Annotated in this window: 55 protein-coding genes and 1 pseudogene (1 of these 56 cut by a window edge); 21 read left to right on the forward strand and 35 right to left on the reverse strand. The window is 66.5% G+C overall.

The window, feature by feature from the left end:
- A protein-coding gene (locus V8324_RS02535; protein WP_336418339.1) for a DMT family transporter crosses the window boundary here: on the reverse strand, positions 1–285 show its 5' portion. The gene continues 633 nt to the left of window position 1, outside the view; the window shows 285 of its 918 coding nt (coding positions 1–285); the start codon lies at positions 283–285; the stop codon falls past the left edge of the window.
- A gap of 71 nt (positions 286–356) precedes the next feature.
- Positions 357–1,379: a ketol-acid reductoisomerase gene (gene ilvC, locus V8324_RS02540; protein WP_336418340.1), complete on the reverse strand. Its 1,023-nt coding sequence runs from the start codon at positions 1,377–1,379 to the stop codon at positions 357–359.
- A gap of 132 nt (positions 1,380–1,511) precedes the next feature.
- On the opposite strand from ilvC, the gene V8324_RS02545 reads away from it, so the two are divergent.
- Complete coding sequence (locus V8324_RS02545; RefSeq protein WP_336418341.1) at positions 1,512–1,967, forward strand: Lrp/AsnC family transcriptional regulator; 456 nt, start codon at positions 1,512–1,514, stop codon at positions 1,965–1,967.
- On the forward strand, positions 1,964–2,422 hold the full coding sequence (locus V8324_RS02550; protein WP_336418342.1) for an Lrp/AsnC family transcriptional regulator: 459 nt from the start codon (positions 1,964–1,966) through the stop codon (positions 2,420–2,422). The genes V8324_RS02545 and V8324_RS02550 overlap by 4 nt, the downstream gene beginning before the upstream one ends.
- A 3-nt stretch (positions 2,423–2,425) precedes the next feature.
- On the opposite strand, the gene V8324_RS02555 is transcribed toward V8324_RS02550, so the two are convergent.
- The 4 genes from V8324_RS02555 to V8324_RS02570 form a co-directional block, all read right to left on the reverse strand.
- Complete coding sequence (locus V8324_RS02555; RefSeq protein ID WP_336418343.1) at positions 2,426–3,628, reverse strand: UbiH/UbiF family hydroxylase; 1,203 nt, start codon at positions 3,626–3,628, stop codon at positions 2,426–2,428.
- 78 nt (positions 3,629–3,706) lie between these two features.
- On the reverse strand, positions 3,707–5,572 hold the full coding sequence (locus V8324_RS02560; RefSeq protein WP_336418344.1) for a peptidoglycan -binding protein: 1,866 nt from the start codon (positions 5,570–5,572) through the stop codon (positions 3,707–3,709).
- 2 nt (positions 5,573–5,574) lie between these two features.
- On the reverse strand, positions 5,575–6,798 hold the full coding sequence (locus V8324_RS02565; protein ID WP_336418345.1) for a biopolymer transporter ExbB: 1,224 nt from the start codon (positions 6,796–6,798) through the stop codon (positions 5,575–5,577).
- Between the two features lie 66 nt (positions 6,799–6,864).
- Positions 6,865–7,395, reverse strand: coding sequence for a gamma-glutamylcyclotransferase (locus tag V8324_RS02570; RefSeq protein WP_336418346.1), 531 nt, complete (start codon positions 7,393–7,395; stop codon positions 6,865–6,867).
- A gap of 65 nt (positions 7,396–7,460) precedes the next feature.
- On the opposite strand from V8324_RS02570, the gene V8324_RS02575 reads away from it, so the two are divergent.
- Positions 7,461–8,462, forward strand: a complete 1,002-nt coding sequence (locus V8324_RS02575) for a DUF2125 domain-containing protein (RefSeq protein ID WP_336418347.1) — start codon at positions 7,461–7,463, stop codon at positions 8,460–8,462.
- Positions 8,463–8,466: 4 nt separating this feature from the next.
- On the opposite strand, the gene nusB is transcribed toward V8324_RS02575, so the two are convergent.
- From nusB to V8324_RS02630, 11 genes are all read right to left on the reverse strand, one after another.
- Positions 8,467–8,952 carry a transcription antitermination factor NusB gene (gene nusB / locus V8324_RS02580; protein ID WP_336418348.1) on the reverse strand — a complete coding sequence of 162 codons (486 nt, stop codon included), beginning with the start codon at positions 8,950–8,952 and terminating at the stop codon, positions 8,467–8,469.
- Positions 8,949–9,494 (reverse strand): 6,7-dimethyl-8-ribityllumazine synthase, encoded by a 546-nt coding sequence (locus V8324_RS02585; RefSeq protein WP_336418349.1) that lies wholly within the window; start codon positions 9,492–9,494, stop codon positions 8,949–8,951. The genes nusB and V8324_RS02585 overlap by 4 nt, the downstream gene beginning before the upstream one ends.
- 4 nt (positions 9,495–9,498) lie before the next feature.
- Positions 9,499–10,650: a 3,4-dihydroxy-2-butanone-4-phosphate synthase gene (gene ribB, locus V8324_RS02590; RefSeq protein WP_336418350.1), complete on the reverse strand. Its 1,152-nt coding sequence runs from the start codon at positions 10,648–10,650 to the stop codon at positions 9,499–9,501.
- 113 nt (positions 10,651–10,763) lie between these two features.
- On the reverse strand, positions 10,764–12,044 hold the full coding sequence (locus V8324_RS02595; protein ID WP_336418351.1) for a DUF3422 family protein: 1,281 nt from the start codon (positions 12,042–12,044) through the stop codon (positions 10,764–10,766).
- Between the two features lie 235 nt (positions 12,045–12,279).
- Positions 12,280–13,764, reverse strand: a complete 1,485-nt coding sequence (locus V8324_RS02600) for an NAD(P)(+) transhydrogenase (Re/Si-specific) subunit beta (protein ID WP_336418352.1) — start codon at positions 13,762–13,764, stop codon at positions 12,280–12,282.
- Positions 13,765–13,778: 14 nt separating this feature from the next.
- Entirely contained in the window at positions 13,779–15,353 is a 1,575-nt protein-coding gene (locus V8324_RS02605) for a Re/Si-specific NAD(P)(+) transhydrogenase subunit alpha (RefSeq protein ID WP_336418353.1), read from the reverse strand.
- Between the two features lie 124 nt (positions 15,354–15,477).
- Positions 15,478–15,930, reverse strand: a complete 453-nt coding sequence (locus V8324_RS02610) for a methyltransferase family protein (protein WP_336418354.1) — start codon at positions 15,928–15,930, stop codon at positions 15,478–15,480.
- Between the two features lie 200 nt (positions 15,931–16,130).
- Entirely contained in the window at positions 16,131–17,936 is a 1,806-nt protein-coding gene (locus V8324_RS02615) for an autotransporter outer membrane beta-barrel domain-containing protein (protein ID WP_336418355.1), read from the reverse strand.
- 293 nt (positions 17,937–18,229) lie between these two features.
- Positions 18,230–19,033, reverse strand: a complete 804-nt coding sequence (locus V8324_RS02620) for a gamma-glutamyl-gamma-aminobutyrate hydrolase family protein (RefSeq protein WP_336418356.1) — start codon at positions 19,031–19,033, stop codon at positions 18,230–18,232.
- A 148-nt stretch (positions 19,034–19,181) separates the two neighbouring features.
- Positions 19,182–19,373 (reverse strand): DUF2256 domain-containing protein, encoded by a 192-nt coding sequence (locus V8324_RS02625; RefSeq protein WP_336418357.1) that lies wholly within the window; start codon positions 19,371–19,373, stop codon positions 19,182–19,184.
- A complete protein-coding gene (locus tag V8324_RS02630; protein WP_336418358.1) occupies positions 19,373–20,872 on the reverse strand; it encodes an FAD-binding domain-containing protein in 1,500 nt (499 codons plus the stop codon). The genes V8324_RS02625 and V8324_RS02630 overlap by 1 nt, the downstream gene beginning before the upstream one ends.
- A 99-nt stretch (positions 20,873–20,971) precedes the next feature.
- Here V8324_RS02630 and pepN point away from each other — a divergent pair, with 99 nt between their 5' ends.
- On the forward strand, positions 20,972–23,524 hold the full coding sequence (gene pepN / locus V8324_RS02635; protein WP_336418359.1) for an aminopeptidase N: 2,553 nt from the start codon (positions 20,972–20,974) through the stop codon (positions 23,522–23,524).
- Positions 23,525–23,531: 7 nt separating this feature from the next.
- On the opposite strand, the gene V8324_RS02640 is transcribed toward pepN, so the two are convergent.
- The 3 genes from V8324_RS02640 to V8324_RS02650 are packed head-to-tail and all read right to left on the reverse strand — an operon-like array spanning position 23,532 to position 27,150.
- Positions 23,532–24,680 carry an alpha-D-ribose 1-methylphosphonate 5-triphosphate diphosphatase gene (locus V8324_RS02640; RefSeq protein WP_336418360.1) on the reverse strand — a complete coding sequence of 383 codons (1,149 nt, stop codon included), beginning with the start codon at positions 24,678–24,680 and terminating at the stop codon, positions 23,532–23,534.
- Positions 24,677–25,411 (reverse strand): alpha/beta fold hydrolase, encoded by a 735-nt coding sequence (locus V8324_RS02645; RefSeq protein WP_336418361.1) that lies wholly within the window; start codon positions 25,409–25,411, stop codon positions 24,677–24,679. The genes V8324_RS02640 and V8324_RS02645 overlap by 4 nt, the downstream gene beginning before the upstream one ends.
- Positions 25,412–25,464: 53 nt before the next feature.
- A complete protein-coding gene (locus V8324_RS02650) occupies positions 25,465–27,150 on the reverse strand; it encodes a thiamine pyrophosphate-dependent enzyme (RefSeq protein ID WP_336418362.1) in 1,686 nt (561 codons plus the stop codon).
- Between the two features lie 135 nt (positions 27,151–27,285).
- Here V8324_RS02650 and V8324_RS02655 point away from each other — a divergent pair, with 135 nt between their 5' ends.
- The gene (locus V8324_RS02655; RefSeq protein WP_336418363.1) at positions 27,286–27,741 is read left to right on the forward strand and encodes an NUDIX domain-containing protein; all 456 of its coding nucleotides are present in this window, start codon (positions 27,286–27,288) and stop codon (positions 27,739–27,741) included.
- Here the strand turns inward: V8324_RS02655 and V8324_RS02660 are convergent.
- The 4 genes from V8324_RS02660 to V8324_RS02675 all read right to left on the reverse strand — a co-directional run bounded on the left by V8324_RS02660 (position 27,708) and on the right by V8324_RS02675 (position 30,477).
- Positions 27,708–28,580: a DMT family transporter gene (locus V8324_RS02660; RefSeq protein WP_336418364.1), complete on the reverse strand. Its 873-nt coding sequence runs from the start codon at positions 28,578–28,580 to the stop codon at positions 27,708–27,710. The two genes, V8324_RS02655 and V8324_RS02660, sit on opposite strands and share 34 nt — an antisense overlap.
- A 71-nt stretch (positions 28,581–28,651) precedes the next feature.
- Positions 28,652–29,725, reverse strand: a complete 1,074-nt coding sequence (locus V8324_RS02665) for a 5-(carboxyamino)imidazole ribonucleotide synthase (protein WP_336418365.1) — start codon at positions 29,723–29,725, stop codon at positions 28,652–28,654.
- Positions 29,718–30,206 carry a 5-(carboxyamino)imidazole ribonucleotide mutase gene (gene purE, locus V8324_RS02670; protein WP_336418366.1) on the reverse strand — a complete coding sequence of 163 codons (489 nt, stop codon included), beginning with the start codon at positions 30,204–30,206 and terminating at the stop codon, positions 29,718–29,720. Before purE ends, V8324_RS02665 begins: the two co-directional genes overlap by 8 nt.
- A gap of 46 nt (positions 30,207–30,252) precedes the next feature.
- A complete protein-coding gene (locus V8324_RS02675) occupies positions 30,253–30,477 on the reverse strand; it encodes a YdcH family protein (RefSeq protein ID WP_336418411.1) in 225 nt (74 codons plus the stop codon).
- 160 nt (positions 30,478–30,637) lie between these two features.
- Here V8324_RS02675 and V8324_RS02680 point away from each other — a divergent pair, with 160 nt between their 5' ends.
- Together V8324_RS02680 and V8324_RS02685 are read left to right on the forward strand one after the other, a co-directional pair.
- Positions 30,638–31,051: an Hsp20 family protein gene (locus tag V8324_RS02680; protein WP_336418367.1), complete on the forward strand. Its 414-nt coding sequence runs from the start codon at positions 30,638–30,640 to the stop codon at positions 31,049–31,051.
- A gap of 6 nt (positions 31,052–31,057) precedes the next feature.
- Positions 31,058–31,285, forward strand: a complete 228-nt coding sequence (locus V8324_RS02685; RefSeq protein ID WP_336418368.1) for a DUF1150 family protein — start codon at positions 31,058–31,060, stop codon at positions 31,283–31,285.
- Between the two features lie 6 nt (positions 31,286–31,291).
- Here the strand turns inward: V8324_RS02685 and V8324_RS02690 are convergent, their stop codons facing one another.
- A complete protein-coding gene (locus V8324_RS02690; protein ID WP_336418369.1) occupies positions 31,292–31,999 on the reverse strand; it encodes a hypothetical protein in 708 nt (235 codons plus the stop codon).
- Between the two features lie 357 nt (positions 32,000–32,356).
- On the opposite strand from V8324_RS02690, the gene V8324_RS02695 reads away from it, so the two are divergent.
- Positions 32,357–33,175 carry a capsular polysaccharide synthesis protein gene (locus V8324_RS02695; RefSeq protein ID WP_336418370.1) on the forward strand — a complete coding sequence of 273 codons (819 nt, stop codon included), beginning with the start codon at positions 32,357–32,359 and terminating at the stop codon, positions 33,173–33,175.
- 120 nt (positions 33,176–33,295) lie between these two features.
- Here V8324_RS02695 and V8324_RS02700 read toward each other — a convergent pair whose 3' ends face one another.
- A complete protein-coding gene (locus V8324_RS02700; RefSeq protein WP_336418371.1) occupies positions 33,296–35,008 on the reverse strand; it encodes a bifunctional sulfate adenylyltransferase/adenylylsulfate kinase in 1,713 nt (570 codons plus the stop codon).
- A 273-nt stretch (positions 35,009–35,281) separates the two neighbouring features.
- On the opposite strand from V8324_RS02700, the gene V8324_RS02705 reads away from it, so the two are divergent.
- The gene (locus tag V8324_RS02705; RefSeq protein ID WP_336418372.1) at positions 35,282–36,334 is read left to right on the forward strand and encodes a cytochrome-c peroxidase; all 1,053 of its coding nucleotides are present in this window, start codon (positions 35,282–35,284) and stop codon (positions 36,332–36,334) included.
- On the opposite strand, the gene V8324_RS02710 is transcribed toward V8324_RS02705, so the two are convergent.
- From V8324_RS02710 to V8324_RS02725, 4 genes are all read right to left on the reverse strand, one after another.
- Entirely contained in the window at positions 36,233–37,261 is a 1,029-nt protein-coding gene (locus V8324_RS02710) for a sulfotransferase family 2 domain-containing protein (RefSeq protein ID WP_336418373.1), read from the reverse strand. The genes V8324_RS02705 and V8324_RS02710 overlap by 102 nt on opposite strands.
- Positions 37,262–37,672: 411 nt before the next feature.
- Complete coding sequence (locus tag V8324_RS02715; RefSeq protein WP_336418374.1) at positions 37,673–38,149, reverse strand: hypothetical protein; 477 nt, start codon at positions 38,147–38,149, stop codon at positions 37,673–37,675.
- Between the two features lie 82 nt (positions 38,150–38,231).
- On the reverse strand, positions 38,232–38,813 hold the full coding sequence (locus V8324_RS02720; RefSeq protein WP_336418375.1) for a DUF1523 family protein: 582 nt from the start codon (positions 38,811–38,813) through the stop codon (positions 38,232–38,234).
- Positions 38,814–38,824: 11 nt separating this feature from the next.
- The gene (locus V8324_RS02725) at positions 38,825–39,091 is read right to left on the reverse strand and encodes a hypothetical protein (RefSeq protein ID WP_336418376.1); all 267 of its coding nucleotides are present in this window, start codon (positions 39,089–39,091) and stop codon (positions 38,825–38,827) included.
- A gap of 155 nt (positions 39,092–39,246) precedes the next feature.
- Between V8324_RS02725 and V8324_RS02730 the strand changes: the two genes are divergently transcribed.
- Positions 39,247–40,062, forward strand: a complete 816-nt coding sequence (locus tag V8324_RS02730) for a cyclase family protein (protein WP_336418377.1) — start codon at positions 39,247–39,249, stop codon at positions 40,060–40,062.
- Between the two features lie 81 nt (positions 40,063–40,143).
- Here the strand turns inward: V8324_RS02730 and V8324_RS02735 are convergent, their stop codons facing one another.
- Complete coding sequence (locus tag V8324_RS02735; RefSeq protein ID WP_336418378.1) at positions 40,144–40,431, reverse strand: hypothetical protein; 288 nt, start codon at positions 40,429–40,431, stop codon at positions 40,144–40,146.
- A gap of 154 nt (positions 40,432–40,585) precedes the next feature.
- Here V8324_RS02735 and V8324_RS02740 point away from each other — a divergent pair, with 154 nt between their 5' ends.
- The 3 genes from V8324_RS02740 to V8324_RS02750 all read left to right on the forward strand — a co-directional run bounded on the left by V8324_RS02740 (position 40,586) and on the right by V8324_RS02750 (position 44,694).
- Positions 40,586–43,021, forward strand: coding sequence for a ligase-associated DNA damage response DEXH box helicase (locus V8324_RS02740; RefSeq protein WP_336418379.1), 2,436 nt, complete (start codon positions 40,586–40,588; stop codon positions 43,019–43,021).
- Positions 43,022–43,119: 98 nt separating this feature from the next.
- Positions 43,120–43,806, forward strand: coding sequence for a ligase-associated DNA damage response endonuclease PdeM (gene pdeM, locus V8324_RS02745; RefSeq protein WP_336418412.1), 687 nt, complete (start codon positions 43,120–43,122; stop codon positions 43,804–43,806).
- 105 nt (positions 43,807–43,911) lie between these two features.
- Complete coding sequence (locus tag V8324_RS02750) at positions 43,912–44,694, forward strand: DUF2189 domain-containing protein (protein WP_336418380.1); 783 nt, start codon at positions 43,912–43,914, stop codon at positions 44,692–44,694.
- 13 nt (positions 44,695–44,707) lie between these two features.
- On the opposite strand, the gene V8324_RS02755 is transcribed toward V8324_RS02750, so the two are convergent.
- The 3 genes from V8324_RS02755 to ccmI are packed head-to-tail and all read right to left on the reverse strand — an operon-like array spanning position 44,708 to position 46,660.
- Positions 44,708–44,950 (reverse strand): DUF1289 domain-containing protein, encoded by a 243-nt coding sequence (locus tag V8324_RS02755; protein WP_336418381.1) that lies wholly within the window; start codon positions 44,948–44,950, stop codon positions 44,708–44,710.
- Positions 44,940–45,365: a Holliday junction resolvase RuvX gene (ruvX, locus tag V8324_RS02760; protein WP_442970452.1), complete on the reverse strand. Its 426-nt coding sequence runs from the start codon at positions 45,363–45,365 to the stop codon at positions 44,940–44,942. The genes V8324_RS02755 and ruvX overlap by 11 nt, the downstream gene beginning before the upstream one ends.
- A 53-nt stretch (positions 45,366–45,418) precedes the next feature.
- A complete protein-coding gene (gene ccmI, locus V8324_RS02765; RefSeq protein ID WP_336418383.1) occupies positions 45,419–46,660 on the reverse strand; it encodes a c-type cytochrome biogenesis protein CcmI in 1,242 nt (413 codons plus the stop codon).
- Between the two features lie 243 nt (positions 46,661–46,903).
- Between ccmI and V8324_RS02770 the strand changes: the two genes are divergently transcribed.
- The 8 genes and pseudogenes from V8324_RS02770 to rarD all read left to right on the forward strand — a co-directional run bounded on the left by V8324_RS02770 (position 46,904) and on the right by rarD (position 54,859).
- Entirely contained in the window at positions 46,904–48,154 is a 1,251-nt protein-coding gene (locus tag V8324_RS02770; RefSeq protein WP_336418384.1) for a sarcosine oxidase subunit beta family protein, read from the forward strand.
- On the forward strand, positions 48,154–48,516 hold the full coding sequence (locus V8324_RS02775; RefSeq protein WP_336418385.1) for a hypothetical protein: 363 nt from the start codon (positions 48,154–48,156) through the stop codon (positions 48,514–48,516). The genes V8324_RS02770 and V8324_RS02775 overlap by 1 nt, the downstream gene beginning before the upstream one ends.
- Positions 48,510–48,839 carry a sarcosine oxidase subunit delta gene (locus tag V8324_RS02780; protein WP_336418386.1) on the forward strand — a complete coding sequence of 110 codons (330 nt, stop codon included), beginning with the start codon at positions 48,510–48,512 and terminating at the stop codon, positions 48,837–48,839. The genes V8324_RS02775 and V8324_RS02780 overlap by 7 nt, the downstream gene beginning before the upstream one ends.
- Before the next feature lie 61 nt (positions 48,840–48,900).
- Positions 48,901–51,986: pseudogene (locus tag V8324_RS02785) on the forward strand (2Fe-2S iron-sulfur cluster-binding protein).
- The gene (locus tag V8324_RS02790; RefSeq protein WP_336418387.1) at positions 51,979–52,548 is read left to right on the forward strand and encodes a sarcosine oxidase subunit gamma; all 570 of its coding nucleotides are present in this window, start codon (positions 51,979–51,981) and stop codon (positions 52,546–52,548) included. The pseudogene V8324_RS02785 and the gene V8324_RS02790 overlap by 8 nt, the downstream one beginning before the upstream one ends.
- 113 nt (positions 52,549–52,661) lie before the next feature.
- On the forward strand, positions 52,662–53,261 hold the full coding sequence (locus V8324_RS02795) for a superoxide dismutase (RefSeq protein WP_336418388.1): 600 nt from the start codon (positions 52,662–52,664) through the stop codon (positions 53,259–53,261).
- A gap of 118 nt (positions 53,262–53,379) precedes the next feature.
- Positions 53,380–53,838 carry a host attachment family protein gene (locus V8324_RS02800; protein WP_336418389.1) on the forward strand — a complete coding sequence of 153 codons (459 nt, stop codon included), beginning with the start codon at positions 53,380–53,382 and terminating at the stop codon, positions 53,836–53,838.
- A 124-nt stretch (positions 53,839–53,962) separates the two neighbouring features.
- Positions 53,963–54,859 carry an EamA family transporter RarD gene (gene rarD / locus V8324_RS02805; protein ID WP_336418390.1) on the forward strand — a complete coding sequence of 299 codons (897 nt, stop codon included), beginning with the start codon at positions 53,963–53,965 and terminating at the stop codon, positions 54,857–54,859.
- Here the strand turns inward: rarD and V8324_RS02810 are convergent.
- On the reverse strand, positions 54,820–55,371 hold the full coding sequence (locus V8324_RS02810; RefSeq protein WP_336418391.1) for a TIGR00730 family Rossman fold protein: 552 nt from the start codon (positions 55,369–55,371) through the stop codon (positions 54,820–54,822). The genes rarD and V8324_RS02810 overlap by 40 nt on opposite strands.
- Positions 55,372–55,386 lie beyond the last annotated feature (15 nt).

Below are 55,386 nucleotides of genomic sequence, written 5' to 3' on the forward strand. Positions count from 1 at the left end.
CTGCGCCCAGCCCAGAAGCGAGAACGGCACGACATTCGAGAACACCCCCATGAACAGCGCGAATCCCCAGATCCGGCGGCCGACGGGCTGCCGCGGATCGGGCAGGGTACGGCCCTTTGCATGTAGCAGCCCCAGCAGGAACAGCGCCCCGAGCGTGATCCGGCTCGCAGCGACGACAAATGGCCCCACGTCCCGAAGGGCCATGGTGATGAACATGAACGACGCGCCCCAGATGAGGCCGAGCGCGCATATCCGCAGCCAGTTGATGGCGGAGATATCCTGCATGGTCTGCTTTCATTCAAGGCAAAGGGCGCCCGCATGCGGGGCGCCCCTTTTCGACACGGTATCGATCTGGATCAGTTCTTGTCTTTGTCCACCATCTTGCCGGCGCTGATCCACGGCATCATGCCGCGCAGCTTTTCGCCGACCGCCTCGATCTGGTGCGCGTCGTTGAGGCGCCGCGTGCCCTTGAAGAACGGCTGCCCGACGGCGTTTTCCAGCATGAAGTTGCGCACGAACGCGCCGCTCTGGATGTCGTTCAGGATCGCCTTCATCTCCTTCTTGGTCTGCTCGTAGGGCAGCACGCGGGGGCCCGAGACGTATTCACCATACTCGGCGGTGTTCGAGATCGAGTAGTTCATGTTGGCGATGCCTCCCTCGTAGATCAGGTCGACGATCAGCTTGACCTCGTGCAGACACTCGAAATAGGCCATCTCGGGCTCGTAGCCGGCCTCGACCAGCGTCTCGAAGCCCATGCGGATCAGCTCCACCAGGCCGCCGCAAAGCACCGCCTGCTCGCCGAAGAGATCGGTCTCGCATTCCTCGCGGAAGCTCGTCTCGATGATGCCCGAGCGCCCGCCGCCGATGGCCGCGCAATAGGACAGGCCCAGTTCCAGCGCCTTGCCCGAGGCGTCGGTGTCGACCGCGACAAGGCACGGCACGCCGCCGCCCTTGGCGAACTCACCGCGCACGGTGTGGCCGGGGCCCTTGGGCGCCATCATGATGACATCGACGCCCTCTTTCGGCTCGATCAGCCCGAAATGGATGTTGAGCCCGTGGGCAAAGGCGATCGCGGCCCCCGGCTTGATGTTGTCATGCACGTATTTGCGGTAGGTGTCGCCCTGCAGCTCGTCGGGCATGGTGAACATCATCAGGTCGCACCACGCGGCGGCCTCGCTGATGCCCATCACGCTGAGGCCCTCGCCTTTGGCCTTTTTCGCCGAGCCCGAGCCCTCGCGCAGCGCCACGACCACGTTCTTGGCGCCCGAATCGCGCAGGTTCAGCGCATGGGCATGGCCCTGGCTGCCATAGCCGAGGATGGCTACCTTCTTGTCCTTGATGAGATTGATATCGCAGTCGCGATCGTAATAGACGCGCATGGCGGCCTCCTTTGGCTTGATTGCATGCACAAAGGCTAGAGGCCCGAGCCGAAAATCATGCGTGTGATTTCGCGTGTCATCGGCGTTTTTGTTGAGTATTTATTCGAAAGATGAAGACGAGACGGGGTTTCCATGCTTGACGATAGTGACCGGCGTCTGTTGCGGCAGTATCAGCACGCCCCGGATCTCGGTCCCGCCGAACTGGCCGAGCGCGCGGGGCTTGCCCCGGCCACCTGCGCGCGCCGTCTCGATCGGCTGCGCGCCGCAGGTGTCATCCGCGGCAACCGTGCGGTGATCGACTGGCGCGCACTCGGCTACGAGGTCGAGGTTTCCTTGCGCATCACGCTCGACAAGACGAAAGGGAACGCCTTCGACGAGTTTCTCGACCGGGCGCGCGAGATCCCTGAAGTCATGGAGATCCAGACCTTCCTCGGCCGCGTCGATCTGCGCCTGTCGGTCATCGCCCGCGACATGGCGCATTATCAGCAGATCTATCGCAGCGCCATCCTGACCCTGCCGCATATCGCCGATATCGAGGCACTGATGCATGTCGCGCGGATCAAGTCCGACGAGGGGTTGCCGCTATGATCGAGCTCGACACGACGGACCGGCTGATCCTGCGCGTGCTGGTCGAGGATGCCACGCAACCCGCGAGCGCCATCGGGCGGCGCCTCGGCCTGTCGCAGCCCGCCGCGTGGCGACGCATCCGCAAGCTGCACGAGGCCGGGGTGATCAAAGGCCGGCGCCTCGACCTCGACCACGAGAAGCTGGGCTTTGGCGTCACCGTATTTCTGGGCGTGAAGCTCGCGACCAAGGGCCGCGTCAGCCTCGAGGATTTCGAGCGCGCGGTCACGGCGGTTCCCGAGGTGCAAACCGTCGAGCATATCCTCGGGCTCTACGACTACCGGCTGCGGGTGGTGGCGCGCGACATCCCCGACTTCGAGCGCGTGCTGCGCCGCCGCATCATGACGCTGCCGGGCGTGGGCGATGTCGAGGCGAATGTCCTCTTGTCCGAGGAACGCCGCCCCGGCCCGATCGGCTGAGCGTCAGCCGCGCGCGCCGAGGCCAAGTTGCATCAGCGTGCGGCGCACCGGCGCCAGCGAATAGAGCGCGGTGAGCCCCATGGCGCGCGCATCGCGCAAGGGTTGCGCGTGCAGTTGCGAGGCGCGGTTCAGCAAATCAATGCCCGTCACCCGCGCGCGCACCTCGAGGTGGCGCTTGCGATGGTAGCTCTCCAGCATGTCGCGGCTGCCCAGTGTGTCCGGCGCGGCCTCGGCCAGATCCAGCAGCACGCGCAGGTCGCCAAGCGACATGTTGAGGCCTTGCGCCCCGATGGGCGGCAGGACATGCGCGGCCTCGGCCACCAGCGCCACGCGTTCGCCGGCCATGCGATCCGCCACCTGGCTGATGATCGGCCAGAGGCTGCAGCGCGTGGCCAGCGTCAGTGGCCCGAAAAGACCGCAGGAGCGGCTGGTCATTTCCGCCTCGAATTGCGGGACGGGCAGATCCGCCAGCCGCGCCGCCTCGGGCCCGTCCTCCATCCAGACGATGGCCGAAGAAGGCCGGCCCTCGTGATCGGGCAGAGGCACCAGCGTGAACGGCCCGCCGGAGCGGTGGATCTCGGTCGAGACGTTGTGGTGCGGGATCTCGTGCGTCACCGCGAAGGCGAGCGCCTTTTGCCCGTAGCGCGTGGTCGCGACGTCGATGCCCGCCGCCTCGCGAATGGGCGAATTGCGCCCGTCGGCGGCGATCACCAGGCGGCAGCGCGCGCGGGTGCCATCCGACAGCCCGACGCGGGCCTCGGCCTCGCGCGTCAGCAGGCTGGTGGTGCCGATACCGGGGCGGAAGGTGACCGACGGCAGGCTTTCGAGATGCGTCACTATCTCGCGGCGCAACAGCCAGTTGGGCAGGTTCCATCCGAAGGGCTGGTCCGAGATGTCTGCGGCGTCGAAATCGCGGGTGACGCGCGGTTCCGGCTCCGGCCCGCCGGCATCGACGATCCGCATGACCTGCAACTCGGCGGCGTGCGGTGCGAGACGGGGCCAGAGGCCGATACGATCGAGCAGGTCGCGGGCGGGTTGCAGCATCGCGGTCGTGCGCAGGTCGGACCCTTCGTCGTCGCGCGCCGTCACCGGGGCCGCGGGATCGACGCAAAGCACCGAAAATCCGGCCCCGCCAAAGGCCGCCGCTGCCGTCAGTCCGGCGACGCCGCCGCCCGAAACCACGATGTCAAAGCTTTGCTGCGTCACCTCGGCCCCCTTCGGTTGCGTACACGTGGTACAGATAAAGTCCGATTTCGTACCATTTCAATCCGCCGCGGCGCGGCCCTACCGCGTCGTCAGCTTCAACTCGATCCGACGGTTCTGGGCGCGCGCTGCGGGCGTGTCGGCGGGGTTGACCGGCTGGTACTGGCCATAGCCGTTGGCAGACAGCCGGTCGGGGGGGAAGCCCACCTCGCCAGCGAGGTAGCGCACCACCGACAGGGCGCGGGCCTGGCTGAGCTCCCAGTTGTCCGCGAACCTCGCGCCTTCGATCACCGGCACGTCGTCGGTATGCCCGTCGACCTGCAGGACCCAGTCGATGCCCTCGGGGATCTCGTCGATCACGCCGCGCAGGATCTCGGCCACATTGGCGATCTCGGCGCGGCCGGCTTGCGACAGGTCCGCCTCGCCGGGGTCGAACAGCACCTCGGACGAGAACACGAAGCGGTCGCCGACGATGCGCACTCCCTCCTGCTGGCCGAGGATGTCGCGCATGCGGCCGAAGAATTCCGACCGGTAGCGTTCGAGATCCTCCTTCTCGGCCTCGAGCCGCCTGGCCTTTTCCGCGAGCAGCCGGGCGCGTTCTTCCTCGGCCTCGCGTCGCTTTCGTTCCTCTTCGGCGACGCGCGCGAGCGCGGTGTTGAGCGCGCTGCCCAACTCCTCGACGCGCAACTCGGCCTCTGACTCGCTGTCGCGGGTCTCGTCGAGCAGCGCCTGAAGCTGCGACAACTGGCTGCGCAGCGCGGTCACCTGCGAATACAAGAGCGCCTGCCGCTTTTGCGCCTCGGTGGCGCGCGTCTGTTCGTCGCTCAGCCTTTCGCGGGCTTCCGACAGCAGCGCCGCGCGTTCCTCGGCGCGGGTCATCTGGGTGCTCGCCTCGGCCTCGGCCATGCGCTGCGCGGCGAGCGCCCGGATGAGATCGGCGCGCACCGCGTCGGCATCGCGCGCCTCGGTCCGGGCGGTGTCGCGGACTTCTGCCAGCCGGTCTTCGAGCTGCGCGATCTCGGCCTCGCGGGTGGTGCGCGCGGTCTCGGCGTCCAGAAGCGCCTGCGCCAGCCGGCTGTCGAGATCGGCGCGCGCCTCGCGCGAGGCGGCCAGCAGGGTCAGCGTCTCCTCGGCGCGCTGGCGCTGTTCCTCGAGCGCCAGCGACATCGCGCTGAGTTCGGCGCGCGACGCCTCCAGCCGCTCGCGCAGCGCCTCGGCCGCGGCGGCTTCCGTCAGGCGGGCCTCTTCTTCCGCGCTCAGCCGGTCTTCCAGCGCGGCGAGCTCGTCGCCCAGGGCTTCCTGCGCCTGCGTGGCTTCGAGGTTGCGCGCCCGCAGATCGGCGACAAGGGCTGCCAGCGCCTCGCGGCGGGCGGCGGCAAGGCGCGCGGCTTCGGCCTGCGCGTCGATCTCGTCGCGCAGCCCGGCCAGCGCAAGGTCGAGCTGTTCGTTCTCGTCCATCAATGCCGCGCGCTCGTCGCGCAGGGCGGCGCGCTGGTCGGCAAGCTGCGCGATGCGGTCGCGCGCGTCGGCGCGATCGGCCAGAAGACCCGCCACGCGGTCCTCGAAGTCACCGATGCGGTCTTCGGCGGTCTGCAACGCCGCGGCCTGATCGGCGTTGCGCGCGCGCAGCGTCTCGATCGTCTGTGCCTGCCGCTCTTGCCTTTGGCGCGCGTCGCCGAGCGTCGAGGTCAGCGCGCCGACGCGATCCTCCAGCGAGGCGCTGCGGTCCTGTTCCAGCCCGAGGGCCAGCGACAGCGCCGCCACCTCGGCCGAGAGCGCGTCGAGCTCGGTCTCCTGCCCGGTGATCTCTTCGCTGAGCACGAACTGCACCACCATGAAGATGGTCAGCACGAACATCAGCACCAGCAACAGCCCGGTCATCGCATCCACGAAGCCGGGCCAGATCGCGCCCTGGAAGCGGGTGCCGGAGCGTCGCGACAGCGCCATGCTCAGCCCTCCGCGTCGCGATCCGCGTCCACGTGATGCGCGCGCCCGCGCGTCGGCGTGGTCTCGCGGGCCTGTCCCAGCAGCCGCGTCAGGGCGGCGAGATCGGTGCGCAATTCGGTCATGGTTTCCTGACGCCCGGCGCTGATTTCCTCGAGGATGCGCAGCATCTGCACGTCGATCGAGCGCAGGCGCATGCGGCTTTCGGCGTCGATACCCTCACTGGCGGGGGCTTCGCGGGTCTCCAATGTCTCGATCAGGCGCTCCTGCCCCTCGGCCAGCCGCATCAGCGCGACCTGAACCGGGTTCTGATCGCTCATCCGGTGGGTCAGCCGCTCGATCGAATCCGCCAGCACGCCCAGTTTCTGGTCGACCACCGCGCGGCTCGTCTCCGACTGGCCGAGCATGTCGTGCAGCGCGTCCATCTGTTCGGACATGTGGTCGAGCACATGCGCCACCACGCCCGCGCCGCCTTCTTCGCCCTCGCCGTCGCCCTCCGACAGCCCGACGCGGGTGATGGTCGACATCCATTCTTCCAGCTCGCGGTAGAAGCGGTTCTGCCCGTGGCTTGCAAACAGTTCCAGCAGGCCGACCACCAGCGATCCGGCCAGCCCCAGAAGCGACGAGGCGAACGCCACGCCCATGCCGCCCAGTTGATCCTCCAGCCCGGTCATCAGGCGGTTGAAGACCGCCATGCTTTGCTCGCCCTCCTGCGGGGCGAGGCTGCGGATGGTGTCGACCACCGCCGGCACGGTCGTGGCCAGCCCATAGAACGTGCCCAGAAGCCCGAGGAAGATCAGCAGGTTGACGATGTATCGGGTGATCTCGCGCGCCTCGTCGATGCGCTGCGCCACCGAGTCGAGGATCGAGCGCGCCGAGATCGAGGTGATCTGCATCCGCTTGCCGCGCGCGCGCAGCATCGTCGCCAGCGGCGCCAGCATCGAGGGTGGCCGCGTCAGGTCGTGCCCCGGCATTTGCGCGGCGAAGCCTTCGATCCAGCGCGCCGACCCGATCAGCTGGAACACCTGCCAGAAGGTCGCGATCACCCCGATGACGAACACGCAGAAGATGAACCCGTTGAGCCACGGATTGGCCTCGAACACCGGCAGCACCCGCGGCAGCGCCAAGAACGCGCCCGCCCCGGTCGCCGCCAGCACCACGATCATCAGCACGATCTGGCGGAGGGGGTAAGAGAATTGCGGCTCGACCTCGCGGTCCGGCTTGTCCATGTGGACGCTCCTGACACGGTGATTGTAACGCGCAACCTACGCGTCTTGCCGTGTCAAGCCAAGGACTTATCCACACATCCCGCGCACCCGGTCGACCAGCCAGTCGAGATCGGAATCGGTGATGCCAAGCTGTTTGAGGTGGGCGGTGGTGTTGTAGAGATATTCGGAATTGGGGCCCTTGCCGCCATGCGCGCGCGCGATGATCCGCGCCTGCGTCTCGAGGTCGAGCCCGCCGCAATATTGCGCGTGATCGGCGTCGACGACATAGGTCAGCGCCTCGATGCGGCGGCCATCCTCGAGATCCACGTCGAGCCGGGTTTCGAGATAGGCCGCCGAGACCAGTTCGCGTTCGCGCAGGTAGGCCAGCACGTCGTCGGCGTCGCTGTCATGTGCGCGCAGGGCCAGCCCGTGGCATTGCGCGCCCGGCGTCGCGTCAAGCGCCAGCACGAGGCCGGGCGTGTCCTCGGTGCCGCGGTGGTGGATGCTGCGCATGCAGAAGCTGCGGTGATAGCCGGGCAGGCGGGCGATCGCCCGTTCGGCCACGTCGAAGCCCGGGTTCCATACCAACGATCCATAGCCGAACACCCACATCCGCATTTCCCCTGTTCCTGATCCGTGACCCGCTATAGACAGGTGCCGGATCGCAGGAAAGGGCGCGCGCCATGAGAATCTTGCTGGCCGTCATCGTGATCGCGGCGCTTGGCTGGTCGGCCTATTGGTGGATCGGGCAGCGCGCGCTGATGCGCGGCTATGCCGACTGGTTCGAGGCGCGCCGCGCAGAGGGCTGGGTCGCCGAGGCCTCGGAGATCCGCGTGCGCGGTTTTCCCAACCGCTTCGATACCGGGTTCAGCGACCTGGTGCTGGCCGATCCCGCCACCGGGCTGGCATGGGAGGCGCCGTATTTCCAGATCAACGCGCTCAGCTACCGGCCCAACCACGTGATCGCCGTCTGGCCGGACGAGCAGCTTGTCGCGACACCGCAGCAGAAATACCGCGTCGAGACGCGCGACATGCGCGCCAGCCTGCGCATCGCGCCGAGCACCGACCTCGCCCCGGAAAACCTGACGCTGACCGCCGAATTCCTGCAGGTCACCCCGGAGGCGCGCGCAGGCGACACCACCGCGCTGACCTCGCTGACGCTGGCCGGCGCGCGGCAGCAGGGCACCAGCTACCGGCTGGGGCTGTCGGCCGAGGGGCTGAACCTTGCGCCGCCATGGCGCGACCGGCTGGATCCCGAGGGCCGTCTGCCGGCGCAGATCTCGGGGCTCGAGGCCGATCTGACCGTCACCTTCGACAAGGTCTGGAACCGCTCGGCGATCGAGGTCGCGCGTCCGCAGCCCACCCGGATCGAGGTGGATCTGGTCGACGGTCTGTGGGGGCAGCTGCACCTGCAGGCGGCGGGCGCGGTCGAGGTGCCGCCCGAGGGCCGGCCCGAGGGCGAGATCACGCTGAAAGCGCGCAACTGGCGTGACATGATCGCCGTGGCGCAGGCCGCCGGCGCGCTGCCCGAGAGCCTTGCCTCGACGGTCGAGAACAGCCTAGGCCTGTTGGCGCGGATGAACGGCAACCGCGAGACGCTGGACATCCCGTTGACCTTTTCGGGCGGGCGCGTGCGGCTGGGGCCGATCCCGCTAGGGCGCGCGCCGGTGCTGCGGCTGCGCTGAGGGCTCAGAATGCCTCGGGCCGCGCCTGCCGCGCCATGTGATCGAGCACGGCATTTACGAATTTCGATTCGCGGCCCTCGGGGTAAAAGGCTTTGGCGACGTCGACAAATTCCATGATCACCACGCGCGGCGGCGTGTCCGATTGCATCATCTCGGCCCCGGCGGCGCGGAACAGCGCCCGCAGCGTCGGGTCGATCCGCGCAATCGGCCATTTGGCGACCAGCGCGCGGTCGGTGGTCTGATCGATCCTGGCCTGCCAGTTCTGCGCATCCTCGACCAGCTTGCGAAAGAGATCCGCGTCGCCCTCGGCCATGTCGATGCCGTCCTCGACCTCGGCGCCGAAACGGTGTTCGAGAAACTCGCTCAGCACTGCGTCAGAGCTTTGCTGCGAATGCTCCATCTGGAAAAGTGCCTGGACGGCGTAAAGCCGGGCGACGGATTTCATCTGGTGTCGGCGCGTGCCCGAAACGGGCTGGTCGGTGGTCGTCATGCGCGTCGATCGTCCCCTGCATCTCCCGCAAGGCGAGTTTCCTCGCTGGCGGGCTTGAACCCCACGCCTTTGCGCGGGCCGCCCCACTTACGGGCGAGCGCGATGAGATGCAAGGCGGCGGCGGCTGCGCCCGCGCCCTTGTTCATGCGGGCGGGATCGGCGCGCGCCTCGGCCTGGCCGCGGTTCTCGACCGTCAGGATGCCGTTGCCGATGCACATTCCCTGCAGCCCCAGCAGGGTCAGCCCGCGCGCGCTGTCGTTGCACACCGTCTCGTAATGCGTGGTCTCGCCCCGGATGACACAGCCAAGCGCCACGTAGCCGTCGAAATCCGCCATCCGCCCGGCGATGCCGATGGCGGTGGGGATCTCGAGCGAGCCGGGCACCTCGACGGTCTCGAACGATGCGCCCGCCGCTTCGATCTCGGCGCGGGCCCCGTCGATCAGCGCATCGGCGATATCGCGATAGAACGGCGCCACCACGATCAGGATCTTCACCGGATCGTCGAATTCGGGGCGGGGCAGGGTGTATTCGTGCTCGGCCATGATGTCAGTCCTCGGTCAGCGGGCGGGTGCCGGTGATGGTGATGCCGTAGGCATCCAGCCCCAGGTAGCGTGTATTGGGATTGTCGGTCAGCAGGATCAGATCGCGGATGCCCATGGTGGACATGATCTGCGCGCCAAGGCCGGTATGCTTGACGGTGCGCGGTGCGTCGTCCTCCTCCATCTCGCTGGACAGGGTGGGGCGCGGCTGCCGGTAGAGGAACACCGCCCCGCGCCCCTCGCGCGCGATGATCTCCATGGCGCGGGGCAGCTTGCCGGTGGGCCCGGTCTCGGACCGCGTCACGCCGATCCCCAGCACGTCCTCGAGCACGTTGAGCGCGTGGCTGCGCACCAGCAGCGGGCGCCCGTCGGTGACATCGCCCTTGGTCAGCACCACGTGTTCGGTGCCGGTGATCTGGTCGGCGAAGATGCGCATGTCCCACGCGCCGCCACGGCTGGCGGTCACCTGCTCGGACCGGGTCTCGGTGATCAGGTTGTCGTGCTTGTGGCGATAGGCGATCAGGTCCGAGATCGTGCCGATCTTCAGCCCGTGCGCCTCGGCGAAGTCGATCAGGTCGGGCAGACGCGCCATGCTGCCATCGTCCTTCATGATCTCGCAGATCACGCCCGAGGGGTTCAGCCCCGCCAGGCGCGCGATATCGACCGCGGCCTCGGTATGGCCGGCGCGCACCATGACGCCGCCGCGCCGGGCGCGCAGCGGAAAGACATGGCCGGGCGTGGCAAGCGCGATCTGGGTGTTCTGCTCGTTGATGGCGGTGGCGATGGTGTGCGCGCGGTCGGCGGCGGAAATGCCGGTCGTGACACCCTCGCGCGCCTCGATCGAGACGGTGAACGCCGTTTCCTGCCGCGACGCGTTGTTGACCGCCATCATCGGCAGGCCAAGCCGGTCGATACGCTCGGCGGTCATCGGCAGGCAGATCAGCCCGCGGCCATGCATCGCCATGAAGTTCACCGCCTCGGGGGTGGCGAATTCCGCGGCGATCACGAGGTCGCCCTCGTTCTCGCGATCCTCGTGGTCCACGAGGATGAACATGCGGCCCGCGCGGGCCTCGGCGATGATCTCCTCGGTGGGTGCGATGGCGTGGCCGAGATCGGCCTCGACCGGGCCGGGGGTCTCGAACGGGGTCGTTTCGGACATGGCTCTTCGTCCTTCCGGGGTATTGCAGGGTGGCACAGATATAGCAGGTGCGGCGCAATGGCCAGAGGGGCGCGCCCAAGTATCGCGGCGTCCGTCCGGCGGACCGGGCCCGGTCAGTGGATCTTGTTGCGGATCCGCTGCACCATCCACCAGACCAGCGCCACGACAGGCAGCGTGACCGCGGCGGTCACCATGCCCTTGCTCACGCCCAGAACCTCGGTCAGCGGATAAAGCAGGTAGCCCGACAGCGACACCGCGTAATAGCTGATCGCCACCACCGACAGCCCCTCGACCGTGCGCTGCAGGCGCAATTGCAGATCGGCGCGCCGGTCCATGCTTTCCAGCAATGTCTGGTTCTGCGCGCTGCGTTCCACGTCGACGCGGGTGCGCAGCAATTCGCCGGCCCGCATCGCGCGGTCGGCCATCGTGCCCAGCCGGTCCTTGGTGGCGCGTACCGTGCGCATCGCCGGATCGTAGCGGCGCATCATGAACTCGGAGAAGGTCTGCCGGCCCTCGAAGCGCTCCTCGCGGAGCACGCCGATACGCTGATGCACGATCTGCTCGTAGGCGGCGGTCGCACCGAAGCGGAACGCGGATTGCGCGACCAGCGATTCGAGCTCGGCCGAGACGCGCAGCAGGCTTTGCAGGGTCTCGTCGGCGGGCTGCGTGCCGGCGGTCATGTCGTCGATCAGGCGGCTCAGGTGGCCGTCGGTCTCGCCCATCATGCGCGCCATCTTGCGGACCCTGGCGAAGCCCAGCATCGACATCGCCTTGTAGGTCTCGATCTCGCAGATCCGCTGCACGACGCGCCCGACGCGGCGCTTGCCGGTGCTCGGCGCGACATGCAGCGAGAACCGCAGGTGCCCGGCCGGATCGACGCGGAAATCGCCGGCCATCACCGCGGCATCGTCGAGCACGCGCGCCACCGCCACGCTTTCCGAGACGAACCAGTGCTCGATATCGGCGCATGTGTTCTCGAGACTTTCCCACGGGACCACCCGGATCAGCGCCGACGTGATCCGCTGGCCCGGCGCCTGCGCCAGCCAGTCGGCGGGGAAGACCTCGAAATCGGCGGGATCGAAAGGGCGCTCGCTCACCGCGTCCCGGAACACGGTGTAGGTGACCATCTCGGTATGGCTTTCCCATTTCAGCATGTGCTTGCCGATCTGGCCGGAATAATGCGTGGCGCCGGGCTGCGGATGCGGCGCACCGTAGCGGTCCAGAAGCGCCGTGAGATGCGCGAGATCCGCCGCGCGGTCGCGCTTGGCGGCGTCATGCGGCGCCTTGATCGCCAGGAACACCGCCGTGCACGGGGCCTCCAGCGTCGGGAAGGGCCGCGCGTGCAGCTCGTTGGCCAGCTCGTAGCGAAGCGGATGATCCTCGATCTGCGGCATGCGGCACTCTCCTGCTGTCAGCGCTTCGTTAGCGTGCCCCGCGCGCAAGGAAAACCGCTATTCCGTCCCGGCTGATGGTTGCAAGAACGAGCAAGAACGAGGGCGGGCATCCTGCACAGGCTTTGGGCGTCACCTTCCTCGACATACCCCGGATCGTGCATCCGCCAAGGGAGGTGCCCCATGAAAAAGGGGCGCGCCGGTTCGGCACGCCCCCCTGTCCCGACTGTCCGCGGGGTCACTCGATCTTCGGCAGCAGCCCCGAGATGCTGGCCTTGGCGTCGCCGTAGAACATCCGCGTGTTCTCCTTGAAGAACAGCGGGTTCTCGATGCCGGAATAGCCGGTGCCCTGGCCGCGCTTGCAGACGAAGACCTGCTTCGCCTTCCAGACCTCCAGCACCGGCATGCCGGCGATCGGGCTGTTGGGGTCGTCTTGGGCCGCCGGGTTGACGATGTCGTTCGAGCCGATGACGATCACCACGTCCGTGTCGGGGAAGTCCTCGTTGATCTCGTCCATCTCCAGCACGATGTCATAAGGCACCTTCGCCTCGGCCAGCAGCACGTTCATGTGCCCCGGCAGACGGCCCGCCACAGGGTGGATGGCAAAGCGCACGTTCTTGCCCTTGGCGCGCAGTTTCTGCGTCAGTTCCGACACCGATTGCTGCGCCTGCGCCACCGCCATGCCGTAGCCCGGCACGATGATCACGCTGTCGGCCTCGTTGAGGGCGTTGGCCACGCCATCGACGTCGATGGCGACCTGCTCGCCCTCCATCTCGGCGGCCGGGCCCTGCGGGCCGCCGAAGCCGCCCAGGATCACGCTGACGAATTGCCGGTTCATCGCCTTGCACATGATGTAGCTCAGGATCGCACCCGACGCGCCGACAAGCGCACCCACCACGATCAGCAGGTCATTGCTCAGCGAAAAGCCGATCGCGGCGGCGGCCCAGCCCGAATAGCTGTTGAGCATCGAGACCACCACGGGCATGTCGGCGCCGCCGATCCCCATGATCAGGTGATAGCCGATGAACAGCGCCAGCACGGTCAGCACCAGCAGCGCCCAGACCCCGGCACCGCCCAGGTAGATCGCCGCGAGGATCAGCGACAGACCTGCCGCGGTGGCGTTCAGGACATGCCCGCCGGGCAGCTTCTTGGCCGCGCTGTCGACCTTGCCCGCCAGCTTGCCGTAAGCGATGATCGAGCCGGTGAAGGTCACCGCGCCGATCCAGATGCCCAGCATCAGCTCGACCTTCAGGATGGTGATCTCGACCGACGTCTTCTTGGCGACGATCGCGGCAAAGCCCGAGAACGCATCCTTCAGCACCGCCGCCTCGGGCGAGGTCACCTCGGGCTGCGGGAATACCAGACCGGCCTGCGCGAAGATCTCGGCGACGCGCACCATTTCCATATGCGCGTTGAGCCCGACAAAGACCGCGGCCAGCCCGACGAGGCTGTGCATCACCGCGACCAGTTCGGGCATCTGCGTCATCTGCACCCGGGTGGCCAGTTGCCAGCCCACCAGCCCGCCGGCCAGGATCAGAACCAGCGACAGCGGCCAGAGGCCCGCGCCCGGGCCGAACCAGGTCGCGAGGATCGCGATGCCCATGCCGACGATGCCGTACCAGATGGCGCGCTTGGCGCTTTCCTGGCCGCTCAGACCGCCAAGGCTGAGGATGAAAAGAACCGCCGCGACCGCATAGGCCGCAATCGTGAAACCGAAATCCATTATCCTCTATCTCCTTATGATTTCTGGAACATGGCGAGCATGCGCCGGGTGACGAGGAAACCGCCGAAAATGTTGATGCCGGCCATGAACACCGACAGCGCGGCGAGGACCGTGATCAGCGTCGAGCCGGAGCCGATCTGCATCAGCGCGCCGAGGATGATGATCGACGAGATCGCGTTGGTGATCGCCATCAGCGGCGTATGCAGGCTGTGCGCCACGCCCCAGATCACCTGGAAGCCGACGAAGACCGCCAGGATGAACACGATGAAATGCTGCATGAAGCTGGCCGGGGCCACGAGGCCCACCGACAGCACCAGCGCCGCGCCTACGGCCAGCAGGGTCACCTGCTGCTTGGTCTGCGCCTTGAACGCGGCAATCTCCTTGGCGCGTTTTTCCTCGGGTGTCAGCTCCTTGGCCTTTTCCTTGGGCTTCTGCGCCGCGATGGCGTTGACCTTGGGGGCCGGCGGCGGGAAAGTCACCTCGCCCGCGTGTGTCACGGTGACGCCGCGGATCACGTCGTCCTCCATGTTCTGGTTCACCACGCCGTCCTTTTCCGGCGTCAGATCGGCCATCAGGTGGCGGATGTTCGTGGCGTAAAGCGTCGAGGCCTGCGTCGCCATGCGGCTGGGGAAATCCGTATAGCCGATGATCGTCACGCCGTTATCGGTGACCACCTTCTCGTCCATCACGGTCAGCTTGCAGTTGCCGCCCTTTTCCGCGGCCAGATCGATGATCACCGAGCCCGGCTTCATCGCCTTGACCATGTCCTCGGTCCAAAGCTCGGGCGCCTCGCGGTTGGGGATCAGCGCGGTGGTGATGACGATATCGACCTCGGGCGCCAGCTCGCGGAACTTGGCAAGCTGCGCCTCGCGGAACTCGGGGCTCGACGGCGCGGCATAGCCGCCGGTCTTGGCGCCGTCGGTCTGTTCCTCCTCGAAATCGAGATAGACGAATTCCGCGCCCATGCTCTCGACCTGCTCGGCCACTTCGGGGCGCACGTCGAAGGCGTAGGTGATCGCGCCAAGCGAGGTCGAGGTGCCGATCGCGGCAAGCCCGGCCACGCCGGCGCCCACGACCAGCACCTTGGCGGGCGGCACCTTGCCGGCGGCGGTGATCTGCCCGGTGAAGAAGCGTCCGAAATTGTTGCCCGCCTCGATCACCGCGCGGTAGCCCGCGATATTGGCCATCGACGACAGCGCGTCCATCTTCTGGGCGCGGCTGATCCGCGGCACCATGTCCATCGCGAGGACCGACGCGCCCTTTTCGGCGATCGACTTCATCTGGTCCTCGTTCTGGGCGGGCCAGAAGAAAGAGATCAGGATCTGATCCTTGCGCAGGCGCTTGGCCTCCGTGTCGGTGGGCGGGCGTACCTTGGCGACGATATCGGCGGCCTTGTAAAGCTGCGCCGCGGTCTTGATCACCTCGACGCCGGCCTCCTCGTAGGCGGCATCGGTGAACCCGGAGGCACTGCCGGCGCCGGTCTCGACGGCGCAGTCATAGCCCAGCTTCTGCAGTTGCCGGGCCGAGTCGGGGGTCATGGCCACCCTGTTCTCGCCCTCGCGGACTTCCTTTGGCGTTCCGATCTTCAATGCGGTCTCCCCCTCTGGCAGGTCAGGTTTCTCTGGGCTCCGGTCGTGCGGAGGCCGGTTTGATGGTCTTTGCGGCGTTATTTCACACTATCGCCCGTGTGACACCAGCAAGATTGTTGCGACGTCATATCCATCGCCGGGTCTTTTCACAATACCGCGCAAATTCCATGCGGAACTTGCGGCGCATGCGGTTCTCTTCGGGGATGATGAAGCGGGTCTCGATGATCCAGACGAAGACCGGCACCAGCGCCAGCGCCAGCACCGCGTCCCATCGCAGGATCAGCCCCGCGAGGATCAGCGCGTCGCCAAGGTAGATCGGGTTGCGGCTGCGGCGGAAGATGCCGGTCTGGATCAGCCGTTCGGGGGTCTCGTGCGGCACGATGCTGGTGCGGTAGCGGCGAAACTCCATCGCGGCCATCACGATCAACACCAGCCCGCCGCCCACCAGCAGCCCGCCCAGAAGATCCGCCCAGACCGCGCCGAAATCAAGCCCCATCGGGTAATGGACGGCCTGAACCCAGGCAAGCACGAGGAACCCCGCCAGCCAGACCGGCGGCATGTCGATCCATTTGAGCATCGGGGCATGGTCCTTCGCGTCGGCGGTGGCAGATCGATTTGAGTGCCACAGTAACGCCGGATTGCAGAGAGGCAACACGCCTTTGGTCGGCACGTCCCCTTCCAGACATGCCACCACGGTGCCAGAAATTCATGTGCCGCGCATCGTGATGATGCGCGGCACGGTCTGATGCGCAGGCCGCGGGCCCCCAGAGCCTTGGCTCAGAAGTTCAGCCGGAGCCCTGCGGTAGCCGCGTATTGCTCGGAGTTGTCGGCGAAACCGCCATCGAGATAGATGAAGATCGCGCTGTTCTCGTTCAGGTCCGCGCCGGCCTCCAGCCGGATATCGAGGCGCAGGTCATCGCGCGACGAGATCGGCGCCAGCACCGCCCCGTCATTGATCGGAACCTCTTGGCTGGTGCCGCTGAAGTTGCCGGTCCCGGCGATCTCGATCGCGCCGTAGTAGCGGTTGCCCTGCTGGAACTGCTCGATCATTGCGCGCAGGCCGAGGCGCCCGTAGGCGGTATCCTCGTCGAAGCTTGCGACCGTCACGCCACCATTGCTTTCGGTGTAGCCGTCGACATCGTGGTTCTCGTAACCCAGTGCCGCGAAGGGGGTCACGTGCAGTGCCGCGAGCCTGGCCGGATCCTTGCTCAGCGGCATCGGATCGAGGCGGTAGCCGACCTCGACTTCGGCGCTGTAGGATTCGCCGTCGGGCGTGCCGACGAAGGTCGACCCCCCCGCGACGCGGCGGTTGTCGAACTCGTGCCACGCATATTGCAGGTTGCCTTGCGTGTAGAACCCGTCGGGGCGCGCATAGGCCGCGTAAAGCTGCAACGTGGTCGAGTCGGTGTCGAGCGACGAGCGCGTTTCCTTGAGATCCGCGTCAAGTTCGCCATAGCCCACCGACGCCCCGAAACGGACGATGCCGCTGGCGATGGCCTGGGTGTGATCGGCGCCCACGATGATGCCGTAGCCGTCGTAATCCAGCCCGACATTGTCTTGGTACGCGTCGTAGTCGCCGCTATATCCGGTGACCATGGCATAGCCGCGCAGCCCGTCCATGCTGAACATGTCGTCGACGACCTGCGCATTCTGCGTCGCCATGTCCTCTTCGGGGTTCAAAAGCGCGCCGGGCCCGAAGGCAAGACGCCGCACCTGCGCGCGGTGGTTCTCCATCACGACGGTGGTGCTGTCGCGGTACTGGTTGAGCGGAATGATCAGACCGCCGCCACCGGTGGCTGCCGTCGTCAGACATTGCAGCAGCACTTCCGAAAACGCCGTGGCGGCGTCGCCGCCGGCGCGCAGATCGTTGAGCGAGGCGGCGCAGCCATTGGGTGTCGAGAAGGCGAGCTCGATGTAATCCGCCTCGGTCGCCCCGGCGGCACTGACAACGCCTGTGGCCGGGTCGTAAGCGGCCGTGGTGAACCCCGTGCCATCCTGGATGAAGGCCGTGCTGCCATCGGTCGCGATGGCGGGGTTTCCGTCAGCATCCTGGAAATCGGCGTTGATGACGGAAATCAGGTTGATGCCGCGTGCGTTGAGCTCGCTCGAGATGCTGCCGAAGGTCAGAGCGGCGTTGCCGTCATCGCGATCTTCGTCGGTCACGAGGATCAGGGTGGTGCTGGTGCCCGCGGTGCTGGGGTAGGTGCCGAGGATGAAATCGATGGCGGAATAGCCGTCCTCGAACCCGCCGCTGGTCACGAGGTTGGTGGTTGCCGTAGAAAAGTCCGCGGCGTTGCCGAACAGGGCGCCACCGATGTCGAATGACCGGCCGAGATTGCCGGTGCCGCCGCCACCGAAGCCGGTCAGCCCGAAATTCACGGTCGAAAACCCTGCCCCGCTCAGGGCCGTGTCGATATCGGACGCGAAATTACCCAGGAACGTCTGCTCGCCCGCCATGGACCCCGACTCGTCCACCGCGAAGATCAGGTTCGCGGTCGATTGGGCCAGGGCGCTGGTACCGAAGGTGGCAGCGACGAGAACGGTCGTGGATTGCAGGATGGTAGAGATGCGGTTGAACGCCATAATCATACTCCTTGAATGCTGCGGGCGGTCGGGACAGCGACAAATTGACACGCCCTCTCCCCCCTTACGCGGAGTAATGCGGAGCAGTGGATTTTTAATAGAAATTTAAGGATTTACCCTGATCGCGACCATTTGCAGTCAATGCCTGTGGCGTGCACATCACGAATGCAGCCAAGGGTTGCGCGGCTTGAGAATGCACTCGCCTTTTTGGTTACGCCGGGCGGTTGGCCCGAGGAGAATCACGCTTTGCGGACGGCGATTCGTCGGGATTGCCCCCGGTGATTGCCACGGTATCAGGCGATCAGATCGTCCTGCGGCAGGGCCGCGGCATCGAGCGGCACCGCGGCCCCGGTGCGCGCCCAGGCCCGGACGGCATCGCCGAACGCGGTGAAAAGCGGCTGGCTGACCGGATCGTTGGCGGCGTTGAATTCGGGGTGCCACTGCACGCCGAGGCAGAAGCCCGGCGCGCCCTGGATGTAAAGCGCCTCGGGGGTGCCGTCCTGCGCCCAGCCATCGATCACGATGCGCCGCCCGGGATCGACCACGCCCTGCCCGTGCAGGCTGTTGGTCATCACCGACGCGGCGCCCATCAGCCGGTGGAACACGCCGCCCGGCGTGAAGCGCACGGTGTGTCGCGGCGCGAACTGTTCTTCCATGGTGCCCTCGGGCGGCATGCGGTGATTGTCGCGCCCCGGAAGGTCGCGGATCTCGGGATGCAGCGAGCCGCCCATGGCGACGTTCACCTCCTGGAAGCCGCGGCAGATCGCCAGAAAGGGCTGGCCGCGGTCGAGACACGCGCGCACCAGCGGCAGGGTGATGGCGTCGCGCGCCCGGTCGAAGGCGCCATGCGCCTCTGTCGGGGCCTGCCCGTATTCCTCGGGATGCACGTTGGGCCGCCCGCCGGTCAGCATGAAGCCGTCGCAGACCTCCATCAGCTCGGCCACGCTGACATAGCGCGGATCGGCGGGGATGATCAGCGGCAGGCAGCCCGCCACGTCGGCGGCCGCCGAGACGTTGATCTGCCCGCCCGCATGCGCGGGGTAGCGATCGTTGATGGTGTGCCGGTTCCCGATGATGCCGATGACCGGGCGTTTCATGCTCATGCTCCGTTCTTCTTCCCCTGATATGAAACATTCAATTCAAAGATTATCAAGATTGCCGACGGATCTGGGGATCTTCGCCGCCAAAATCCACCTTTTGCAAATATCTGCGACGTAGTTTTCAGCAGTGGGCGGTTCGATCCTGCTAATGGCCATTCGCATCCCGGTCGGGTGGGGTCGGGCCGTCCACACCCTTGCCGCGATGGCCGCGGCAGCGGTCGCTGCAATAGCGCACCTCGTCCCAGACGCGCGCCCATTTGCGCCGCCACTGCATGGGCCGTCCGCAGGTGGCGCAGGTCTTGACCGGCAGGTCACCTTTCTTGCGGGCCCGCGCCATTACAGATCGAAACGCAGCTGTGCCGTGTTCTTGCTTGATTTGCGCGGCTTCACCGGCGGGCGCTTGCGGCTGGCATGCTTCTGCACGATGGCTTCGGTATCCGCATCGCCGCGATGCGCGCGGCGCCGGGCGTAAACGGCGTCCTTGGCCGCCTTCGCCGCCGCCACCGGATCGACGATCGGCGCCGGGTAATCGCGGCCCAGGACCGCGCCCGCGCCGTCCCAGCCCCACGGCTCTTGCAGATGCGCATCGGGCACCTGCGCCAGTTCCGGCACCCATTGGCGGGTGAATGCGCCCGTCGGGTCCTGGTCCAGCCCCTGCTTGACGGGGTTGTAGATGCGGATCGTGTTCATGCCGGTTGTCCCTGACTGCATCTGGGTCTGCGACCAGTGGATGCCGGGCTCGTAATCGGTGAAATACCGCGCCAGCACCGGGCCCGTCGCCCGCCAGTCGAGCCACAAGTGATAGGACGCCACCGCCATCAGCATCGACCGCATCCGGAAATTCAGCCAGCCGGTGGCGATCAGCGACCGCATGCACGCATCGACGAACGGCAGCCCGGTCTCGCCCCGCGCCCATGCTGCAAGCCGTGCGGGGTCGGGATCTGACGGGCGCAGATCCTCGTAGGCGGGATGCAGGCAGCGATGTTCGATCGCCGGTTCGTCCTCGAGCTTCTGCATGAAATGGTCGCGCCACGCCAGCCGCGCCTGAAAGGATCGCATCGCGCGCGCCCAATCCGCGCCGCGCCCCGTCGGCGCCGCACGCCCGGCCTGCACCGCCTCGCGCACCGAAAGCGTGCCGAAGGCCAGATGCGGCGAGATCCGCGAACAGGCCCGCGCACCGGTCAGCGGCGAGGACATGGCCCGGGTGTAGGTCTCACCGCGGGTGCTGAGGAAACTGTCGAGCGCGCGTGTCGCCGCCCGCCGTCCGCCCCGCTGCCGACCGGGGCAGGGATCGTCGAGGCCAAGCGCCTCGGGTGCCGGGGGCGCATCGCCGGTCACGCCCGCCACTGCGCGCGCCTCGGCTGGCGGCGGCACGAGGGGGGCGCGCATGAAACCGTCGCGCGCCGATTGCCAACGGTCGCGATTGTCCAGACGCCGCATCACGCCGCATTGCGGAAGTTCGTGCCACGTCACCCCTTGGCCCCGCGCCCAGTCGGCCACCCGCCTGTCGCGCGCGAAGCTCGCGCCGTTGCCGGTTTCCTCGTGGCTGACCAGGTGCGTCACGCCGTGCCGGTTGCGCAGATCCTCAAGCAACGTCACCGCGTCGCCGGTGCGGATCACCAGCGGCAGGCCCATCCCCGCCAGATCCGCCCGCAGACTTTCCAGCGTCTCGCACAGGAACGCGTAATGCCGGCCCGCCGCGTCGGGCTGCGCCCAGAGATCCGGCTCGATGATATAAAGCGGCATCACCGGGCCAAGCCTTGCTGCCCGTTCCAGCGCGGGATGATCCGCGATCCGCAGGTCCCGCTTGAACCAGCAAATGACCGTGCCCGTCATGCCTCTCCTCTCAAGCGCGCGCATTCCACGTTGAAGCGGCGCGCGCATCGCCCTACCGTTCGGAGCACCTGAACTTCCCAGAACCCGGAGACTTCCGCGATGAAAGACGCCGCGCCGCAAACCATATATCTCGCGGATTACACACCGCCAGCCTTTCTCGTGGACGATGTGCATCTGACCTTTCGCCTGGCGCCGGAAAAGACCCGCGTGCTCAGCCGGATCGCGTTCCGCCCCAATCCCGACACCACGTCGCGCGAGTTCTTCCTGCATGGCGAGGGGCTGCGCCTCATCGGCGCAACGATCAACGGGCAGGAGATCCGGCCCGAGATCACCCCCGAAGGCCTGCGCGCCGAGGTGCCCGACGCGCCCTTCACCTTCGAGGCCGAGGTCGAGATCGACCCCATGGGCAACACCGCCCTCGAAGGGCTCTACATGTCGAACGGCATGTATTGCACGCAATGCGAGGCCGAGGGCTTTCGCAAGATCACCTACTATCCCGACCGCCCCGACGTGATGGCCGTGTTCACCGTCCGGATCGAGGGCGAGCAGCCGGTGATGCTGTCCAACGGCAACCCCGTGGCACAAGGCGACGGCTGGGCCGAATGGCACGACCCGTGGCCGAAGCCGTCCTACCTGTTCGCGCTGGTGGCGGGCGATCTGGTGGCCCACACGGGCAGCTTCACCACCCGGTCGGGGCGCGAGGTCGCGCTCAACATCTGGGTGCGCCCGGGTGACGAGGACAAGTGCGCCTTCGGCATGGAGGCGCTGAAAAAGTCGATGAAATGGGACGAGGATGTCTACGGGCGCGAATACGACCTCGACCTCTTCAACATTGTCGCGGTCGACGATTTCAACATGGGCGCGATGGAGAACAAGGGGCTGAACATCTTCAATTCGTCCTGCGTTCTGGCCAGCCCCGAAACCAGCACCGATGCCAATTTCGAGCGCGTCGAGGCGATCATCGCGCATGAATATTTCCACAACTGGACCGGCAACCGCATCACCTGCCGCGACTGGTTCCAGCTGTGCCTGAAGGAGGGCCTGACCGTCTACCGCGACAGCCAGTTCACCGCCGACATGCGCTCTGCGCCGGTCAAGCGGATCGGCGACGTGATCGCGCTCCGTGCGCGCCAGTTCCGCGAGGATAACGGCCCGCTGGCGCATCCCGTCCGTCCCGAAAGCTTTGTCGAGATCAACAATTTCTACACCGCGACGGTCTACGAAAAGGGCGCCGAGGTGATCGGCATGCTCAAGCGGCTGGTCGGCGACGATGCCTATTACCGCGCGCTGGATCTCTATTTCGACCGCCATGACGGGCAGGCCTGCACGATCGAGGACTGGTTGCGCGTGTTCGAGGATGCCACGGGCCGCGACCTTGCGCAGTTCAAGCGCTGGTATGAAGAGGCCGGAACGCCGCGCCTGCACGTCTCTGAGGATTACGCGGACGGCACTTACACCCTGCAGTTCGAGCAATCGACCCCACCCACGCCGGGGCAGGACGCCAAGAACCCGCGCGTGATCCCGATCGCCGTGGGGCTGCTGGGGCCGAACGGCGACGAGGTGCGGCCGACGCAGCTGATCGAGATGACCGAACAGCGCCAAAGCGTCAGCTTCGACGGCCTGTCGGCGAAACCCGTCCCCTCGATCCTGCGCGATTTCTCGGCGCCGGTGATCGTCGATCGCGAGACGACAAATGCCGAACGCGCCTTCCTGCTGGCGCATGACACCGACCCCTTCAGCAAGTGGGAGGCCGGGCGCGCGCTTGCGCGCAATGGCCTGCTGGCGATGATCCGGCATGGTGCCGATCCCGATCCCGCCTATCTCGATGCGGTGCGGACGATGGCGCGCGACGCGGGCCTCGATCCGGCCTTCCGCGCATTGGCGCTCGGTCTGCCGTCCGAAGACGATCTGGCGCAATCGCTGTACGAGGCCGGCGACACCCCTGATCCGCAGGCTATCTGGGCGGCGCTGGAACGTCTGCGCGACACCCGCGCCGCCGCACTCGAAGACACCGCGCGCGCGCTTTACGCCGAGCATCAGGTCAGCGCGCCCTACCGGCCCGATCCCGACCAGGTGGGCGCGCGGTCGCTGGCCAACGCGGCGCTCGCGATCCTCACCCGGCGCGATGGCGGCGCGCAGGCGCAGGCGCAATTCGACGCCGCCGGCAACATGACGCAGCAACTCGCGGCGTTTGCGTGCCTGCTGCAATCGGGCCGCGGCGACGCGGCGACACGCGCCTTCTACGACCAGTGGCGGCACGACCGGCTGGTGGTCGACAAGTGGTTCAGCCTGCAGATCCTGCATGCGGCACCGTCGGAGACCGCGGATGTCGCCGCTCGACTGACGGAGCACCCGGATTTCACCATCCGCAACCCCAACCGCTTCCGCGCCACACTCGGGGCGCTGACGATGTCGCCGGCGGGGTTCCACCATGCCTCGGGCAAGGGGTACCGGCTGCTGGCCGACTGGCTGATCGCGCTCGATCCGCTCAACCCGCAGACCACGGCGCGGATGTGCACCGCGTTCGAGACGTGGCGGCGCTATGACGCGCAGCGCCAGTCGCTGATCAAGGCGGAGCTGGAGCGCATCCGCGCCACTGCCGGCCTCAGCCGCGACACCGGCGAGATGGTCGCCCGCATTATCGAGGGCTGACCGGCGGTCAGCCGATGAATCGCGCCGCCGCCGCCCCAGTCATGTAGCTGACGCGCCCTTCGGCGAGGGTGGCGACCACGCGGCGCGCGTCGGGGTCCACCACCACGAGATCGGCGCGCAGGCCGGGGTGCAACGCGCCCCGGTCCACCAGCCCGAGAACCCTTGCGGGCCCGGCCGACACCAGCCGCCACGCACCGGCCAGGTCGAGCGTGCCGGTCTCGACCAGCCGGAACGCCGCGCCGGCCAGCGACGGGTAGTGATAATCCGAGGCCAGCGCGTCGACATGCCCGGCGGCCACCATGTCCAGCGCCCCCGCGTTGCCGTTATGCGAGCCGCCGCGCATCACGTTGGGTGCGCCCATGATCACCGCGTCGCCGCCCGCGCGCGCCGCCTCGGCGGCCTCCAGCGTTTCGGGGAACTCGGCGATGCGCGCGCCGCGCGCACGGTGCCGCAGGCGCGCATCGGGCGTTTGGTCGTCATGGCTGCCAAGCCGGACCCCCGCCGCGCTCAGATTTGTCGCGAGCGCGTCAAGGGCCGCGTCGACCTCGGGCATGCGGTCGTGCAGTCCTCTCATGATCTCCAGATGCATCTCGGGATTGCGGCCGATGCGCAAGGCCTGGCCGGTCAGGCGCTGCGGGCGCTTGCCGGCGGCGAGGCTGGCATGCGGCAGGTGATCGTTGAACACCACGTACCCGATGTCGAAGCGCGCGATCAGCGCCTCGATATCCGCGTAGGCGTCGATCATCGCCACTTCGACGCGCAACTGCGCGCGCAGATCGGTCGCCACGCGGGGCCGTGCCTCGGCCAGGGCGGCCAGCATCCGCGCCGCAAACTCCGGCCCGCGCAAGCCGCCTTCCCAGCTGTAGAACTGCGCCAGCGTCGCGGTGGTGATGCCGTTCGCGGCAAGCTCTGCCTCGCAGGCGATCAGGCCGCGCGCCGGATCGGTCATCGCGCCGCGGCGCGGCGCGAGATGCCGCTCGAACGCGTCGCCATGGGCGTCGACGATCCCGGGCAGGACCAGGAACCCGCCCAGATCGACGACGCGCGGCTGCGGTTTTTCCGTGATCACGCCGCCCGACAGTGACAGATCGCCCGGCCCGATCCCGTCGGGCCAGAGCACCCGCGCACCGCGCAGGGTCAGCGCCGCTGCGCTCATCCCCCGCGCCGTCCCAGCAGGACATCACCCAGGGTCAGGTTCCGGTCGAACCGGCCATGCGCGAGGAATTCCTCGACCTGCGCGATCACCAGCGGGTTGTTCATCATGAAGGTATGCGACACGGGCAGGGTGATATGATCGGCCATTCCCGCGACCCGCGTCGACGCGACAGAAACCTTGCCATCGTCCGGCCCCTCGATCAACGCCGAGAAATACGGGTTGAAAGAGCGTGTCCCGGCGATCACGCCGAGCTCGAAATCGACGGGGGGCAGGTTTTCCGGCACGCCGCCCGGCCCGGTGACAAGCTGCTGGCCCGCCGGCCCGTTGAGCCATTTGAAAAGCTCCAGCCCGCCCAGCTCGTCCACCAGCTGGCTGCCGTGATTTGGCGGCGCCAGCATGACGACGCGGCCAAGCGACTCTGGGCGGTGATCGGCCAGCCAGACGCGCAGCAGAATGCCGCCCATCGAATGCGTCACGAAATGCAGCGGCCGGTCGCCACAGGCTTGCGCCGCCGTGGGCAGGGTTTCATCGGCGAGCTTGGCGATGTCTTCCTCGGTCGAGGGGTAGTCGGGGGAAAAGACCTCGTGCCCGTCGGCCTCCAGCACCCGCTGCATCACGAGAAAAGAGGCGTCGCTGCGCGCGAGCCCGTGCAGCAGCACGACGCACTCGGCGCGCGCGGTGCCCGCCAGCAGGCCGAGGATCAGCGCAAAGAGGATCGTCAAGGATTTCATGCCGCCCCTATAGGCCCAAATGCGCGGCCTGTGAACCGCATTAGAGCGCCGCATCAGTCCCGTCCAGCGCGCGCGAGGCCTGCCGCGCGCATCGCGCTCAGCGACACGCGCGGGGTGATCGCCTCGGGCGAGATGGCCAGATCCAGCACCGCCCCCGTGGGCGAGGCGCAGGCGCGCGCGAAGGCCGCCGCGAAACCTTCGGTCGTCTCGACCCGCTCGGCGTGGAAGCCATGCGCGCGAGCCAGCGCCGGGAAATCGGGATTGACCATCGTGGTGCCCGATACCCGGCCGGGATAATGCTGCTCCTGGTGTGCGCGGATGGTGCCGTATGTGCCGTTGTTGAGGATCAGGATGATCGGCTGCGCGCCGGCCTGCGCGGCGCTGGCCAGTTCCGCGGCGGTCATCTGGAAATCGCCGTCGCCGGCGAAACAGACCACGAGACGGTCGGGATGCACCAGCTTCGCGGCGATGGCGGCGGGGATGCCGTAGCCCATGGCGCCCGATTGCGGCGCCAGCAGCCGCATGTCCGGCCCGTATTTCAGGAACCGCCCCGACCAGATCGCGAAATTGCCCGCACCGTTGGTGATGATCGCGTCACCGGGCAGCACCTCGCGCAGATGCGCCGTGACCCGGCCCATGTCCACCGGCGAGGGCTGGTCGGGCAGATCGAACGCGGCCTCCCACGCGGCGCGCGCCTCGGCCCGCCAGCCCGCCCACGCGCCGCCGACGAGGCCCGCCGCGTTGAGGGCCGTGACAAAGGCATTGGGCCCCGCCTGCACGCCCAGTTCGGGCTGGTAGACCTTGCCCAGCTCATTGTCCGAGGCATGCACATGGACAAGCCGTTGCGCGGGCTGCGGCACCGACAGCGCGGTGTAACCCGCCGTGGCGTTCTCGCCGAAGCGGGTATTGATCGCGAGGATCACGTCGGCGCCCGACAGAAGCCCGCGCACATGCGGCACCGTGCCCACCCCCGCCTCGCCGCAGAAGCAGGCCGAGTGGTTGTCGAACTTGTCCTGGTAGCGAAAGACCGACACGACGGGGATGTTCGATCCTTCGGCGAAGGCCTGAAGCGCCGCGCGGCCCTCGGAGGTCCAGTCGCAGCCGCCGTAAAGGATCAGCGGACGCTCGGCCCTGGCCAGCATCGCGCGGGTCGTTTCGACCGCGCCGGCATCGGGCGCGGGTTCGGGGTAATGCCCCGGCCCGCTCAGCGGGGCGGCGGGGGCGGGCGCGCTCAGCATGTCCTCGGGCAGCGCCACGACGACCGGACCCGGACGCCCCGTGGTCGCGGTCTTCCACGCCCGCGCCACGATCTCGGGCAGGCGCGCGCCGTCGTTGATCTCGACCGCCCATTTCGCCATGCTGCCGAAGACGGCGCGGTAGTCGAGCTCCTGGAACGCCTCGCGGCCCTTCATCCCGGTGCCGACCTGGCCCACGAACAGGATCATCGGCGCGCTGTCCTGCATCGCGGTGTGCACGCCGATCGCGGCATTGGTCGCGCCCGGCCCGCGCGTGACCCAGGCGATCCCGGGACGCCCGGTCAGCTTGCCGTAAGCGGCGGCCATGAAGGCAGCGCCCCCCTCGTGCCGGCAGAGGGTGAAGTCGAGCCGCCCGGCGGTGTCGTGCAGCGCATCGAGAACCGCGAGGTAGCTTTCGCCCGGCACGCCGAAGCTGTGCCGCGCGCCAAGCGCCATCAGGCAGTCCACCAGCAATTGCCCGCCATTGCGCGTGTTCCCGGTCATCTCGGATCCCTCTTTCATCTTGCGCACAGGCTGACCCGGCAGGCGGGGCAAAGACAAGCCCCATTCGCGTAGCCCTTGCCCGGATCGAGGGCGGCGGGCATACCGGAACTCTGCCCCAGCCGTTCAGGAGCCGCCATGCCCGAACCCCGTCCCGTCCCCCGCCTTGCCGCCCGCGCCGTGATCGTCGAGGACGGCCAGCTCTTGCTGGTCAACGCCTTTGCGGGGCCGCACACCACGCTCTGGTGCGCGCCGGGCGGCGGGGCCGAGATGGGCGCGTCGCTGCCCGACACCCTTATCCGCGAGGTGTTCGAGGAAACCGGGCTGACCATTGCGGTTGGCGATCCCTGCCTCGTGAACGAGTTCCACGCCCCCGAGCGCCACTTTCACCAGGTCGAGGTGTTCTTCCGCGCGCAAGTGACCCGCGGCACGCTCGACCCCGGCTGGCGCGACCCCGAGGACATCGTGACCGATCGCCGCTGGGTCACGTATACGGAGATGGCGGCGCTGCGCGTCAAGCCCGACAGCCTTGCCGACGTGGCCTTTGGCGTCGGCTTCGCCTACGACCCGCTGGAGCGGCTGATCAATCCCTGAAGCGGGAGCACCGAGATCGCCACGCCGCCGAGGACCAGCACGCTCGCAGCGACGAATTGCAGGCTCAGGCTCTCGCCGAGGAAGATCATCCCGCCGGCCATCGCGATCACCGGCACCGTCAACTGCGCCACCGCCGCCACCGACGAGGCCAGCCTCGGCAGCACGTTGTACCACAGCGCGTAGCCCAAGCCGGACGTCACCGCGCCCGACAGGATCGCCAGGGCCACACCCTGCGCGCCGATCACCGTGCCGGCGGCACCCGTGGGCAGCGCAAGGCCGATCAGCACCCCCAAGGGGGCTGCGAGGATGAAATTGGCCGCGGTGCCGCGCAGCGCGTCGGTGCTGCGCCGCCCGGCCAGCGAATAGACGCCCCAGCCGACGCCCGCCGCCGCCATCAGCAGCCCGTGCACCACGCTGATCCGCGGCCCCGCCCCGGGCCAGAGGAGCCAGACCAGCCCGGCAAAGGCCAGCGCCGCCCCGATCCAGCGGCGCGGCGGCACCGCCTCGCGCGCCACGAGGCTGCCCGCGAACATTGTGATCTGCACCACGCCGAACAGGATCAGCGCCCCGAGCCCCGCGTCCAGCACCGTGTAGGCGGCGGAAAAGCCGTAGATATAGACCAGCAGCGCCAGCACCCCGGCCACGCGCCCCCGGCCGCCAAGCGTCAGCCCGCCGCGCAACAGCGCGCACAGGACACCCAGCATCACCGCGCCCGCGATCAGGCGGATACTGCCGAAGCTTGCGGCGTCGATGCCGCCCCCGGCCAGCGCCATGCGGTTGAGCACCGAATTGGCGGCGAAGGCGATCATCGTGAGGGCGGTCAGAAGAAATACGCGCATGTCGCGCGGCATAGCGCAGCGGGCCGCGCGGGTACAGTCACGGATCGGTGCGCGCCCGCCTCGGCCCCGCCTCAGCCCCGCGGCGTCACCCGGTTGACGTGGCCCATCTTGCGGCCCGGCCGGACCTCGGCCTTGCCGTAAAGATGTAGCCCCGCGCGCGGGTCGCGCAGGATCTCCGGCAGGCGGTCCATGTCGTCGCCGATCAGGTTCTCCATCACCACGTCCGAATGTCGCGCCCCGTCGCCCAGGGGCCAGCCGGCGACGGCGCGGACATGCTGCTCGAACTGGTCGATGGCGCAGCCCGCCTGCGTCCAGTGGCCGGAATTATGCACCCGCGGCGCGATCTCGTTGACGATCAGCGCCTTGCGGGTCACGAACAGCTCCACCCCCATGACGCCGACGTAGCGCAGCTTGTTCAGGATCTGCCCCGCCAGCAGAACCGCGTCGGTGCGTTGCGCCACGCTGAGGCGCGCAGGCACCGTGGTGGTGCGCAGGATACCGCCCGCGTGCACGTTCTCGCCGGGATCGAAACAGGCGACGTCGCCGTCTGCGTTGCGCGCGGCGATCACCGACGCCTCGAAGCTGAAATCGATCACGCCTTCCAGGATCGCCGGCGCGCCCTGCATGGCCGCCAGCGCCTCTTCGGCCTGCATCGCCTTGTCGATCCGCACCTGCCCCTTGCCGTCATAGCCGAAGCGTCGCGTCTTGAGGATCGCGGGCAGGCCGATCTCGCCCACGGCCTCGGTCAGGTCGACCGCGTCATCGACCGCCGCGAAGGGCGCGGTGGCCAGCCCAAGCTCCGACAGGAACGCCTTTTCGGTCAGCCGGTCCTGACTGACCTTCAGGGCGCGCCGCCCCGGGCGCACGGGCACCAGCGGCTCCAGCACGTCAAGCGCTGCGGGCGGGATGTTCTCGAACTCGTAGGTGACGACATCGACGGCCCCGGCAAAGCGCCGCAGCGCGTCTTCATCGCAATAATCGGCCTTGAAATGGAAGTTCGCGACGTGGCTCGCCGGGCAATCGCCGCCCGGCTCGAAGATGCAGGTCTTGAACCCGAGACGGCTGGCCGCGACGGCCAGCATGCGGCCCAGCTGACCGCCGCCGAGGATGCCGAGGGTCGCGCCTAATGGCAGGGGATCAGTCATCGATGGGCTCTTCGGGGATGGAGGCCGAAAGGGCGGCGCGCCAGTCGTCCAGCCGCGCGGCGAGACCGGCGTCGGAATTGGCAAGGATGGCGGCGGCCATCAGCCCGGCATTGGCGGCCCCCGCGGCCCCGATCGCCATGGTGGCGACGGGATAACCGCGCGGCATCTGCACGATCGAATAAAGACTGTCGAGGCCCGCCAGCGCCCGGGTCTGGACCGGGACGCCGATCACCGGCAGGCGCGTTTTCGACGCCATCATGCCGGGCAGATGCGCGGCCCCGCCGGCGCCCGCGATGATCACCTCGAGCCCGCGCGCGACGGCGGTGCGGCCATAGTCCCAAAGCCGGTCCGGCGTGCGATGCGCCGACACGATGCTGGCCTCGAAGGCCACCTCCAGCTCGTCCAGAACCGCGGCCGCCTCGCGCATGGTGGCCCAGTCGGACTGGCTGCCCATGATGATGCCGATCTTCACGCCCGTCATGCCAACCCCCTTGTCATGGCGCGCGCCCTACACCGATCGGGCGGGGTCACGCAATGATATCCGGGTACAGCCGATCCTCGATCCGCGCGATCATGTCGCGCAGCCATAGCTTCTTCTTCTTGAGGCGTTGCAGGGTCAACTGATCGGCCGTGCCGCGCTCCTGCAGGGCGCGGATGGCGGCGTCGAGGTCGCCATGCTCGCGCCGGAACTCCTCGAGCTCGACGCGCAGCACCTCGTCGGTTTTCATAGAAAGATCGCGGTAAGCGTTCATGGCGCACGATTCGTTTCTAGTTCCGGGAGAGCGATGATAGGCGATCCGCCCGCCGGCGCAAAGCCCTTGCGGATTGCGCGGCATGTTCCCATATCGAAAGCAAAGGTCGCCATAACGGGGCCTTGCTACACGGACGGTCGCTTAACGCAAGGACATGTCGATGACAAAACTGACTCTGGGATCGCAGCCCTACATGCTGGGCTTCGAACAGCTCGAACGGATGCTGGAACGCAGCGCCAAGTCGGGCAATGACGGGTACCCGCCCTTCAACATCGAACAGACCTCGCCGAATTCCTACCGGATAACGCTGGCCGTGGCCGGCTTCGGCGAAGACGATCTGTCGATCACGGTCGAGGACCGGCAACTGGTCATCCGCGGGCGGCAGCTTGACGGCGACAGCGACCGCACCTACCTGCACCGCGGCATTGCCGCGCGACAGTTCCAGCGCTCCTTCGTGCTGGCAGACGGCGTCGAGGTGGGCGAGGCGATCATGGAAAACGGATTGCTGCACGTCGATCTGACCCGCGCACAACCCGAGCCCGTGGTGCAGAAAATCAGGATAAACAAGGGGTAAGCGATCATGGAGGAACGGTATAATTTCGGGCAAGAGCAGGAACGGGCAATCGTCTATGTCCGGCCAGTCGAAGTGGCGGACCTGCCCGAGGATCTGCGCGAGCAGGTCGGCGATCTGACGACGCTCTACGCGGTGCACAGCGCCGAGGGCGAACGCCTTGCGCTGGTGGAAAACCGCAGCCTCGCCTTTCAGGTGGCGCGGCAGAATAACATGGAACCGGTCACGGTTCACTGAAGGAAGTCAACCGCGCGGCGGCCACAGGCCGTACCGCGCGGTGACGGTTGCCACGCAGGCCAGATTGGCGGCGTGGCGTTGCAGCCCACCGATATCGGCGTCCTGCAACGCGTGTACATCCTCGAACGCCAGTCGCATCCCGGCGCGTGCGTCGTGCGCAAGGCGGATCGGGATGCCTTGTCGCGCAAGCTGCGCCGACAGCCAGATATCGTCGACCGCCCAGGCCTCGGGCGGCGCGGCGCATTCGGTCCCCGCAAGCCAGTCGGGCCGGATCGCGACACCGGCATAGCCCTGCGCGATGTCGCAAAGGGCGGGGTCGGCGGCGCGGTGGCTGCGGCGCTTCAGCCTGTGCACGTCAAATCCCGCGCCTGCCACGGCCGTGTCCGGGGTGCCGGCGCGCAACAGATGCCCCGCCCAGTCGGGCGGCATGATCCAGTCATCGTCGCAATAGATCAGCCGGTCGACCCGTCCGGCGAGCCGTCGAGCGGCCGGCAGCACCTTGGTCGCCGGCCCCTCGTCCTGCGCGACCCGCAACAACTCGACACATTGGGGCAGTTCAGGCACAGGCGCCGGATCGAAACGCGCAGGGCGCCGTGGCAGGCAGAGCATCACCCGCTCGGGCGCGGGGTCCTGCGCGAGCAGACTGCACAGAACCGACCCCAGCCTGTGATATCGCGGCGGGATCGAGGTGAGCGATATGGCATAGGCGACCATCGCCTTTCCTTTTCATACCCGGCATCCAGCCTTCGGGGCAAAAACCGCTGACACGTTTCAAGGCACCGGAAAACCCCGATCGCACCGATGGTTTCCTGTTTCTTGTCGCGCAAGCGATAATTGCCTTGCAGACGTATCATTAAACCTTCGGGCTCCGATAATGTAGGCGAAATACCAAATAAAACAGCCTGCTTCAATGAATGTTGATCGGTATTCTGCGACTGGTGATCATGGCCAAGTGTTCAATCTGCATATCTCATGCAACAGAAATCGACGCCGCCATGGTCCTTGACGGGGCATGGTCGAGCAACTAACGTCACCTTTCGCATTTTGATCGACGCAGGTTTGGAGAATTGAGTGTCATTAGTTGGATTGAGGCGCCTTTTCACGTCAAACAGGATTGGAAAGAGACTTCGAAATTGTCTGCCTTCAAGACATCTTTCCGAAAGCTCCTTCTCAAGGCCCGTCGAGCGTGTGATCTGGATATATTGGGCACAGGGATTGGACAATGCGCCGGACATCGTTCAATACTGCATCCGGAGTTGGCAGCGCCATAATCCAAGTTGGCAGGTGATTCTGCTGGATGACGGGATTATCCATGATTTCGTCGACATGTCGGATCTCGAGCCTGATATCAATAGAACAGCATATTCCGATATCCTGCGCTGCCGTCTGTTGCGGCAGCATGGAGGCGTTTGGACGGACGCGACCGTCCTTTGCTCCATGCCTCTGGATCATTGGCTGCATGCCTTAACTTACGGTGGATTCTTTGCTTATTCGTGGCCGGGTCGGGACCGTCCCATCGCAAGCTGGTTCTTGGCGTCGGTCAAAGATGGAGCAGTAATCACAAGACTCACCTCAGAGGTGGACGACTACTGGGCGAAGGGTCGCAGGATACCGTCGACTTACTACTGGCTTCACTTCCTGTTTCTTTATCTGACGATTGTTGATCGAAACTTTCGCAACCAGTGGAAGCGCATACCCCGGGTAGATGCTTTCGTCCCTCTCATTCTGGAGCGCCTGCTGCTCGGACGTATCGCTGGCGATTATCACGGCCCAATTCTTTCATCGCCGGTTCACAAACTCACTTGGAAAAAGTCGATTTCAGTCCGCCAGGTGGAAGAAAAAATAGCAGAAGCGCGACGCAGTTTGCAGAGCGGGCCCGACAATTATTAGTCACTAAAATGCCGGTATGAAAAACGGATCGTTTCAAGACGAGACATGGATTTCCCGGTCCAATTGCTCATGCCGGGTGACCGACCACGCGGCATGAGCGTTTTTAGCGTGATGCCCGTCTCAGCCCGCGATCAGGCCCATCGATTCGAGCTTCAGGATCACCTGGTGCGCACAGTTGTCGACATCGACATTCTCGGTTTCGACGCGCAGTTCGGGGTTCTCGGGCTCGTCATAGGGATCGGAAATCCCGGTGAATTCCTTGATCTTGCCCTCGCGCGCCAGCTTGTAGAGGCCCTTGCGGTCGCGGCGCTCGCATTCCTCGAGGCTGGTCGCGACATGCACCTCGACGAAGGCGCCGTAGCCCTCGATCTCTTCGCGCACCGCGCGGCGGGTGGCGGCATAGGGCGCGATCGGCGCGCAGATCGCGATGCCGCCATTCTTCGAGATCTCGCTGGCGACATAGCCGATGCGGCGGATGTTCAGGTCGCGGTGTTCCTTGGAAAAGCCCAGCTCGGACGAGAGGTTCTTGCGCACCACGTCCCCGTCCAGAAGCGTCACGGGGCGGCCGCCCATTTCCATCAGCTTGACCATCAGCGCGTTGGCGATGGTCGATTTGCCCGACCCCGACAGGCCGGTGAAGAACACCGTGAAACCCTGCTGGGCGCGCGGCGGCCTCGTGCGGCGCAATTCGGACACCACCTCGGGAAACGAGAACCAGTCGGGGATCTCCAGCCCCTCCTGCAGACGGCGGCGCAGCTCGGTCCCCGAGATGTTGAGGATGGTCACCTCGTCGCGATCCTCGATCTCGTCCACGGCCTCGTATTGCGCGCGCTCCTGCACGTAGACCATGTGTTTGAAATCGACCATCTCGATGCCGATCTCGTCCTTGTATTCGCGGAACAGGTCCTGCGCCTCGTAGGGGCCGTAGAAATCCTCGCCCTTGGAGTTCTTGCCGGGGCCGGCGTGATCGCGCCCGACGATGAAATGCGTGCAGCCGTGATTGCGGCGGATGATGCCGTGCCAGACCGCCTCGCGCGGGCCGGCCATGCGCATCGCGAGGTTCAGCAGGCTCATCGTGGTGGTCGACTGCGGGTACTTGTCGAGCACCGCCTCGTAGCAGCGCACGCGGGTGAAGTGATCGACATCGCCCGGCTTGGTCATGCCGACGACGGGATGGATCAGCAGGTTCGCCTGCGCCTCCTTGGCGGCGCGGAAGGTCAGCTCCTGATGCGCGCGGTGCAGCGGGTTGCGCGTCTGGAAGGCCACCACCCGGCGCCACCCGAGCTTGCGGAACAGCGCGCGCAGTTCGTTGGGCGTGTCGCGGCGGCCACGGAAATCGTAATGCACCGGTTGCTGGATGCCGGTCACCGGCCCGCCCAGATAGACCGGCCCGGCGGTGTGATGCAGGTAGTTGACCGCCGGGTGCGCGACATCGTCGGCGCCGAAGACCTGCGCTGCCTCCTTGGCCTTGTCGGGCGTCCAGCGATCGGTGACCGTCATGGTCCCCAGGATCACCCCCTCCTGGTCGCGCAGCGCGATGTCCTGCCCGATCTCGACGCTGTCGGCGAAGGCCTGGGTCACATCCAGCGTGATGGGCATCGGGAACAGCGTGCCGTCGCTCAGCCGCAGCGTGTCCACGACACTGGTATAGTCGGCCTCTGTCATGAACCCCTTGAGCGGGTTGAACCCGCCATTCATCAACAGTTCCAGATCGCAGATCTGGCGCCGGCTGAGATCCCAGCTGCTCAGCTCGCCGGCCTCGACCTTCAGCTTCTGGGCGCTTTCGTAAGAGACATATAGCTCGGGGACGGGGGCAAGGTTGGGCAGGTGCATCGGGATCCTCGGATGACTGGCTGAAAATGACGGTGTGGCGCAACGCGGCGCGATTGCCTGCGCCATAGCCCCGCTTCAGGGTCAAGTTCAAGCGCCCCCGACGCCGAACTGTCCGAGTGCGACCGATCGGGAACACCCCCGCCGGCCCGGACGGCGCGGGTTTAATCTGGATCAAGGCCCCGGCACGGGCGGCTGATATGCCGGTCCTGCCCCGGGGGCGTGACGCCCTGTCACCTCTGCCGCCGGTGCCGCCAGAAAAAAAAGGAGATGATGATGAGCCCGTTCAAGACCGCCATTCTTTCCGGCGCTTCGGTGCTGGCCCTCGGCCACGCCGCCGCCGCCCAGGACCTGCGCGAGCGCGCCCAGGAAATGTTCGCGCCGCTGCCCTCGACCCTGCCGGCGCTCAGCGACAACCAGATCACCGACGCCAAGATCGACCTCGGCAAGGCGCTGTTCTTCGATCCGCGGATGTCGGCCTCGGGGGTGTTCTCGTGCAACTCGTGCCACAACCTCGCGACGGGGGGCGACGACAACATGGAAACCTCGATCGGCCATGCCTGGCAGCGGGGCCCGCGAAACTCGCCCACCGTGCTGAACGCGGTGTTCAACGAGGCGCAGTTCTGGGACGGGCGCGCCGAGGACCTGGCCGAGCAGGCCAAGGGCCCGGTGCAGGCCGGGGTCGAGATGGCCAACACCCCCGAGAACGTCATCGCCACGCTGACCTCGATGCCGCAATACGTGGACTGGTTCGAGGCGTCGTTCCCCGATGTCGAAGACCCGGTGACCTTCGACAATTTCGCCAAGGCGATCGAGGCCTACGAGGCCACGCTGATCACCCCCGCGCCCTTCGACGCCTGGCTGAACGGCGATGACGGCGCATTGACCGACACCCAGAAGGAGGGGCTCGCGCTCTTCATGGACAAGGGGTGCGCGTCCTGCCACAGCGGCATCAACCTTGGCGGCAACGGCTACTACCCGTTCGGCCTGATCGAGAAGCCCGGCGCGGACGTTCTGCCAGAGGATGACCGCGGCCGCTACGAGGTGACCAAGACCGCCGACGATTCCTACGTGTTCCGCGCAGCCCCCTTGCGCAACATCGACCAGACCGCGCCCTATTTCCATTCCGGCAAGGTCTGGAGCCTGAATGTCGCGGTGCAGATCATGGGCCTGTCGCAACTCGGCGCGGAACTGAACGACACCGAGACCGACAAGATCGTGGCCTTCCTAGGATCGCTGACCGGCGAGGTCCCCGAGGTGGTCTACCCGGTCCTGCCCGCCGAGACCAGCGACACCCCCCGCCCCTCGGGCGAGATGCAGACGCAGTGACAGGTCTTGGGGGCGCGGAGCCACGCCTCGCGCCCGCAGTCCGAGGTTCGCCGGAAAATGCTCCCCGCTTTGCGCTATCGCGATACCACCTGCCGAGATGTGACGCCTGATATCATTTTGCGCCTCGATTTGAGCTATCATTTCGTAATCTTGCGCATATCGAGATCTTAACTTATCACGGATTTCATTGCTAATGAAATTGGTGATTGGCAACGCCCTTCCCTCCTTAGCAATTACGCGCAGATCACACACGGACGTGTTATAAAGAGGTCCAGGATCGTATCCATCTTCATACCAATCAACACTTTTCTCTGAGGCATTGCGCTTAGAGCCGAAGAATGAGTCAGTTTGTTCTAGATCGGTAATTTCTCTCATAACCTTATTGAGATGACTTAGCTTGATTGGCGTATAATTTAGTTCCCAAAGTGCTGACTTTTGTGGCGTTACATGTGGGTTCAATCTCGAAAAGTCATTGTATGTATATTCTACGAAAGATGTAAACGTTGCCTGTTCTGCTTCGCAACCGGTCAGCTCCTCGAAGTTTCTCTGGATGCCAGAAGCATATATATCGTCTATAAACTTGTTCTTGAATGTAGAAAGAAGTCTTTCCAGCGGGTCCCTGTAAACAAAGATGATGGCATCATAGCTGTCACCTTTCACAGTTTTGCTCCACGAATGACGAAAGTACTTCATATTTCCGTCAATGTGATTCCTGTTTTTAAGATCCATACTCATCAATTTCTTCAAAATATTTTTGGGATCGAGTAGATATTTAGGGTGTGTTTTTTGATTTATATAAGCTCTGAATGTAGAGCTCGCATTTTTTCGAATATAGGCATACAAAAGTTTTTTCCCTCCCATGGAGATCCGGTAGTGAGGAGCCGGGCAGCGAAACTCATGTTGATCGAATTTTGGAGCATATCTCATTGGTGAGTTCCCAGTTTCCTTTCCCAAGGTAGAGCCAGCCGTGTTGGATCAATAGATCCATAGCGAAGTTACAAAACATCCCCAAGAAGACTGACGTTTGCGCACACTGTCTCCTATCGGGGTCGGTTGATCAACCGGTTTACTTGCAATGCGGCGGCCGAATGCGACGAGTGTTCCTGAGTTCGAGAAGTTCCGTGAAACACAGTCTCCCGTCGCGAACCTCGTGCTTGGTCAACATTGCCATGAAAAGTACGCGTCGTTGAAGATTTATCTGATCGTCCGGGACGGCATTTAAAAAGCAAGCTACTTCCAGAATAGAGTTCTGAACTTTCGAAGCGGGTACTGTTTCATACAGTCTTTTAACCCGAAAGTTACAAAGCCATCGTCGGACGCCTCGCCCGGACGAACCCCCTACACCCACCACCGCCCCCGGTCATGGCGGGCGAGCCAGGCGCCGAGGCTGAAATGGTCACGGCGGATCAGCAGCACCAGCGCGATGAACGCCGCCAGCACCGCGAGGTCGATCACCTGGTTGCGGTTGACCGGAAAGCCGCTGTCGTTCAGCGCGAACGGGTCGAGGAACCCCTCCCAGCGGCGGCTGACGGTGAAGGCATGCATCACCAGCAGACCACCATAGCTGAGATACCGCAGCAGCCCGACTGCGGCCATCAGGCACAACGCGATCTGCACCCCGGCGATCGCGTAGACCTGCACCAGCCCCAGATCGAGACCGTCGAAATGCGCGGCGAGGGTCTGATACTGGCCGGGCGTGATCACCTTGTGCGCCGCCCAGAGGAAGATGAACCACGCCAGCCCCAGTCGCAGGATCAGCAGCGCCGCGCCGTCCAGCTTGTCCTGCGGCGTAAGCCGGTCTGTTTCGGTTATCATGCGCGTCGCCCCCGATCTGCCACGCACACGCGTACCCGCCGGCGCCGGTCCGCACAAATCACGGATCTGCGAGGGGCCCGGGTCAGGCGGTGCCGTCGTTCCACTCGTCCTCGGCCCATTCCTCGCGCTTGCGCCAGAAGCGCTTCCACCGCGCGCGGATCGCCCAGAACAGCACCGCCAGAACCGTCAGGAAGATGATGTTGAACCACGGGATGATCCGCACATCCGGCCCCGAGACCGGGGTGATCGAGACCGCGTTGGGATAGATCGACAGGAACTCGTTGCGCCAGCCATAGTGCAGAACGTCGACCCACCGCGCCGTCTCGCCGCTTGCGTTCATCTTGGCGTCCGAGGCCTGGGCCTGAAGGTTCGAGGTGTCGAATTTGAAATAGGGCGGCCAGCCCCAGCCGGTATCCTCGTTGCGATAGACCATCGGCTGCTCGTCGTTCAGAAAGCTCTGGATGAAGAACACGTCGCGGCCCGTCGACTGCGTGTTGTCGCCGGTGTCGGCATTCGACCAGAACAGGGCGTTGTCGCCCGGCTCGATCCGCCGTTCGTAGGTGTCGGTGATCCGCACGATGTCGTGATCCGGCAGCGTGTAGTGCAGGAACGCCAGCAGCACGATCCAGAACACCCCCCAGAAGCCCCATTTGAGATAAAACATGCGCAGCCCCTTCAAGTGTAATTCGTGACATAGACGATGACGATCACTGCCGTGACCGGCACGATGTAGACCAGCCAGATCAGCCGGCGGCGCAGGGAGTGCTCGTATTGCTCCATCCCGGCCTCGACATAGGCTTCTCGGGTGCCGGGACGGCCGGCGGCCTCCCAGTCGCGCTCCATCCGGCGGCGGCGTTCGGCGCGGAAATACCATGACAGCCCGAAATAGACGATCGTCAGAAAGATCAGCCCGAAGATCAGCAATCGCAACAATGCCAGCATGGCGCAGCTCCCCGGTTTTGCCTGCAGGCTTGCAATACACGGGACGGTGCGTAGACTCCAGTGCGGAAAGGGACGTCTGCGCGCGGCCGCGCCTGTCGCAGGCGCGCCACGATCGCAGATCACCGGACAGGACCGGACAAACCAGGGAGATACCGATGTGTGACGCCTGCATCATCAACGCGGTCAAGGACAGGATGCTGTCGCGCCGCGCACTTTTCACCGCCGCCGCCGGCGCGGGTGCGGCCGCGATGCTGCCGCCTTTCGGTGGCTCGCCCGCCATGGCGCAGGGGCATGCCCGCGTCGAGGACCTCACCCATGCCTACGGCCCCGATTTCCCCACCTATTTCGGCGAACCGGGAATCGCGACCGAGCAAAGCTTCAACTTCGCCGATCACGGCTTCAACGTGCTGACCCTGACGGTCAACGAGCATACCGGCACGCATGTCGACGCGCCGCTGCATTTCTCGGCCGATGGCGCCTCGGTCGACGAGATCCCGGTGGGCGATCTCGTGGCACCGCTTTGCGTGGTCGATATCGCCGCGCGCGCCGCCGAGGATGCCGATACGCTGCTCACCCCCGACGATCTACGCGCCTGGACCGATGTACACGGGCCGATTCCCGATGGCGCCTGCGTGGCGCTTTATTCCGGCTGGGGCGCTAAGGTCGACCGTGAGGCGTTTCGCGGCTTCGACGGCGAGAAACAGCACTACCCGGGCTTTCACGTCGAGGCCGCGCAGATGCTGATCGAGGAGACCGGCGCGCGCTCGATCGCCTCGGACACGCTGTCGCTCGATCACGGGGCCTCGACCGATTTCGCGACGCATTACGCGTGGCTGCCCACCGGGCGCTTCGGGATCGAGTGCATGGCGAACCTCGACCGCGTTCCGGCCTCGGGCGCGACCGTGGTCGTGGGCGCGCCCAAGCATCGCGGCGGCTCGGGCGGCCCGGCCCGGATCTTCGCGCTGGTCTAGACGCGGGGTACCTGCGGCAGGGGCGGGCGGCACACGCCGCCAAGCCCTCTACCTTGTGCTATGCGGCCCGGTCCGTGCAACTCAGTTGTTCCAGTTGGCGATAAGATTGTACCCGGAGGCTTTGGGCGGAGCGGCCAGATGGTCGCCGAACTGGCTCCAGATTTCGGCCACCGTCGGCGCATTGGCCTCCGAGACAGCCTCGCTTTCCACGACCGAGATCACGAGGCCGCTGCCATCGTCGTTGATCACATTGATGAAATTATGCACCCCCGGCATGGACATGATCCGCTCCTTGAGTGAGTGCAGAAGTTCGGTTGCCGCCGCGATCGACTCTGGCTTCATCTGATATTCCGTGACCCGTGCAAACATAATTCTATCCTCCCACGATGATTAAGGCCGCTATCCCGTGACACCGGCCGCCGGAGCTTAGCACGATGCGCCCGGTCCACCTAGCTGAACCACGGTTGCAGGGACACGGGCAGAATGACGATACTGTAGGTGGCAATCCCGCGATGATCCTCGAATGACACCCCTTCCTCGCCCCGTCACAGGCTGGTTCGCCGCGCGCGGCTGGCGGTTGCACCCGCATCAGGTCGACATGCTGGCCCATGCCGAGGACCCCGCGACTTTACTGATCGCGCCCACCGGGGGCGGCAAGACGCTGGCGGGGTTCCTGCCGACGCTCGCTGATCTGGCCGAGAACGACCATGCCGGGCTGCACACCCTCTACATCTCGCCGCTCAAGGCGCTGGCCGCGGATATTCGCCGCAACCTGACCGCGCCGGTCGCCGAGATGGGGCTCGATCTGCGGATCGAGGACCGCACCGGCGATACCTCGGCCCATGTCAAGCGCCGCCAGCGCGCCGACCCGCCGCACATCCTGCTGACCACGCCCGAAAGCCTTGCGCTGATGACCTCTTACGAGGACGCGCCGCGGATCTTCCGGGGTCTGAAGCGCGTCGTCGTGGACGAGATCCACGCGCTGGCCGAATCGAAACGCGGCGACCAGCTGATGCTGGCGATCGGACGGTTGCAGGCGATCTGCCCCGGTCTGCGCCGCGTCGGGCTGTCGGCCACGGTCGAGGATCCGCCGGCGCTGGCACGGTTCCTCGGGCAGGCGGGGCAGGCCCCCACGGTCCTCGACGCCGATCCCGGCCCGGACCCGGATATCGCCATGCTGGAAACGGACCACGCGCCGCCGTGGGCCGGGGGCGGGGCGGCCTACGCGATCCCCGCGGTGCTCGACCAGGTGCGGCGCCACCGCACCACGCTGATCTTTCACAACACCCGCGCGCAGGCCGAGATCTTCTTTCACAACCTGTGGCTGGCCAACGCCGACGCGCTGCCCATCGGCATCCATCACGGCAGCCTCGATCGCGAGCAGCGGATGCGGGTCGAGGCGGCGATGGTGGCGGGCGATCTGCGCGCCATCGTCTGCACCGGCAGCCTCGATCTTGGGCTCGACTGGGGCGACGTGGATCTCGTGATCCAGGTGGGCGCGCCGAAAAACGTCAAGCGCCTCGTGCAGCGCATCGGGCGCGCCAATCACCGCTACAACGCGCCCTCCAAGGCGCTGCTGGTGCCCGCCAACCGCTTCGAAGTGGTCGAATGTCAGGCCGCGCTTCAGGCCGTCAAGGACCGCGACCTCGACGGCGCGCCGCGCGGGGACGGTCCGCGTGACGTGCTCTGCCAGCATATCCTCATCCGCGCCTGCGCCGGGCCGTTCGCGGCGGAGGATCTCTACACCGAAGTGTCCTCGACCGGGGCCTATGCCACGCTGACCCGCGACCAGTTCGACGCCTGCCTCGATTTCTGCGCCACGGGGGGCTACGCGCTGCGCGCCTATGACCGCTGGCAGCGGCTGAAACAGCGCCCCGACGGGCTTTGGCAGTTGCGCGATCCGCGCAGCGCGCGCCTCATCCGGATGAATATCGGGACGATCCAGGACACCGACACGCTGAAGGTGCGGATGAAGCGCGGCCGCGGCGGCACGCCTCTGGGCGAGATCGAGGAAGGCTTCGCCGCCACGCTCACGCCGGGTGACACCTTCCTGATGGGGGGACAGATCGTGCGTTTTGAGTCGTTGCGCGAAATGGTGGTCGAGGTCAGCCGCGATCCCGGCCGCACGCCCAAGATCGCCACCTTCATGGGCACCAAGTTCGCCAATTCCACGCAGCTTTCCGACCGGATCCTGACGATCCTCAACCAGCCCGACTGGCCCGACCTTCCGCCAAATATCCGCGACTGGCTGCACCTGCAGCGCGAACTGTCGCAGATGCCGCAGGCCGGACGGCTTCTGGTCGAAAGCTTCCCGCACGAGGGGCGCGAGCATGTTTGCGTCTACGGCTTTGCCGGGCGCAACGCGATGCAGACCCTCGGCCTGCTGGTCACCAAGCGGATGGAGGAAGAGGGCCTCGCCCCTCTCGGCTTCGTGGCCACCGATTACGCCACGCTTATCTGGGGGCTCGAGCCGCTGACCGATGCCGCCCCTCTTTTCGAGCCCGCGGCGCTGCGCGACGGGCTCGATCAATGGCTGATGTCGAACGCGGTGATGAAACGCACCTTCCGCGCCTCGGCGACCATCGCCGGGCTGATCCAGCGCAACACGCCCGCGGCGCGCAAATCCGGCCGGCAGGCGACGTTTTCCTCGGACATCCTCTACGACACGCTGGTGAAATACGACCCCGACCACCTGCTGCTGGACATCACCCGCGCCGAGGCGATGCGCGGGCTGGTGGATTTCGGCCGGATCGAGGAGATGCTGGAACGGGTCGCAGGCCGCATCACCCTGCGCCGGCTGCCCCGCGTCAGCCCGCTCGCCGCGCCGCTTTTCCTCGAAGCCGGCCGCATGCCGGTCGAGGGCGCGGCGCAAGAGCGTCTCCTGGCCGAGGAAAGCGTCCGGCTGATGCAGGCCGCGGGGCTCGACACGATCGACGCGGGCATTACCGCCGAAGGCTGAGACAGAGACGCAGGACCCGGACCGGGCTTGCAGGCCTTGCCGACAGACGCCGTCTGGCCCCCTTGCCATTCGCCGCGCGGCGCGCCACCACCGCGGCCATGGATGGGCATGATTTCACCCTCGCCGGCGCGGCGCTCACGGCGCTGCCCTCGGGCGCGCTTTACTGGCGCGCGCAGGATCTGCTTTGCGTCTCGGACCTGCACCTCGGCAAGGCCGAACGCAACAGCAGACGCGGCGCGCCCCCCCTGCCGCCCTACGAGACGCGCGACACGCTGACCCGGCTCGAGGCCGATCTGCAGCGCACCCGCGCCACCCGCGTGATCTGCCTCGGCGACAGTTTCGACGACACCGCCGCGGCCCATGCCCTGCCGGACGACGCGCGGCTCTGGATCGCGACGCTTCAGGCCGGGCGTCGCTGGACCTGGATCGAGGGCAATCACGATCCAGGCCCCGTCGGGCTGGGTGGCGAGCACAGGCTGGATCTGGGGCTGGCGCCGCTGCGCTTTCGCCACATCGCCTGGCCCGGCGAGACGGGCGAGGTGTCGGGGCATTACCACCCCAAGGCCCGGCTGCGGCTGCGCGGGCGCGGCCTCGCCCGCCCGGCCTTCCTGATCGACAGCGCCCGCGTGATCCTGCCCGCCTACGGCACCTATACCGGCGGGCTTTACAGCGACAATGCCGCACTGTCGGAGCTGATGCAGGACGGCGCCTTGGCAGTGCTGACCGGGCGGATGACCCACGCGGTGCCGATGCCGCGCGCGGCACGAGACCCGCGGCGGGGCTGATCGAAGAAAGCCTCGCGAATCTGTGGATACCGTCGCCGGAAATCTGTGTTATAAAGCCCACATGACACAGCCGCGCGTCGCGGAAAACAACACGGGAGGTCCCGCATGACCCTTGCCGAACAGGCCGAAGTCACCCTGCATCAGGAACCCGCGCATCTCGAACGATCCGATTTGCGGGCGGCGCTCGCCGCCGGCTGGGCCGATTTCAAGGCCATGCCGCTTTACGGGCTGTTTTTCGCGACCTTCTACATGCTGGGCGGCATGGCGCTTTATTTCGGGATGATCGCCAATGGCCAGCTTGTGTGGTTCATCGCCATCGCCGCCGGCTTCCCGCTTTTCGCGCCCTTCGCGGCGCTCGGCATCTACGAGGTCAGCCGCCGCCGCGAGGCCGGCATGCGCGTGGGATGGGCCAGCGTGCTGACCGCGCTCAAGGGCCGGGGCAACGGGCAACTGGCGCTGATGGCGGTCACCGTGCTGATCATCTTCGGCTTCTGGGTGATCATCGCGCGCGGCATGTTCGCGATCTTCTTCTCGCAGGGCCGCATCGCCGAAGAGACCCTCAGCATGTTGCTGACCTTCAATGGCATCACGATGATGGCGGTCGGCACCGTGGTCGGTCTGCTGATCGCGCTGGCGCTCTTCACGATCACCGTGATCAGCCTGCCGATGCTGCTGGACCGCGACGTCGATTTCGTCACCGCGATGATCACCAGCACCGAAGTGGTGCGCATCAACCGCGAGGTGATGCTGCAATGGGCGGCCTTCATCGCGGCGGTGCTGTTCGTGGCGATGATCCCGATCTTCGTCGGGCTGCTGATCGCGCTGCCGGTTCTGGGCCACGCGACATGGCACCTCTATCGCCGGGCGCTGCCCCCGCAAACGGGCTGAAGACCGGCGCGGCTCAGTCGCGGGCGAGCCGCGCCGCCCGTCCGCCCCGCCGCGTCTTCAGCAGACCGGCGCGGCCGGGCAGGGCCTCCATGATCTCGCGCCGCTCGGCCGGGGTCATCTTCGACCAGCGCGTGATCTCGTCGATGGATCGCAGGCAGCCGGTGCAGACCCGGGCCTCGGGGTGCACCACGCAGACCTTGATGCAGGGGCTCTCGATCTCGTCGCGCGCCCAGGGGCTTGCCGTGTCATTCGTCATCTACTGCCCTCATGTGCCGCATCCGGTCCATCACCCCTTGCAGGATATAACTTGCGGCGACGCTGTCGATCACCTCTGCGCGACGCTTTCGAGACGCATCCGCCTCCAATAGCGCACGTTCGGCGGCCACCGTCGACAATCGCTCGTCCCAGAACCCGATGGGCAGGTCGGTCAGCCGCGCGAGGTTGCGCGCGAAGGCGCGGGTCGACTGGCAGCGCGGGCCCTCGCTGCCATCCATGTTGCGCGGCAGGCCCAGCACCAGCCCGCCCACCTCGCGCGCCGCGGCGATCTCCAGCAGGTGCGCGGCGTCCTGGGTGAACTTGCGCCGCTTGACTGTCTCGTGCGGGCTGGCCACCGACCACAGCCGGTCCGACAGCGCCACGCCGATGGTCTTGGTCCCCAGGTCGAGGCCCATGACCGCCCGCGCCCGCGGCAGGGCCGCGACGAAGTCCGCGATCTCGGCGCAGATCACTGCGCCACGCCGGCGTTTTCCGCCGCGGCGCGCACCGTCGCCAACCCCTCGGGGGTCTCGGCGAAGACCGATTGCGCCTCGGCCCAGATCGCGCGCGCCCGCTCGGTCTCGCCCAGCACGCCGTGGGCGTTGATCAGCCGCGCCCAGTCCTGGGCCGTGCCGCCCTCGGTCGCCAGACGGTCCGACAGCCGCGCGACCATGCCGCGGATCATCTCGCGGCGCGCCTCGGGGTCCATGTCGCCGGCGGCCTCGACATCGCCGGCCGTGGGGCCGGGGGCGGCGGGCGCGGCGCTCTCGGGGGGCAACTCGTAGCGCACCCCGGCGCGCGCCGCCAATTCCTCGATCCCGGCGCGGATCGGCGGCACCCAGGGCGCGTCGGGCGTGCTTTCCCCCAGCAGGTCGCGCCACAGCCGGAAGGCGGCGTCGGGCCGGTCCACCTGTGCCATGTAGACGCCCAGGTAGAAGCGCGCCGTCGGCGCCCGCCCGTCGCGGTCGAGCGCCTTACGCAACGCCGTTTCTGCATCGGCCGAGACATAGCCGCCCGCGGCGTTGATCATCAGCTCGGCCAGCGTGGCGTAATCGGCAGCCGTCGCGTCCTCGCCCTTGGCCTCGATCAGTTGTTCTTGCGCCCGCCGCGCGGCCGCCATGTTGCCGAGTGCGGCCTCGCTGCGCACCAGGAAACGCAGGCCCCGCCGGTCACCGGGCCGCTCGGCCACCGTCTCGCGCAGCCGCTCGACCAGCGCCAGGTACTCGGCGTCGGTGCCGTCGGGCAGGCCCGGGTCCTGCGGCGCGAAGCGCTCCTCGGCGGCGTCCTGCCCCAACCGATCGGCGCGCGCCTGCTCGGACTGGGCGATCCGGGCCGCCACCGGCAGATCACCGTAGCCCGGCGCGCCGATCCAGGTGTAAAGCGCCACGCCACCGCCGGCGATTCCCGCCACGATCGCGCCCGCGGCAAGGATCCCCAACAGGCGCGGCTGCCCGCCGCTTTCGCCGTGATCTTGCAGTTGCGCATCCGCGGCGAGGATCTTGCGCGAGATCTCGGCGCGCAGCCGCTCGGCATCCTCGGGCCCGATCACGCCGCGGGTCGCGTCGCGCTCTATCTCGCGCAGCTGGTCGCGGTAGACCTCAAGATCGTAGGCCGCGGGCGGCGCATCGCCCACCCGCCCACGCAACAGCGTCAACGCCAGCACCGCCGCGACCCCGACCGACAGCACCCCCACGATGATCCAGAATACCATGATCTCTCCCCGGGTTTCGCGGCGTATGTAACCGCCCCGGGCGGCGGAAAAAAGAGGCATATGCACCGCGACCCGCCCCGGACCCCTGCCGCGATGTCGCAATGTCGCGATTGGAACGCAAATCGCCGCGCCGGGTAATCCTCGTACCGGGCAGGTATTGCATGACTGCATCACCGGATCGCCCCCTTGCGATCCCAACCGACGGCGCGCGCCCCGGCGCGCCCAAGCCCCACGAGATCGCGCATGAAACATTATTCCGCCTTCGCCATCGCCAGAGAGGCCCTGCGCCACCATACCGGCTGGGACCGCGCCTGGGCCTCGCCCGAGCCGAAGAAGAAATACGACGTCGTCATCATCGGCGCCGGCGGGCATGGGCTGGCCACCGCCTATTACCTCGGGCGCAATTTCGGCATCAGGAACGTCGCGATCCTCGAAAAGGGCTGGCTCGGCGGCGGCAATACCGGGCGCAACACCACGATCATCCGCTCGAACTACCTGCAGGACCCCTCGGCGGCGATCTACGAGAAATCGCGCTCGCTCTACGAGACGCTGTCACAGGACCTCAACTACAACATCATGTACAGCCCGCGCGGCGTCATCATGCTGGCACAGACAGAATCAGAGGTGCGCGGCTATACCCGCACCGCCCACGCCAACGCCCTGCAGGGCGTGGTGACCGAATTCATCTCGCCGCAGCGCGTCAAGGAGATCGTGCCGATCATCAACCTCGACGGGCCACGCTACCCGGTCCTCGGCGGGCTGTGGCAGGCGCGCGCCGGCACCGCGCGCCACGATGCGGTCGCGTGGGGCCTGGCGCGGGCCTGCTCGGACATGGGCATGCACATCATCCAGAAATGCGAGGTCACCGGCATCACCCGCGACGGCGAGGGCGGGCGCGTCTCCGGCGTGACCACCAATCGCGGCGACATCGGCTGCGACAAGCTCGGCATCGTGGTGGCGGGCCATTCGGGGCATCTGGCCGAGATGGCCGGCTTCCGCCTGCCGATCGAATCCGTCGCGCTGCAGGCGCTGGTCTCGGAACCGATCAAGCCCTGCATGGACACCGTCGTCATGGCCAACACCGTGCACGGCTACATGTCGCAATCCGACAAGGGCGAGATGGTGATCGGCGGCGGCGCCGACGGCTACAACAACTACACGCAGCGGGGCTCCTTCCACCATATCGAGGAAACCGTGCGCGCGCTGGTCGAGACCTTCCCGATGGTCGCCCGGCTCAAGATGCTGCGCCAATGGGGCGGCATCGTCGACATGACCGGCGACCGCTCGCCCATCCTGTCGAAAACGCCCGTGGACGGCGTGTTCATCAATTGCGGCTGGGGCACCGGCGGGTTCAAGGCGATCCCCGGCTCCGGCTGGGGCTTTGCCGAGCTCATGGCCAAGGGCCACTCGCCGCTCTGCGACCAGTTCGGCCTCGACCGCTTCTACCAGGGCCGCTTCATCGACGAGAGCGTCGCGGCGGGCGTGGCGCATTGATGGCGTATCCGACCGATAAAGAGCTGAAGAAAAGCCTCAAGCCCTACGTCGTAGGTCTTTGGTTGGGGTCCATTTTCTTGCTCTCATTGGGTGCTTGGCTGAGCTGGAATGAAATGGTTCCAACAGCTTTCGCCCGCGCCGGCGCTCTCAGCGTTCTTCTCGGGCTCGCAGTATTTTTTTATCTTGAGAAACGTGAGTTCTTTACGGGGATGCATGCAGGTGCTTGGGATGCTTCAAACCACGTCGTGCCGAAAGGTGTGATTGGTCCTCACGTGACTTGGACCACAATTCTGGGGTCCTGCACTGCTATCTTAGGGGATTTGGTTATCTCGCTCGTGAAATGTGGAGCAATGAAATGCTGATCATCACCTGCCCCTGCTGCGGCGTCACCGCCGAAGAAACCGAATTTCACCAGGGCGGCGAGGCGCATCTCGTCCGCTCCGGCCCCGACGCCTCCGACGAGGACTTCCACGGCTACCTCTTCGCCAAGGAAAACCCCAAGGGCCCGCATTTCGAACGTTGGCGCCACGTCTATGGCTGCGGCAAGTGGTTCAACATGGCCCGCGATACGCTGACGCTGGAAATCTACGGCACCTATCCGGCCCAGACCCACACGCCGCCGCAAGCCGTCCGCGACGCGGTCACCGCCAAACGCCCCGGCTGGACATGGCGGGGATTCGCATGACCCTTCATCTTTCCACAAATACTCAACCGCCACGCCCGCCACGGGCAAAGGGGCTTCGGACATGAGCACACGCCTCGCCACCGCCGGCCGCCGGCTCGACCGCAGCCGCACGCTGGAATTCACGTTCAACGGCAAGCGCTTCAAGGGCCATCCCGGCGATACGCTCGCCTCGGCGCTGCTGGCCAACGGCCAGACGCTGGTCGGCCGGTCGTTCAAGTATCACCGCCCGCGCGGCATCGTGGCCTCGGGCGTCGAGGAACCCAATGCGCTTGTCCATCTCGGGCAGGGCGCGCGGATGGAACCCAACCAGCGCGTTACCACCACGGAACTCTTCGACGGGCTGACCTGCAGTTCGCAGAACCACTGGCCCAGCCTCGAATTCGACGTGGGCGCGGTGAACACGTACCTCGCGCGCTTCCTGCCCGCGGGCTTCTACTACAAGACCTTCCTCTACCCGCGCGCCTTCTGGAAACACGTCTACGAGCCGGTGATCCGCCGCTCGGCGGGCCTCGGGCAGGCCCCCAATCCCGGCGATCCCGACCGGTACGAGCATTTCTACCATTTCTGTGACGTGGCCGTGGTCGGCGGCGGCGTGGCCGGTCTGCAATCGGCGCTCGCCGCCGCCGAGGCCGGGGCGAAGGTCCTGCTGATCGAGCAGACCGCGCATTGGGGCGGCCGTACCCCCGTCGAGGGCGGCGAGATCGCGGGTCAGCCCGCCGCCGACTGGATCGACNGACCGCGCATTGGGGCGGCCGTACCCCCGTCGAGGGCGGCGAGATCGCGGGTCAGCCCGCCGCCGACTGGATCGACGCCACGCTCGACGCCCTGCGCGCCATGCCCAATGTCACCCTGCGCGCGCGCTGCATGGGCGCGGGCGTCTACGATCACGGCTACCTTCTGGGATACGAGCGCGTCGCGGATCACGCCCCCGGGGCGACCGGGCCGCGCCACCGGCTCTGGCGGATCCGCGCGGGGCGCATCATCACCGCAACCGGCGCCATCGAACGCCCGCTCAGCTTTGCCGGCAACGACATTCCCGGCGTGATGCTGGCCTCGGCCATCCGCGACTACGCGGTCGATTACGGCGTCTCGGCGGGCGACCGCACGGTGATCGTCACCAACAACGACGACGCCTACCGCACAGCCCTGACTCTCAAGCGGCTCGGCCTCGTGATCCCCGCGATCCTCGACGCGCGCCACGCCGGCGGCGGCGCGCTGGCAGACGAGGCGCGGTCCTTGGGCATCCGGGTCGAGACCGGCAAGGGCATCGCCAAGGTCAAGGGCGGCAAGCATGTCACCGGCGTCGCCATCTGCGCGCAGGCCGGCGAGGGCGCGGTGCTCGACGAGATCGCCTGCGACGCGGTCGCGATGTCGGGCGGCTGGTCGCCGGTCGTCCATCTCTGGTCGCATTGCGGCGGCAAGCTGATCTGGGACGACGCGCAGGCGCATTTCCGCCCCGACCCCGACAACCCGCCGCGCGGCGCCGACGGCGCGGGCTTCGTGCTGGCCTCCGGTTCCGCCAACGGCGCCTCGGATCTCGCAAGCGTGCTGGCCGACGCGCATGCCGCGGGCCAGGCCGCGGCGCGGGCCATGGGGTTCGAGCCGCAAGGCAGCGCCCCCACCGCCAGCCAGTCCAACGAGGCGATGATGGAGCCTGTCTGGCTCATGCCGCAGGGCGCTGCGATCGACCTGCGAATGAAGGCGTGGCTCGACTTCCAGAACGACGTGAAGGTCGCGGATGTCCAGCTCGCCGCGCGCGAGGGGTTCGAGAGCGTCGAGCACGCCAAGCGCTACACCACGCTCGGCATGGCGACCGATCAGGGCAAGCTCAGCAATATCAACGGGCTGGCGATCCTGTCTGACGCACTGGGCCAACCGATCCCGCAGACCGGCACCACCACCTTCCGCCCGCCCTACACGCCGATCTCGCTGTCGGTGATCGCCGGCGAGGCCACCGGCGAGAATTTCCAGCCGATCCGCAAGACCCCGCTGCATGGCTGGCACGAGGCGCATGGCGCCGATTTCGAGCCGGTCGGCCACTGGCGCCGCCCCTACTGCTTCCCGCGCGGCGAGGAAACCCGCCGCGACGCCGTCCACCGCGAGATCCGACAGACCCGCGCCAGCCTCGGGCTGATCGACGCCTCGACCCTCGGCAAGATCGTGGTCAAGGGACCGGATGCCGGGCGCTTCATGGACATGCTCTACACCAACATGATGTCGACCCTGAAACCCGGCCGCTGCCGCTACGGGCTGATGTGTTCCGAGAACGGCTTCCTGATGGATGACGGCGTGGTCGCGCGGCTCGACGAGCAGACGTTCCTTTGCCACACCACCACCGGCGGCGCCGAGCGGATCCATGCCCACATGGAAGACTGGCTGCAATGCGACTGGTGGGACTGGCAGGTCTACACCGCCAACGTGACCGAGCAATATGCGCAAGTGGGCGTCGCCGGTCCCAACGCCCGCAAGGTGCTTGAGAAACTGACCGACGACGATATCTCCGCCGACACGCTGACCTTCATGGGCTGGACCGAGATCACCGTCGCCGGCATACCCGCCCGCGTCTTCCGGATCTCCTTCGCCGGCGAGTTGTCGTTCGAGCTGGCCGTCCCCGCCGGGCAGGGACGCGCGCTGTGGGATGTGCTGATCGAGGCCGGCGCGGACTACGACGTCATGCCCTACGGCACGGAGGCGATGCACGTCATGCGCGCCGAGAAGGGCTTCATCATGATCGGCGACGAGACCGACGGCACGGTGATCCCGCAGGATCTCGGGCTCGACTGGGCGATCTCCAAGAAGAAGGACGACTACCTCGGCAAACGCGCGCAGGCCCGCAGCCACATGACCGACCCGAACCGCTGGAAGCTGGTGGGGCTGGAAACCCTCGACGGCGCGGTGCTGCCCGACGGCGCCTATGCCACCGCCCCGGGCCACAACGCCAACGGCCAGCGCAACGTGCAGAGCCGCGTCACCTCGACCTATTTCTCGCCCACGCTGGGGCGCGGCATCGCCATGGGGCTCGTGCATCGCGGCCCCGACCGCATGGGCGAGGTGCTGGAATTTCCACGCGTCGATGGCGGCATCGTCAAGGCGCGCATCGTCGATGCCGTTTTCTTCGACAAGCAAGGGGAGAAGATGAATGCCTGATCCCGTCACCCCCCTCGACGGCGCCCGCTACGAGGGCTTCGCGACGATTGCCGAGGCTGAACCTGCCGGCATGATCACCCTGCGCGGCGATCTCGGCTCGGATGCGGTGGCGCAGGCGGTGCATGCCGCCACCGGCCTCGAGATGCCCAGCCTCCGCCAGGCGCGCTTCGGCGCAGGCACCGCGGCGCTCTGGATGGCGCCGGACGAGGTGCTGCTGATCTGCCCCCATACAGAAGTGGGCGAAAGGCTGGCGGCGATCGAGACGGCGCTTGCCGGCCAGTATTTCCTTGCCGCCGACGTCTCTGACGCCCGCTGCCACCTGCACGTCTCGGGCCCCGGCGCGCGCGAGGTGCTGGCCAAGCTCTGCCCGGTGGACCTTGCGCCGGACGCCTTCACGCCCGGCATGGTGCGCCGTACCCGCATGGCGCAGATCGCGGCGGCGTTCTGGCTCGACGCGGGCGGCACCTTCCACGTGATCTGCTTCCGGTCGGTCGCCGACTACGCGTTCGGCGTGCTGAAAACCGCCGCGCGGCCGGGCGGCGAGGTCGGGCTCTACGCCTGACCGCGCCGCGGCCTCGGGGGCAAAAACTCCGGCCCCCGGGGTTGACCTTTCGCGGCTTCGGCACCCATGTAAGCCTCGCAATGATTTTGACATCAACGAACAGGGGGAACCCAATGGCTTTCGAACTTCCCGATCTTCCATATTCCCACGACGCGCTCGCCGATCATGGCATGAGCCGCGAGACGCTGGAATATCACCACGACATTCACCACAAGGCCTATGTCGATAACGGCAACAAGGCGATTTCCGGCACCGAGTGGGAAGGCAAGCCCGTCGAGGACATCATCAAGGGCACCTACGATCCCAAATCGGTCGCGCAGTCGGGCATCTTCAACAACGCCTCGCAATACTGGAACCACAACCAGTTCTGGGAAATGATGGCGCCGGGCGGCACCAAGATGCCAAGCGAAGTGGAAAAGGCGATCAACGACGCGTTCGGTGGCTTCGACCAGTTCAAGGAACAGTTCGCCGCCGCCGGTGTCGGGCAGTTCGGCTCGGGCTGGGCGTGGCTCGTCAAGGACACCGATGGCAGCGTCAAGATCACCAAGACCGAGAACGGCGTGAACCCGCTCTGCTTCGGGCAGACGGCGCTTCTGGGCTGCGACGTGTGGGAACATTCCTACTACATCGACTTCCGCAACAAGCGTCCCGCCTACATCAACAACTTCCTCGACAATCTCGTGAACTGGGAAAACGTCGCCTCGCGCATGTGACGGCGTCTCCCGTTCGGGCAGGATCACGCCCCCCGGCCCGGACAGGCCGGGGGGCGTTTGCGTTTCCGGGGCACTGCGCCCCATATCGGATATGCCAACGACACGAAGGAGAAAGAAGATGGCGATCCTGACACATGGAACCTGGGTGCTGCTCGCGGATGCCGAAAAGGCGCTGCTGCTGCACAACAAGGTCGATGCGATCTCGCCGGCGCTCGACGTCGTGCGCAAGACAGAGCAGGAGAACCCGTCCGATTACGAACAATCCGCCAACCGTCCGGGGCGCCGGAAGGATCCCGGCACCGGCCAAAGCTCGGCGATGGAGGATACGGACTGGCACGAACTGGCCAAGGAACGCTTCGCGCACGATCTCGCCGACATTCTCTACAAGCACGCGCATCGCGGCGACTTCGACCGCATCGTGCTGGTGGCGACGCCGTATGTCCTCGGCAGGCTGCGCGACGAGCTGCACAAGGAGGTTCGCGAACGGGTCGTGGCCGAGATCACCAAGGACCTTACCCACCACCCCCTCGACAAGGTCGAGAAGATGCTCAAGGCCGAGCTGGACCCCAAGCTCTGACCGGCGCGCCGCTTGCGTATATTCCCCGCGTACACGCGGTACAGCCTGTACGCTTTCGCCTTGCCCCCGCCCGTGGCTTGCGTCAGCACTTGGGGCGGCAGGGTGACAGCGAAAGACCAAGACCATGCGCGAGCAAACCAAGGGCGTGATCGCGATGGTCGCCACCTGCACGGTCTGGGGGCTGTCGGGGATCTATTACAAGCTGCTGGAACATATCCAGCCGATCGAGATCCTCGCGCACCGCACCCTGTGGTCGTGTGCCTTCTTCGCCTTCGTGCTTTTGCTGCAGGGGCGTATTTCTTTTCTGGGTCAAGCGGTTGCGGGTCGAAGCTCGGTCTTCTCCATCGCCCTCGCGGCACTGATGATCTCGACCAACTGGTTCGTTTTCATCACCTCGATCCAGCTCGGCCGCGCGATGGAGGCCTCTCTGGGCTACTACATCTTCCCGCTCGTCGCGGTGCTTCTGGGGGCGCTCGCCTTTCGCGAGCGCCTTGGCCGGGCGCAGCTTTTCGCGGTGGCCCTCGCGCTTTGTGCCGTGGTGACACTGACCCTCGGCCTCGGCGTGCCGCCATGGATCTCGCTGGTCCTGGCAACCAGTTTCGGACTTTACGGGCTTGTAAAGAAAGGACTTTCCGTGGGGCCCGTGGTGTCGGTCACGGCCGAGGTGCTGTTGCTGTCACCGATCGCGTTGACCGTGCTCTGGTATTTCCACACTGGTCCGGGCGGCGCTTTCGGGGCCAATTGGCGCGACAGCCTGCTGCTGGCCTTTTCCGGCATCCTGACGGGAACCCCGCTGATAATGTTCAGCTATGCGACCAAGCGCATCACGCTGGCCACGGTGGGACTGGTCCAGTACTTGAACCCCAGCCTGCAATTCCTTGTTGCAACACTACTTTTTCAGGAGGTGTTCAGCTTATGGCATGCCATCGCCTTTGCGATGATCTGGACGGCGCTGGCGATCTACACCACCGCAAGCCTGCGTCAGGACAGGGCCGCGCGCAGGGCGGTCCTCAAATCCTGAACGGAATCAACGGGCTGCACGAAGAAGCTGAGGCTTTCATCGGCAAAGCCCTCGTCGATCACGTGCCTTATCATCTGCATGAGAGGCGTCCAGTAACCATCTATGCTCAATAGAAAAATCGGTTTTTCATGCAGGCCGAGCTGGCGCCATGTCAGCACCTCGAAAAACTCGTCGAGCGACCCGGCCCCTCCGGGCAGAACGATGATCGCGTTGGAGTTCATGAACATCACTTTCTTGCGTTCATGCATGGTCTCGGTCACAATATATTGTGTCAGGTCGCGCTTGCCGACCTCCATGTCGACAAGATGCGCGGGGATCACTCCGAACGTCTCGCCCTCTGCGGTCTGCGCGGCGCGCGCCGTCGCGCCCATCAGCCCGACATCGCCCGCGCCATAGACGAGCCGGTACCCGTCCTCGGCCAACATCTGGCCCGTCTCGGTCGCCGCCTGCATATATGTGGGGCGCCTCCCGGCGCGCGCGCCGCAGAATACGCAGACCGAGCGTGCTGTCATCTTGTCCTCCGATAT

It is taken from the genome of Roseovarius sp. D22-M7, from assembly GCF_037083785.1.
Taxonomy (GTDB): Bacteria; Pseudomonadota; Alphaproteobacteria; order Rhodobacterales; family Rhodobacteraceae; genus Roseovarius.

What these genes read in the sequence shown, in the direction of transcription:
- V8324_RS02645 (WP_336418361.1), bottom strand. Translation starts at nt 25,411, where the DNA reads ATGAAATCCTTGACGATCCTCTTTGCGCTGATCCTCGGCCTGCTGGCG.
- V8324_RS02705 (WP_336418372.1), top strand. Translation starts at nt 35,282, where the DNA reads ATGAGCCCGTTCAAGACCGCCATTCTTTCCGGCGCTTCGGTGCTGGCC.
- V8324_RS02545 (WP_336418341.1), top strand. Translation starts at nt 1,512, where the DNA reads ATGCTTGACGATAGTGACCGGCGTCTGTTGCGGCAGTATCAGCACGCC.
- rarD (WP_336418390.1), top strand. Translation starts at nt 53,963, where the DNA reads ATGCGCGAGCAAACCAAGGGCGTGATCGCGATGGTCGCCACCTGCACG.
- V8324_RS02675 (WP_336418411.1), bottom strand. Translation starts at nt 30,477, where the DNA reads ATGAACGCTTACCGCGATCTTTCTATGAAAACCGACGAGGTGCTGCGC.
- V8324_RS02610 (WP_336418354.1), bottom strand. Translation starts at nt 15,930, where the DNA reads ATGCTCAAATGGATCGACATGCCGCCGGTCTGGCTGGCGGGGTTCCTC.
- V8324_RS02755 (WP_336418381.1), bottom strand. Translation starts at nt 44,950, where the DNA reads ATGACGAATGACACGGCAAGCCCCTGGGCGCGCGACGAGATCGAGAGC.
- purE (WP_336418366.1), bottom strand. Translation starts at nt 30,206, where the DNA reads ATGACGGGCGTGAAGATCGGCATCATCATGGGCAGCCAGTCCGACTGG.
- pepN (WP_336418359.1), top strand. Translation starts at nt 20,972, where the DNA reads ATGAAAGACGCCGCGCCGCAAACCATATATCTCGCGGATTACACACCG.
- V8324_RS02595 (WP_336418351.1), bottom strand. Translation starts at nt 12,044, where the DNA reads ATGCCGCAGATCGAGGATCATCCGCTTCGCTACGAGCTGGCCAACGAG.
- V8324_RS02730 (WP_336418377.1), top strand. Translation starts at nt 39,247, where the DNA reads ATGTGTGACGCCTGCATCATCAACGCGGTCAAGGACAGGATGCTGTCG.
- V8324_RS02640 (WP_336418360.1), bottom strand. Translation starts at nt 24,680, where the DNA reads ATGAGCGCAGCGGCGCTGACCCTGCGCGGTGCGCGGGTGCTCTGGCCC.
- V8324_RS02715 (WP_336418374.1), bottom strand. Translation starts at nt 38,149, where the DNA reads ATGATAACCGAAACAGACCGGCTTACGCCGCAGGACAAGCTGGACGGC.
- V8324_RS02665 (WP_336418365.1), bottom strand. Translation starts at nt 29,725, where the DNA reads ATGACTGATCCCCTGCCATTAGGCGCGACCCTCGGCATCCTCGGCGGC.
- V8324_RS02690 (WP_336418369.1), bottom strand. Translation starts at nt 31,999, where the DNA reads ATGGTCGCCTATGCCATATCGCTCACCTCGATCCCGCCGCGATATCAC.
- V8324_RS02585 (WP_336418349.1), bottom strand. Translation starts at nt 9,494, where the DNA reads ATGGCCGAGCACGAATACACCCTGCCCCGCCCCGAATTCGACGATCCG.
- V8324_RS02735 (WP_336418378.1), bottom strand. Translation starts at nt 40,431, where the DNA reads ATGTTTGCACGGGTCACGGAATATCAGATGAAGCCAGAGTCGATCGCG.
- V8324_RS02685 (WP_336418368.1), top strand. Translation starts at nt 31,058, where the DNA reads ATGGAGGAACGGTATAATTTCGGGCAAGAGCAGGAACGGGCAATCGTC.
- V8324_RS02575 (WP_336418347.1), top strand. Translation starts at nt 7,461, where the DNA reads ATGAGAATCTTGCTGGCCGTCATCGTGATCGCGGCGCTTGGCTGGTCG.
- V8324_RS02800 (WP_336418389.1), top strand. Translation starts at nt 53,380, where the DNA reads ATGGCGATCCTGACACATGGAACCTGGGTGCTGCTCGCGGATGCCGAA.
- V8324_RS02720 (WP_336418375.1), bottom strand. Translation starts at nt 38,813, where the DNA reads ATGTTTTATCTCAAATGGGGCTTCTGGGGGGTGTTCTGGATCGTGCTG.
- V8324_RS02620 (WP_336418356.1), bottom strand. Translation starts at nt 19,033, where the DNA reads ATGAAACGCCCGGTCATCGGCATCATCGGGAACCGGCACACCATCAAC.
- V8324_RS02625 (WP_336418357.1), bottom strand. Translation starts at nt 19,373, where the DNA reads ATGGCGCGGGCCCGCAAGAAAGGTGACCTGCCGGTCAAGACCTGCGCC.
- V8324_RS02775 (WP_336418385.1), top strand. Translation starts at nt 48,154, where the DNA reads ATGGCGTATCCGACCGATAAAGAGCTGAAGAAAAGCCTCAAGCCCTAC.
- ruvX (WP_442970452.1), bottom strand. Translation starts at nt 45,365, where the DNA reads ATGGGCCTCGACCTGGGGACCAAGACCATCGGCGTGGCGCTGTCGGAC.
- V8324_RS02560 (WP_336418344.1), bottom strand. Translation starts at nt 5,572, where the DNA reads ATGGCGCTGTCGCGACGCTCCGGCACCCGCTTCCAGGGCGCGATCTGG.
- V8324_RS02770 (WP_336418384.1), top strand. Translation starts at nt 46,904, where the DNA reads ATGAAACATTATTCCGCCTTCGCCATCGCCAGAGAGGCCCTGCGCCAC.
- V8324_RS02740 (WP_336418379.1), top strand. Translation starts at nt 40,586, where the DNA reads ATGACACCCCTTCCTCGCCCCGTCACAGGCTGGTTCGCCGCGCGCGGC.
- V8324_RS02650 (WP_336418362.1), bottom strand. Translation starts at nt 27,150, where the DNA reads ATGACCGGGAACACGCGCAATGGCGGGCAATTGCTGGTGGACTGCCTG.
- ribB (WP_336418350.1), bottom strand. Translation starts at nt 10,650, where the DNA reads ATGTCCGAAACGACCCCGTTCGAGACCCCCGGCCCGGTCGAGGCCGAT.
- V8324_RS02565 (WP_336418345.1), bottom strand. Translation starts at nt 6,798, where the DNA reads ATGGACAAGCCGGACCGCGAGGTCGAGCCGCAATTCTCTTACCCCCTC.
- ccmI (WP_336418383.1), bottom strand. Translation starts at nt 46,660, where the DNA reads ATGGTATTCTGGATCATCGTGGGGGTGCTGTCGGTCGGGGTCGCGGCG.
- V8324_RS02660 (WP_336418364.1), bottom strand. Translation starts at nt 28,580, where the DNA reads ATGCGCGTATTTCTTCTGACCGCCCTCACGATGATCGCCTTCGCCGCC.
- V8324_RS02700 (WP_336418371.1), bottom strand. Translation starts at nt 35,008, where the DNA reads ATGCACCTGCCCAACCTTGCCCCCGTCCCCGAGCTATATGTCTCTTAC.
- V8324_RS02600 (WP_336418352.1), bottom strand. Translation starts at nt 13,764, where the DNA reads ATGGATTTCGGTTTCACGATTGCGGCCTATGCGGTCGCGGCGGTTCTT.
- V8324_RS02795 (WP_336418388.1), top strand. Translation starts at nt 52,662, where the DNA reads ATGGCTTTCGAACTTCCCGATCTTCCATATTCCCACGACGCGCTCGCC.
- pdeM (WP_336418412.1), top strand. Translation starts at nt 43,120, where the DNA reads ATGGATGGGCATGATTTCACCCTCGCCGGCGCGGCGCTCACGGCGCTG.
- V8324_RS02655 (WP_336418363.1), top strand. Translation starts at nt 27,286, where the DNA reads ATGCCCGAACCCCGTCCCGTCCCCCGCCTTGCCGCCCGCGCCGTGATC.
- V8324_RS02780 (WP_336418386.1), top strand. Translation starts at nt 48,510, where the DNA reads ATGCTGATCATCACCTGCCCCTGCTGCGGCGTCACCGCCGAAGAAACC.
- ilvC (WP_336418340.1), bottom strand. Translation starts at nt 1,379, where the DNA reads ATGCGCGTCTATTACGATCGCGACTGCGATATCAATCTCATCAAGGAC.
- V8324_RS02790 (WP_336418387.1), top strand. Translation starts at nt 51,979, where the DNA reads ATGCCTGATCCCGTCACCCCCCTCGACGGCGCCCGCTACGAGGGCTTC.
- V8324_RS02710 (WP_336418373.1), bottom strand. Translation starts at nt 37,261, where the DNA reads ATGAGATATGCTCCAAAATTCGATCAACATGAGTTTCGCTGCCCGGCT.
- nusB (WP_336418348.1), bottom strand. Translation starts at nt 8,952, where the DNA reads ATGACGACCACCGACCAGCCCGTTTCGGGCACGCGCCGACACCAGATG.
- V8324_RS02630 (WP_336418358.1), bottom strand. Translation starts at nt 20,872, where the DNA reads ATGACGGGCACGGTCATTTGCTGGTTCAAGCGGGACCTGCGGATCGCG.
- V8324_RS02680 (WP_336418367.1), top strand. Translation starts at nt 30,638, where the DNA reads ATGACAAAACTGACTCTGGGATCGCAGCCCTACATGCTGGGCTTCGAA.
- V8324_RS02750 (WP_336418380.1), top strand. Translation starts at nt 43,912, where the DNA reads ATGACCCTTGCCGAACAGGCCGAAGTCACCCTGCATCAGGAACCCGCG.
- V8324_RS02570 (WP_336418346.1), bottom strand. Translation starts at nt 7,395, where the DNA reads ATGCGGATGTGGGTGTTCGGCTATGGATCGTTGGTATGGAACCCGGGC.
- V8324_RS02550 (WP_336418342.1), top strand. Translation starts at nt 1,964, where the DNA reads ATGATCGAGCTCGACACGACGGACCGGCTGATCCTGCGCGTGCTGGTC.
- V8324_RS02615 (WP_336418355.1), bottom strand. Translation starts at nt 17,936, where the DNA reads ATGGCGTTCAACCGCATCTCTACCATCCTGCAATCCACGACCGTTCTC.
- V8324_RS02810 (WP_336418391.1), bottom strand. Translation starts at nt 55,371, where the DNA reads ATGACAGCACGCTCGGTCTGCGTATTCTGCGGCGCGCGCGCCGGGAGG.
- V8324_RS02725 (WP_336418376.1), bottom strand. Translation starts at nt 39,091, where the DNA reads ATGCTGGCATTGTTGCGATTGCTGATCTTCGGGCTGATCTTTCTGACG.